Origin of the sequence: Bradyrhizobium sp. WSM1253, from assembly GCF_000244935.1 — a bacterium.
GTDB lineage: Bacteria > Pseudomonadota > Alphaproteobacteria > Rhizobiales > Xanthobacteraceae > Bradyrhizobium > Bradyrhizobium canariense.
On record NZ_JH600072.1, the window covers coordinates 34278 to 90194 of the forward strand.

Annotated in this window: 47 protein-coding genes and 7 pseudogenes (1 of these 54 cut by a window edge); 26 read left to right on the forward strand and 28 right to left on the reverse strand. The window is 59.0% G+C overall.

The genetic code is table 11. The features are described from left to right. A pseudogene (locus BRA1253DRAFT_RS00155) lies at window positions 1-352 on the forward strand (transposase); the annotation flags it as partial. A 48-nt stretch (window positions 353-400) separates the two neighbouring features. Continuing rightward, window positions 401-1115, forward strand: a pseudogene (locus BRA1253DRAFT_RS40730) (IS5 family transposase). On the opposite strand, the gene BRA1253DRAFT_RS44905 reads toward BRA1253DRAFT_RS40730, so the two are convergent. From BRA1253DRAFT_RS44905 to BRA1253DRAFT_RS00170, 5 genes are all read right to left on the reverse strand, one after another. Next, on the reverse strand, window positions 1096-1296 hold the full coding sequence (locus BRA1253DRAFT_RS44905; RefSeq protein WP_009859167.1) for a hypothetical protein: 201 nt from the start codon (window positions 1294-1296) through the stop codon (window positions 1096-1098). The pseudogene BRA1253DRAFT_RS40730 and the gene BRA1253DRAFT_RS44905 overlap by 20 nt on opposite strands. A gap of 1445 nt (window positions 1297-2741) precedes the next feature. Then, the gene (locus BRA1253DRAFT_RS00160; protein ID WP_009859169.1) at window positions 2742-2999 is read right to left on the reverse strand and encodes a hypothetical protein; all 258 of its coding nucleotides are present in this window, start codon (window positions 2997-2999) and stop codon (window positions 2742-2744) included. A 203-nt stretch (window positions 3000-3202) separates the two neighbouring features. Further along, window positions 3203-3379, reverse strand: coding sequence for a hypothetical protein (locus BRA1253DRAFT_RS44165; protein ID WP_009859170.1), 177 nt, complete (start codon window positions 3377-3379; stop codon window positions 3203-3205). Between the two features lie 156 nt (window positions 3380-3535). Then, window positions 3536-3670, reverse strand: coding sequence for a sialate O-acetylesterase (locus BRA1253DRAFT_RS44910; protein WP_245285823.1), 135 nt, complete (start codon window positions 3668-3670; stop codon window positions 3536-3538). Window positions 3671-3729: 59 nt separating this feature from the next. Then, window positions 3730-3918 (reverse strand): hypothetical protein, encoded by a 189-nt coding sequence (locus BRA1253DRAFT_RS00170; RefSeq protein ID WP_035992068.1) that lies wholly within the window; start codon window positions 3916-3918, stop codon window positions 3730-3732. Window positions 3919-4088: 170 nt separating this feature from the next. Here BRA1253DRAFT_RS00170 and BRA1253DRAFT_RS00175 point away from each other — a divergent pair. Then, window positions 4089-4491: pseudogene (locus BRA1253DRAFT_RS00175) on the forward strand (transposase); the annotation flags it as partial. Between the two features lie 607 nt (window positions 4492-5098). Continuing rightward, a complete protein-coding gene (locus BRA1253DRAFT_RS00185; protein ID WP_009859173.1) occupies window positions 5099-8434 on the forward strand; it encodes an AAA family ATPase in 3336 nt (1111 codons plus the stop codon). Window positions 8435-8613: 179 nt separating this feature from the next. On the opposite strand, the gene BRA1253DRAFT_RS44915 is transcribed toward BRA1253DRAFT_RS00185, so the two are convergent. Then, a complete protein-coding gene (locus tag BRA1253DRAFT_RS44915) occupies window positions 8614-8964 on the reverse strand; it encodes a hypothetical protein (protein WP_009859174.1) in 351 nt (116 codons plus the stop codon). 402 nt (window positions 8965-9366) lie between these two features. Continuing rightward, window positions 9367-9864, reverse strand: coding sequence for a hypothetical protein (locus BRA1253DRAFT_RS00195; protein WP_009859175.1), 498 nt, complete (start codon window positions 9862-9864; stop codon window positions 9367-9369). Window positions 9865-10403: 539 nt separating this feature from the next. Here BRA1253DRAFT_RS00195 and BRA1253DRAFT_RS00200 point away from each other — a divergent pair. From BRA1253DRAFT_RS00200 to BRA1253DRAFT_RS46025, 4 genes and pseudogenes are all read left to right on the forward strand, one after another. Beyond that, the gene (locus tag BRA1253DRAFT_RS00200) at window positions 10404-10919 is read left to right on the forward strand and encodes a hypothetical protein (RefSeq protein ID WP_009859176.1); all 516 of its coding nucleotides are present in this window, start codon (window positions 10404-10406) and stop codon (window positions 10917-10919) included. A 305-nt stretch (window positions 10920-11224) separates the two neighbouring features. Continuing rightward, a pseudogene (locus tag BRA1253DRAFT_RS00205) lies at window positions 11225-12134 on the forward strand (class I SAM-dependent methyltransferase); the annotation flags it as partial. Beyond that, window positions 12131-12322: pseudogene (locus tag BRA1253DRAFT_RS46020) on the forward strand (UvrD-helicase domain-containing protein); the annotation flags it as partial. The pseudogenes BRA1253DRAFT_RS00205 and BRA1253DRAFT_RS46020, both read left to right, overlap by 4 nt. A gap of 231 nt (window positions 12323-12553) precedes the next feature. After that, window positions 12554-13399, forward strand: coding sequence for a 3'-5' exonuclease (locus tag BRA1253DRAFT_RS46025; RefSeq protein WP_371261296.1), 846 nt, complete (start codon window positions 12554-12556; stop codon window positions 13397-13399). Window positions 13400-13426: 27 nt separating this feature from the next. On the opposite strand, the gene BRA1253DRAFT_RS00215 is transcribed toward BRA1253DRAFT_RS46025, so the two are convergent. The 3 genes from BRA1253DRAFT_RS00215 to BRA1253DRAFT_RS44920 form a co-directional block, all read right to left on the reverse strand. Next, window positions 13427-15994: a CHAT domain-containing protein gene (locus BRA1253DRAFT_RS00215; RefSeq protein ID WP_009859178.1), complete on the reverse strand. Its 2568-nt coding sequence runs from the start codon at window positions 15992-15994 to the stop codon at window positions 13427-13429. 109 nt (window positions 15995-16103) lie between these two features. Then, a complete protein-coding gene (locus tag BRA1253DRAFT_RS46030; protein WP_371261289.1) occupies window positions 16104-16217 on the reverse strand; it encodes a hypothetical protein in 114 nt (37 codons plus the stop codon). A gap of 406 nt (window positions 16218-16623) precedes the next feature. Further along, window positions 16624-16848 (reverse strand): NnrS family protein, encoded by a 225-nt coding sequence (locus BRA1253DRAFT_RS44920; protein ID WP_157158515.1) that lies wholly within the window; start codon window positions 16846-16848, stop codon window positions 16624-16626. 124 nt (window positions 16849-16972) lie between these two features. On the opposite strand from BRA1253DRAFT_RS44920, the gene BRA1253DRAFT_RS00220 reads away from it, so the two are divergent. The 6 genes and pseudogenes from BRA1253DRAFT_RS00220 to BRA1253DRAFT_RS00245 form a co-directional block, all read left to right on the forward strand. Then, window positions 16973-17929, forward strand: coding sequence for an AraC family transcriptional regulator (locus BRA1253DRAFT_RS00220; RefSeq protein ID WP_009859179.1), 957 nt, complete (start codon window positions 16973-16975; stop codon window positions 17927-17929). Between the two features lie 130 nt (window positions 17930-18059). Further along, window positions 18060-18767: a nitroreductase family protein gene (locus tag BRA1253DRAFT_RS00225; RefSeq protein ID WP_009859180.1), complete on the forward strand. Its 708-nt coding sequence runs from the start codon at window positions 18060-18062 to the stop codon at window positions 18765-18767. Between the two features lie 34 nt (window positions 18768-18801). Further along, entirely contained in the window at window positions 18802-19347 is a 546-nt protein-coding gene (locus BRA1253DRAFT_RS00230) for a carboxymuconolactone decarboxylase family protein (protein WP_009859181.1), read from the forward strand. Window positions 19348-19390: 43 nt separating this feature from the next. Continuing rightward, window positions 19391-20104 carry an FMN-dependent NADH-azoreductase gene (locus tag BRA1253DRAFT_RS00235; protein ID WP_009859182.1) on the forward strand — a complete coding sequence of 238 codons (714 nt, stop codon included), beginning with the start codon at window positions 19391-19393 and terminating at the stop codon, window positions 20102-20104. 77 nt (window positions 20105-20181) lie between these two features. Further along, window positions 20182-20673 carry a DUF3788 domain-containing protein gene (locus BRA1253DRAFT_RS00240; protein WP_009859183.1) on the forward strand — a complete coding sequence of 164 codons (492 nt, stop codon included), beginning with the start codon at window positions 20182-20184 and terminating at the stop codon, window positions 20671-20673. A 165-nt stretch (window positions 20674-20838) separates the two neighbouring features. Continuing rightward, a pseudogene (locus BRA1253DRAFT_RS00245) lies at window positions 20839-21275 on the forward strand (zinc-binding dehydrogenase); the annotation flags it as partial. Between the two features lie 476 nt (window positions 21276-21751). Here BRA1253DRAFT_RS00245 and BRA1253DRAFT_RS00250 read toward each other — a convergent pair. After that, window positions 21752-22639, reverse strand: a complete 888-nt coding sequence (locus BRA1253DRAFT_RS00250; RefSeq protein ID WP_009859184.1) for a LysR substrate-binding domain-containing protein — start codon at window positions 22637-22639, stop codon at window positions 21752-21754. A 245-nt stretch (window positions 22640-22884) separates the two neighbouring features. On the opposite strand from BRA1253DRAFT_RS00250, the gene BRA1253DRAFT_RS00255 reads away from it, so the two are divergent. The 3 genes from BRA1253DRAFT_RS00255 (at window position 22885) to BRA1253DRAFT_RS00265 (ending at window position 26395) form a co-directional block, all read left to right on the forward strand. Then, a complete protein-coding gene (locus BRA1253DRAFT_RS00255) occupies window positions 22885-23637 on the forward strand; it encodes a sulfite exporter TauE/SafE family protein (RefSeq protein WP_009859185.1) in 753 nt (250 codons plus the stop codon). A gap of 74 nt (window positions 23638-23711) precedes the next feature. Next, the gene (locus BRA1253DRAFT_RS00260) at window positions 23712-24248 is read left to right on the forward strand and encodes a peroxiredoxin-like family protein (RefSeq protein ID WP_009859186.1); all 537 of its coding nucleotides are present in this window, start codon (window positions 23712-23714) and stop codon (window positions 24246-24248) included. 737 nt (window positions 24249-24985) lie between these two features. Next, the gene (locus tag BRA1253DRAFT_RS00265) at window positions 24986-26395 is read left to right on the forward strand and encodes a DUF2130 domain-containing protein (protein ID WP_009859187.1); all 1410 of its coding nucleotides are present in this window, start codon (window positions 24986-24988) and stop codon (window positions 26393-26395) included. 1160 nt (window positions 26396-27555) lie between these two features. On the opposite strand, the gene BRA1253DRAFT_RS46035 is transcribed toward BRA1253DRAFT_RS00265, so the two are convergent. Further along, complete coding sequence (locus tag BRA1253DRAFT_RS46035) at window positions 27556-27738, reverse strand: hypothetical protein (protein WP_354202338.1); 183 nt, start codon at window positions 27736-27738, stop codon at window positions 27556-27558. Window positions 27739-28863: 1125 nt separating this feature from the next. Between BRA1253DRAFT_RS46035 and BRA1253DRAFT_RS00280 the strand changes: the two genes are divergently transcribed. Next, window positions 28864-29193, forward strand: a complete 330-nt coding sequence (locus tag BRA1253DRAFT_RS00280) for a PilZ domain-containing protein (protein WP_009859189.1) — start codon at window positions 28864-28866, stop codon at window positions 29191-29193. 438 nt (window positions 29194-29631) lie between these two features. Then, window positions 29632-29934: an H-NS family nucleoid-associated regulatory protein gene (locus BRA1253DRAFT_RS40750; RefSeq protein WP_157158489.1), complete on the forward strand. Its 303-nt coding sequence runs from the start codon at window positions 29632-29634 to the stop codon at window positions 29932-29934. A gap of 620 nt (window positions 29935-30554) precedes the next feature. On the opposite strand, the gene BRA1253DRAFT_RS00285 is transcribed toward BRA1253DRAFT_RS40750, so the two are convergent. From BRA1253DRAFT_RS00285 to BRA1253DRAFT_RS00295, 3 genes are all read right to left on the reverse strand, one after another. Then, a complete protein-coding gene (locus tag BRA1253DRAFT_RS00285) occupies window positions 30555-31955 on the reverse strand; it encodes an IS1182 family transposase (RefSeq protein WP_009859191.1) in 1401 nt (466 codons plus the stop codon). A gap of 231 nt (window positions 31956-32186) precedes the next feature. Then, window positions 32187-32942 carry a ThuA domain-containing protein gene (locus BRA1253DRAFT_RS00290; RefSeq protein ID WP_009859192.1) on the reverse strand — a complete coding sequence of 252 codons (756 nt, stop codon included), beginning with the start codon at window positions 32940-32942 and terminating at the stop codon, window positions 32187-32189. A 442-nt stretch (window positions 32943-33384) separates the two neighbouring features. Then, window positions 33385-35601, reverse strand: a complete 2217-nt coding sequence (locus tag BRA1253DRAFT_RS00295) for a VCBS domain-containing protein (protein WP_009859193.1) — start codon at window positions 35599-35601, stop codon at window positions 33385-33387. A 288-nt stretch (window positions 35602-35889) separates the two neighbouring features. Between BRA1253DRAFT_RS00295 and BRA1253DRAFT_RS00300 the strand changes: the two genes are divergently transcribed. Beyond that, a complete protein-coding gene (locus BRA1253DRAFT_RS00300; RefSeq protein WP_009859194.1) occupies window positions 35890-36510 on the forward strand; it encodes a FecR domain-containing protein in 621 nt (206 codons plus the stop codon). Beyond that, window positions 36504-37331, forward strand: coding sequence for a tetratricopeptide repeat protein (locus BRA1253DRAFT_RS00305; RefSeq protein ID WP_009859195.1), 828 nt, complete (start codon window positions 36504-36506; stop codon window positions 37329-37331). Before BRA1253DRAFT_RS00300 ends, BRA1253DRAFT_RS00305 begins: the two co-directional genes overlap by 7 nt. Before the next feature lie 1418 nt (window positions 37332-38749). On the opposite strand, the gene BRA1253DRAFT_RS00310 is transcribed toward BRA1253DRAFT_RS00305, so the two are convergent. Continuing rightward, the gene (locus BRA1253DRAFT_RS00310; RefSeq protein ID WP_009859196.1) at window positions 38750-39421 is read right to left on the reverse strand and encodes a hypothetical protein; all 672 of its coding nucleotides are present in this window, start codon (window positions 39419-39421) and stop codon (window positions 38750-38752) included. 411 nt (window positions 39422-39832) lie between these two features. After that, window positions 39833-40282 (reverse strand): hypothetical protein, encoded by a 450-nt coding sequence (locus BRA1253DRAFT_RS00315; protein WP_157158490.1) that lies wholly within the window; start codon window positions 40280-40282, stop codon window positions 39833-39835. A gap of 110 nt (window positions 40283-40392) precedes the next feature. On the opposite strand from BRA1253DRAFT_RS00315, the gene BRA1253DRAFT_RS00320 reads away from it, so the two are divergent. Continuing rightward, window positions 40393-41175 (forward strand): hypothetical protein, encoded by a 783-nt coding sequence (locus BRA1253DRAFT_RS00320; RefSeq protein WP_157158491.1) that lies wholly within the window; start codon window positions 40393-40395, stop codon window positions 41173-41175. A gap of 199 nt (window positions 41176-41374) precedes the next feature. Here the strand turns inward: BRA1253DRAFT_RS00320 and BRA1253DRAFT_RS00325 are convergent, their stop codons facing one another. Then, window positions 41375-42094 carry a recombinase family protein gene (locus tag BRA1253DRAFT_RS00325; RefSeq protein WP_371261290.1) on the reverse strand — a complete coding sequence of 240 codons (720 nt, stop codon included), beginning with the start codon at window positions 42092-42094 and terminating at the stop codon, window positions 41375-41377. On the opposite strand from BRA1253DRAFT_RS00325, the pseudogene BRA1253DRAFT_RS00335 reads away from it, so the two are divergent. Continuing rightward, a pseudogene (locus BRA1253DRAFT_RS00335) lies at window positions 42002-43190 on the forward strand (IS3 family transposase). The gene BRA1253DRAFT_RS00325 and the pseudogene BRA1253DRAFT_RS00335 overlap by 93 nt on opposite strands. A gap of 223 nt (window positions 43191-43413) precedes the next feature. On the opposite strand, the gene BRA1253DRAFT_RS00340 reads toward BRA1253DRAFT_RS00335, so the two are convergent. Genes BRA1253DRAFT_RS00340 through BRA1253DRAFT_RS00350 form a run of 3 tightly spaced genes read right to left on the reverse strand, consistent with a single transcriptional unit; the run spans window position 43414 to window position 45442 of the window. Next, entirely contained in the window at window positions 43414-43875 is a 462-nt protein-coding gene (locus tag BRA1253DRAFT_RS00340) for a hypothetical protein (protein ID WP_009859203.1), read from the reverse strand. Continuing rightward, window positions 43872-45239 (reverse strand): recombinase family protein, encoded by a 1368-nt coding sequence (locus tag BRA1253DRAFT_RS00345; protein ID WP_009859204.1) that lies wholly within the window; start codon window positions 45237-45239, stop codon window positions 43872-43874. The genes BRA1253DRAFT_RS00340 and BRA1253DRAFT_RS00345 overlap by 4 nt, the downstream gene beginning before the upstream one ends. Before the next feature lie 11 nt (window positions 45240-45250). Beyond that, window positions 45251-45442: a DUF2924 domain-containing protein gene (locus BRA1253DRAFT_RS00350; RefSeq protein ID WP_035992083.1), complete on the reverse strand. Its 192-nt coding sequence runs from the start codon at window positions 45440-45442 to the stop codon at window positions 45251-45253. Between BRA1253DRAFT_RS00350 and BRA1253DRAFT_RS00355 the strand changes: the two genes are divergently transcribed. Both BRA1253DRAFT_RS00355 and BRA1253DRAFT_RS44925 read left to right on the forward strand, forming a co-directional pair. Further along, window positions 45371-48745, forward strand: a complete 3375-nt coding sequence (locus tag BRA1253DRAFT_RS00355) for a TM0106 family RecB-like putative nuclease (protein WP_009859205.1) — start codon at window positions 45371-45373, stop codon at window positions 48743-48745. The two genes, BRA1253DRAFT_RS00350 and BRA1253DRAFT_RS00355, sit on opposite strands and share 72 nt — an antisense overlap. A 51-nt stretch (window positions 48746-48796) precedes the next feature. Continuing rightward, window positions 48797-49729, forward strand: coding sequence for a hypothetical protein (locus BRA1253DRAFT_RS44925; RefSeq protein WP_009859206.1), 933 nt, complete (start codon window positions 48797-48799; stop codon window positions 49727-49729). Window positions 49730-49948: 219 nt separating this feature from the next. Here BRA1253DRAFT_RS44925 and BRA1253DRAFT_RS00365 read toward each other — a convergent pair whose 3' ends face one another. Then, window positions 49949-50143, reverse strand: coding sequence for a hypothetical protein (locus tag BRA1253DRAFT_RS00365; protein ID WP_035992089.1), 195 nt, complete (start codon window positions 50141-50143; stop codon window positions 49949-49951). Between the two features lie 197 nt (window positions 50144-50340). On the opposite strand from BRA1253DRAFT_RS00365, the gene BRA1253DRAFT_RS00370 reads away from it, so the two are divergent. Further along, window positions 50341-50574, forward strand: a complete 234-nt coding sequence (locus BRA1253DRAFT_RS00370) for a hypothetical protein (RefSeq protein WP_009859207.1) — start codon at window positions 50341-50343, stop codon at window positions 50572-50574. Window positions 50575-51138: 564 nt separating this feature from the next. Here BRA1253DRAFT_RS00370 and BRA1253DRAFT_RS00375 read toward each other — a convergent pair. From BRA1253DRAFT_RS00375 to BRA1253DRAFT_RS40350, 6 genes are all read right to left on the reverse strand, one after another. After that, a complete protein-coding gene (locus BRA1253DRAFT_RS00375) occupies window positions 51139-51696 on the reverse strand; it encodes a hypothetical protein (protein WP_245285826.1) in 558 nt (185 codons plus the stop codon). Further along, on the reverse strand, window positions 51665-52000 hold the full coding sequence (locus BRA1253DRAFT_RS42585; RefSeq protein WP_035992093.1) for a hypothetical protein: 336 nt from the start codon (window positions 51998-52000) through the stop codon (window positions 51665-51667). Before BRA1253DRAFT_RS42585 ends, BRA1253DRAFT_RS00375 begins: the two co-directional genes overlap by 32 nt. A 91-nt stretch (window positions 52001-52091) precedes the next feature. Beyond that, complete coding sequence (locus tag BRA1253DRAFT_RS42590) at window positions 52092-52355, reverse strand: hypothetical protein (protein WP_051058368.1); 264 nt, start codon at window positions 52353-52355, stop codon at window positions 52092-52094. Window positions 52356-52667: 312 nt separating this feature from the next. Continuing rightward, entirely contained in the window at window positions 52668-53684 is a 1017-nt protein-coding gene (locus BRA1253DRAFT_RS00390) for a patatin-like phospholipase family protein (RefSeq protein WP_009859211.1), read from the reverse strand. 253 nt (window positions 53685-53937) lie between these two features. Then, window positions 53938-55218 (reverse strand): autotransporter domain-containing protein, encoded by a 1281-nt coding sequence (locus BRA1253DRAFT_RS00395; RefSeq protein ID WP_198288212.1) that lies wholly within the window; start codon window positions 55216-55218, stop codon window positions 53938-53940. Between the two features lie 374 nt (window positions 55219-55592). Continuing rightward, window positions 55593-55917, reverse strand: the 3' portion of a protein-coding gene (locus BRA1253DRAFT_RS40350) for a hypothetical protein (RefSeq protein ID WP_009859213.1). Its footprint extends 116 nt past the window's final position; 325 of the gene's 441 nt are visible here — the last part of the coding sequence; the start codon falls outside the window, past its right edge; the stop codon is at window positions 55593-55595.

The window sequence follows — 55917 nt, forward strand, 5'->3', positions numbered from 1 at the left end:
TGATCTCCAGCGGTTCGACGCTCGCCGAGGACATCCGCTACGCGCTCAATCATTGGCAAGGTCTGACCCGCTTCCTCGAAGACGGGCGCCTCGAGCTCGACACGAACCCTGTCGAGAACGCCATCCGGCCAGTCTGCCTGACCAGAAAAATGCGCTCTTCGCCGGTCATGAGGTCGGAGCCGAAAACTGGGCCTTGCTCGCCTCGATCGTCGCCACCTGCAAGCTCAACGACGTCAACCCGGCCGCCTACATCGCCGAAACACTCGAGACGATCATCGACGGCCATCCCCATAGCCGCATCAAAGACCTCATGCCGTGGCGATTCCGCAAAACGTCAAGCCAGCCTCAATAGGGTTGCGGCTAAGCGCTTACAGACAATGAGTGGTTTGCCATTAAGCCGATGCTGCCAAATAAGCCGCGTGGTGTGCCACGAGTGATGACCGTCGCGTCCTCGATGGCATCTTCTGGATCTTGCGCTCTGGAGCACCATGGCGCGACCTGCCAGAAAACTTCGGTCCGTACACGACCTGCTACAATAGGTTCGTTCGCTGGCGACGGGCGGGCGTGTGGGTCAAGCTCATGAGTGCACTGGCTGGCGCTCATGATGCTGCCGTGCAAATGATCGGACACGTCTATTGTTCGCGTGCATCAACATGGGGCCTGCATCACAAGGAACCAGCGCCAATCGATGGGAAGGTCACGCGGCGGCTTGACGAGCAAAATCCACGCGGTGGTCGATGGCAATGGCCTACCCGTACGGCTGGCGTTGAGCTGGCGGCGAGGCGCACGACGTTCGACTGGCCGGAAAACTGCTGTCTCGTCTTAAATCCGGATCAATGCTGCTTGCCGACTGAGGCTATGACGCCGACTGGACAGGGAGTTTGCCATGAAGAAGGGCGAGTGGGCCAACATCCCGCCGAAAAGCAATCAGCGATCCTATCTACTTTAGCCCGCACCTCTACCGCGCTCGCAATCAGGTCGAACGGTTCTTCAACAGGGTCAAGCAATGCCGTTGGGTAGCGACACGCTACGACAGGCTCGCCGCCAACTACCTTGCATTTGTTCAACTTGCGTCAATCCGGTTGTGGCTGCGCCTTAATGAGTCCGCGTCCTAGTGGTCCGCAGGCTGCGGATGTAATAGCCTTGTGCCTGAACTGCTGACTTGATTTCGTTGCTAACCTTGAGAACTCGTTTTCTGCTCTTGCGCCAGGTATGTGCAGAGTAAAGCGCAGGTACGGCAGAGCCTGTACTTAGAACGAGCAAGCCGCGCTTGTCATTGCGATAGACATCAAACATCGTTCGCCCCCGCTGACCATATTTGAACTAAGAATGAAATATGTTTCGGTTGTCTCAATGGCCGAGCTTAGTATTTCGGTCGGCTGTGCGGGTTGTAAATCTGCAACGCCAGCGACTTTCCTTCAGTTCGTTCCGGATACGGAACGAACTGAAGCAGGCCCCGGCCGCCGTCAAATTGCTGCGTATGCAACTACTTCAGTCACATGTTGGGGCGGAATCGAGCAGGAAGCGGCAGCCGCCGTCTTCACGGATTCGCCCGTGTGGTTGCTCGTGCACGGCAGCGCCGACACGTTACCGTGGGCGGCGATGCACCTGGCCCGGAGGCGATATAGCTACATCTTTCGCTGACTGCCTGTTCAGTAAGAATCACCTCACAAGCGCGATGAAGATCGTCGGCAAACCGGGCCTGATTGCAGCCATCCGCGCCACTTAAAAGCGGGAAAGTGCGTCCAAAGGCGACGCCGCGCGTCGCTATAACCACCTTGGCCGGCTACTTAGACGCTCCAACGCGAAAAACACTGGCGGCCTGGCGATCGTCGACCACGGCCGCCTACGAGCTATCCGTTTCCACACACCCAAGACCAACAGCGCACCTCGCAACGGCTCAGCTGCACGTTCACTTGAGATCGACGCACTGGGCGTCAGCCGATTTCGCCGAGGACCCCAACGCGTGCCCGTGTTGACCCTCATGTCTTACGAATTTTTGGGTGTCCTAGTTTCTACTTTCCATCGTTTTATAGTCGGTCGCAATAACGGGAAGCGACTCTCTTTCTTCTTCTTCGGAGAATGGGCATGAACCAGCATCCAAGTCGCATCGATCGAGAAATTTCGGGGCGGTCTGAACTGGTCAGGCAGGAGCGGGGACCTATGATGGTCCACCTGTTCGATTTCGCCGAGACTGCGACCGCGAGGCTATGCCAAGTCCCCGCTAACTCATCGGCGGTGGTGCTCGCCCTCGTAAGGGAAGGCCGCCTCAGTCGGCCCTCTTTCCTTTGGTAATCCGCGCGCATGCGGAAGGGCGTCAGGTTCGAAGCTTGGCACAACAACCTGCGGCCATCGCTCAGCGCGTGCAAACAGAGCGGCCCCAGCGGGATGGGGGGCCAAGGGCTGGGGCCGCCATTCCGCACCGGACGGTAATCGGCGGCAAGCGTCCGGTGGATCAAACCAAGTCAGTTCGGAACCGATGGTTCCAAAGGCTATTCCGCGATCGCACATGAACCTTGCCACGCTGTGTGAATGGGATATCGGGGACTTTGCAATGACCCTCCCGGACTGGAAGTCGCCGGCCCTTGTGTACTCATTAAGCGGCTGGCCGCTTGATGTCCGCTCAACTCCTAACAGCGGCGAGAAAGCGGACGTCTCCCGAGGTCGCTGAAGGCCATAAGCGGGAATGCTAAATGAGCAGCTCAAGCCTCACCGCGCGAGGACGTGTGCAGTCCACTCCCTCAGGAGAGTTTTCGATCTATCCCGCTCGGTGTTGCCGCGGTGACTTCAATCGTAGCCGACACGGTCATGATCGGAACGTCTCTCGTTCTTACGAAAACGGACAACTTGTCGGTTAAGCCCGAAGGGCTGTGGTCTCGTATCCCCTCGGCGAGATATCTCATCGCGGCGTCCCGCGCGGCGGCCAAGTCCGAAAGTTCTTCGCCCTGGTCGTCAAGAATGATGCCCGCCGAGTCCTGATAGTCGAAGTAGAAGCGCATGTGGGCCAACACGGTCCTGGTCCGGGCGATCCTCTGACCAAGCGCCGTCCCATGCGTTGATTTCACTTACTCAAAATGAGCCGTTCGCTACAAACGAGTATCCCGTCCACTCCTCAAGGGCCCCGGTTCACTTCCTTCAAGGAAGCGCACATCGATGCATCAGGCGCCTTTGCCAGTGACAGATCGCGAGACGGCTTGTGTGCTCAGAGCGGCGGGCGGAGCTTCTTCCGGTTGAGGGCTAATCTTAGTCTCTCCCTCAGCAGACGGATTTCGTCATATTGCTTTTCGATCTCTGGATTGATGCGCAGCCGTTCCAATTGCTGCTCGTGCAGTTTCGACAATGCAGCAATATACGAACTTTGGATGGGCGGGACACGCATGATGACCCTTCAATAGAATACGAGAAAAGCCGATCTCAAAAACTTGGCCGAAGCACAACTTAGGAAGAAATTTGGGGGGCCTTTCTGACAATGCGGGCTCGCTGGCAAAGTTCGCCCGTTGCGTCTTTATGACGCCATCGGGCGGCCCCCCGACCTTCAGGACTTCAACTCCTGGCGAAGCTTCCTGATCAATTCGCGGAGGTTCGCGGCATACTCTTCGATGATGCGCCGTCTGACCTCGTCGCTCTCGCGGGGCTTCACGTCTGGCTTGTCCGGCGGCATATCACTCATGGCAGTCATACCAGCGGCTCGCGGCAGGCGGCCTTTGATCTGGAGCAATAGTTCCACCCTCAGGGCTGTCCTTTGACCTGTCGGTTGCGGATTATCTTCTCCATTTTGGTGGAGGCCAATTCGGCGCGAGCAAGGAGAAGCTGGTCGCGCCGCAACTCAAGAAGGCGGCACAGCTCGCGGGCGCGCTCGCGCAATTTACGACTGTCGTCGCGGGTGGCGCGCGCCCTGATGATGTCCAGATCGTCCATAGGGCATTCGGATGCGATCTCGCCGGTTCCCGCATTTAACCAGATTAAAAGCGTCCACTCCCTCAGGGGCAGCGCGATGCCCTGGAGTCCGGGAATGGGATGGTCCGGCCGTGCTCCTGCCCCGCCAGCAAGCGAAGCTGGCAAGGGGCGCCAACGACGAGGAGCACGCCATGTCTCAGACACCCAATACCGTGATCGGCATCGATATCGGCAAGAACTCGTTCCAAGTCGTGGGCCACGATGCGCGCGGGCGCCATCGTGCTGCGGCAAAAGTGGTCGCGTGGCCAATTGGAAGCGCGGCTCGCCAATATGCCGCCTTGCCTGATCGGCATGGAAGCCTGCGTCGGCGCACATCAACTGAGCCGCAAACTCGTATCGCTTGGTCACGATGCCAGGTTGATGCCGGCCAAATATGTCCGCCCCTATAGCAAGGGACAGAAGAACGACTTCAATGATGCCGAAGCGATTGCCGAAGCCGTGCAGCGCCCGACGATGAAGTTCGTGGGGACCAAGACTGCGGAGCAACTGGATCTGCAGGCGCTGCATCGGGTGCGCGAGCGGCTGGTGTCGCAGCCGTTAAAGGCTTTGGCTCACGCCTCATCTCGAGAACACTGGAAGACGATTTCCGAGGGACGGTTACTGTGTCCTATGGATCGAGCGGGCTCACTTGCCGTCTCACCGCCCCCGTTGCAAATCTAAAGACTTCACCACAATAGCAGAAGTCTTTTACCCGAGCTACGTTGACCAAGGCCAAGACGAGGCGCCCGCTCGCGGCTCCGCCGGCATCGAGGCGAGTGTTCGCGAGACAATCTAGAACTTGCGGTATGGCCCGAAGCCGAAGAGCGCCTCAGTTAACGTGATGTCCGCTTTCGCTGGTAGAATGGGCGCCGAGTTGCACTCGCGTCGACCGTCGCTTTTGAGCCGTAGCAGATGAGGATTTTAGAACGTCTCCGTGGCGTGCGACTGCTCAATTGCGAGGACACGAAAGAGGCCAGCCGCGTCGGCCTATCGTGCGTCGGGACGTACTCCGATCTCGCCAATGAGCAGAATTATGGCCGAAAACTGTTCCCACAGATGACGTCGAATGAGATAGGATTGCTCATCCACGGAGCCAGGTTCGTCCGCTTCAGTAGCTAGTTGGCAAACTCTAAGACGCCCTGGGTGCGCTGAGGACATGACAATGAGCCATGACGTAAGAGCTTGGCTTGAGCATCTCGGACTCGGGCGATATGCCGAAACGTTCGCACAGAGCGGCGTCGATTTTGATCTGCTGCCGGATCTCAGTAACAGCGATCTGAAAGATCTCGGGATTGCAAGGCTAGGTGACCGCAAGCGTCTGCTCAGGGCAATCGCCGCGCTCATGCGGACCAAGCCCTTAGCGGCAATTCCTCCGAGCACATCCGAGGCGGAACGTCGTCAGGTGACGGTGATGTTCTGCGATCTCGTCGATTCTACCGCTCTCTCCAGCACTGTCGATCCCGAACAGCTGAGAGAATTACTGCTCGCCTATCAAGCAGCTTGCGTCGCCGTCATTGACCGCTATGACGGCCATCTCGCGAAATACCTTGGAGACGGTCTGCTGGTCTATTTCGGTCTTCCGCGTGCGCATGAGGATGACGCCCAACGTGCGGTGAGTGCTGGGCTGGATATTGTCGAGGCGGTCGTCCTGCTGAATCGAGACTTGTCCAAGAAATTCGGTATCGAGCTCAGTGTCCGCCTTGCCGTGCACACCGGGCTTGTGGTGGCAGGCGAGATGGGTGCGGGTGGCGCACGCGAGGAAATGGCGATTGTCGGTGAAACACCGAATGTTGCTGCGCGGCTACAGTCGCTGGCCGCCCCCAATGCCTTAGTGATCAGCTCCAGCACACAGCGGCTGGTCGCTGGCTTTTTCACCTACGAAGACATTGGTGTCCACCAGCTGAAAGGCGTCGCCCGTCCTGTGCAGGCGTGGCGCGTGACCGGCGAGCGTCTGACCGAGAGTCGTTTTGAGGCGCTGCATCCTGGCGGGCCATTCCCGCTGATCGGTCGCGAGGAAGAGGTCAATTTATTGCTGCTCCGCTGGGAGCAGGTGAAGCAAGGCGAGGGCCAGGTCGTATTGCTCTGTGGGGAGCCTGGCATCGGCAAGTCGCGGATTGCCGAGGCGCTCATCGAGCGAATAGCGGATCTGCCGCATGCACGGTTGCGGTGCCAATGCTCGGCATATTTCGCGACCAGCGCGCTATATCCCTTCGCGCGCCAGTTGATACAGGCGGCCGGGTTCCTGCCAACTGATCCACCCGCGATTAAATTGAACAAGCTCGAGCAGATGTTGACCGAATCTGGACAGGCAGTGCCCGAGAAAGCATCGCTGTTTGCAGGTTTGCTGTCGATCCCTGTTGCTTCGCACTATCCGAGGCTGGAGCTGACGGCAGAGACCCTTAAGCAGAGAACGGCGACAGCATTGGTCGATCGAATGCTTGGGTTGGCGACCCGGAAGCCGGTGCTGATCGTGGTGGAAGACGCGCATTGGATCGACGCTTCTAGCGCAGACTTAATAGTGGCCGCGATGGATCGTGTGCAGGATTCTCGGGTCCTGATCCTGATTACCTACCGACCCGACTACGTACCGCCATGGAGCGGCGGCCGCCCCCATCTAACCATGCTTACGCTCAATCGGCTAAGCCCAGCGCAGGCAGCTGACATGGTTGGTGCGTTTGCTGCTACCGAAGCGCTGCCGGCGGAAATAATTCAACAGATCGTCGCAAAAGCGGACGGCGTGCCGCTTTTCATCGAGGAGCTGACCAAAGCGGTACTCGAGGCCGGCTTGGCCGACGGCGAAACTACTAGCGGGCGTGCCGGGCGACTGCAGCTCTCGGTTCCGGTGACGCTGCAGGACGCCCTCGTTGCGCGGCTGGACCGGACAGCCGGGACGAAGGAAGTCGCGCAAGTGGCGGCGGTGCTGGGCCGCGAATTCAGCGAGGCCCTCCTGACAGCTGTCTTGCCACCGAAGCGAGACGCACTGACCGCGGCCTTGGATGCGCTGGTTCACGCGGGACTACTGTTCCGCCGCGGCTTGCCCCCTCAAAACAACTACGTCTTCAAGCACGCGCTGGTGCAGGACGCCGCCTATGGAACCCTGCTCTTCACCTCCAGACAGCAACTGCATGCGCGAACCGCCGACGTACTTGAGCAGCAATTCCCGGAGATTGCAGAAGCGGAGCCCCAACTGCTGGCACACCACTACGCGGCCGCCGGCATATACGATCGCGCGATCGCCTATTGGCAGCGGTCCGGCACGCGTGCGCGCGAACGTTCCAATTACGTCGAGGCTGAGCACGCCTTTACCGCGGCGGTCGCACTTGTGCCGCAACTGCCCGACCAGGCGCGGAAGCGTACTGAGCTTGACCTGCAGATGTCGCTGGGCGCGGTGTATCGTGCCCTCCGTGGCTCGGGCTCACTGCAGACTGAGATCAGCTATAGGCGTGCCCGCGCACTATGTGAGGAGATTGGCGACGCCGATCGGCTGTTGGAAGTCATGTATGGTCAGTTTGTCGGTGCTTTCAATCGGCCGAAGCTTCATGATGCCGAGCTCTATGCGAGCGAGTTCATGGAGGTTGCGCAGATTGACCAGAATGCTTCAGCGCTGAAGGTGGCAGAGTATTTGATTGGCAGCACAGCATTTTTGCTGGGTGACCTTGTGCGCGGTCGCCAACATTTGGAAGAGTCGCTGCGCGTCGATAACGTAGACCATGGGCGCGTCAATCGTTACTCGCACGGCCAGTATCCCACTTGGCCACTGACATACTTGGCATGGACCATGTTCGTGCTTGGATTTCCGAACCAGGGGCACGCTTTAGCCGCAGAAGCCATTGCGGCTTCAAGGAAGGGCTCAGAGTTCTACTATGCAATGGCACTTAGCAACGGTTGCTATCTGCATCATATGTGCGGAGATTGTGCGGCCGTGGAGGCGAACGTTGCTAGGCTGCTCGATCTTGCGGCGAAGAAAGGGGTCGTGTTCCGCGCGCAGATGCGCCTTTTCGAAGGCTGGACACGGGCTTGTCGCGGCGCACCCGAAGGTGGGATAGAGCTGATGCGTGACGCGCTGGCTAAGCTCGTCGCGACGGAGCAGAAGGTCGAGCATCCCTATAAGAGATCAATCCTGGCCGAGATTTGTCTGCAAGCCGGTCGGTGGTCGGAAGCGGAGGAACAGCTCGGCGAGGGACTACGCCTAGTGCGGGCCACGGACGAACGCTGGTATGAGGCGGAGTTACACCGGCTTGCCGCCGAACTTGCGCTTGCAGAAGGGGACAAGGTGAATGCCGAGGTAAAATTCCGGCGAGCGCTCACGCTTGCGACGGCGCAGTCGGCGCGGATGTGGGAGCTACGCGCGGCGAAGGGACTTGCCCGGCTGTGGCGCGAAGCTGGCAAGATCGACGAGGCGCGTGCCCTACTGGCGCCGGTGCTCGGCAGCTTCACCGAAGGTTTCGACACGCGCGATCTCATCGAGGGCAGAGCACTCCTCGATGAGCTGGCCTGATGCACGGGAGCCAGTTTGGGGGGCCGGCGCCAGCTTCTCATGGTCTAGGTCCGTAGCTGCCCCATCAGCGAAGTCGCGGCATGCCTCGGTTAGGTCCGGTCGATGAGGTTTGGCGGACCAGTGTTGCTCACATTGTGTTGTTCACATTTTCGCCCGAAGCGGACTACCTTCTAAACGCATCAAGTCATGGTGCCAGGCATGAAGCATCGGACGCGTGGGTGGCCGTCAATGTAATGTCTCCAAACCATTGTACGGCCGAAACGGTTTGGTTGTGTGACAACGGCGCCGTCAGGCACGTCAACCCATTCGTTGTCGATGCGGACGCGGTAACGCCCACGATCGGACTCCCAATCCACGTCGGAAACTATGTACCCGTCAAAATCGGTGCAGCACTTTCCGAACTGGCTCTGCAAGCTTTCAAACCATGGCTTCAGCGGAGAGTTGTCGTATCGGCCATCATCGCCCGCGAGCGCTCGCGTCACTAGCATCGCTAAACCAAGCAACAGTGCCCCAACTTTTGCTGAAAACATCTCTTTGCTCCGCGATTGACGCCGTCCGGAAAACAAGACAGCGCTTACAGCTGCGACCCGGCGATGAGCGCGACAGCCACAATCGTTTGATGCTTCGTCATGGGAGACCTTCGTCCCCGATGCGTACAGAAGTGGGTCCCCCAATTCGGGCAAAGGTTCAACAACTGGACAACACAACTAAAGGTAAGCCATGCTGCGGCTTTACTCCGGGCAACTGGGGGAGTGCGGCGCGGCTGATGACATTTCTTGACCGATGAAAGGTCCGAGATGCCCGCATCATCATTTTTTGAGCGAAAGCGAGCTGATCGCAACTTCGGCAGGCCATCCCTTTTGGGGCATGTGGGAAGGCCGGTGGATGCATCCACTCGACATGCTCGACCAAAAGCGGATATTGCCTCTGGCTTACTTCAGCTTGTAGGTGCCGGTCTGATGATTGCAGTCCTGAAACGTTCCCGCTTTCACGATCGGGAAAGGCCCTAGGGGGTGGACTGTGCCGCTTGCCTTCATGTCTTCGTATTTTCCGGTACCTGAAACGTTTTCTCGGGTGAGACTTCCGTCACTTGCGAGCGAAAAGTATGCCAGGCGTTTGTCTCCGTCGACATCTACCGTCTCGCACACGGTGGACCCTGCGAATTTTCCGTCAAGCGAGGCGTTCATGCCAACGCATCGGAAGGTGTTCTTGTCAAACATGCCGTCGGGAGGATTGCTGCGGGTAGTGCCGGTCATTTCAAAACTAGATGCAGTGTGGGTTTTTGAGAATGTAATCACGTTGTTCGCGCCGGACCAGCAGGCTGTGTAATCGTAGCTGCCTTCCTTCGGCGGATCTGCTGCTAATGCAGGACCACCAGACGCGAGCCCTAGCAGTGCGATGAAACAGAAGAACTCCAATGTCTGGCCCATATGCTCGTCTCCGATCAACGAGGGGTTGAATAAATGACCGTTGCAGGTTTCACCAGGTCAATCAACCAGCACACCTTACGTAAGCAAGCGTTAAACCGGCGGTCTCTTTGTGTCGGTCTACCGCGAGGACTTACCCGTTCTAGAATGGGGTAAGCACTTGGTTGTAAACTAAGAAGCCTACTCTTCAGATCTTTCATCGTCTTTGGCATCTTCGTAGTGCGGGAGTTGTCAACTTCACGCACTTCGGAAATTGGGGTAAGTGCGGGTTGTCAATTCGCATGATTAATCCTTGGCGATCACAAGTATTTAGCGCACTTCAACCAACACCGACGCGAATGGACCCGACGCGAAAATATTCATTGCCAGCGGATGTGCCCATTTTGAGTGGATCAGCTCTACTGACGCACCTTTGCTTGCTGAGCTCCGCCTGCGACACCGTGCTACTCTTTGTTTGGTCTGTAACTCTTGCTGGAGCGTTCCTCAGGGCATAGCCTGCTCGCTCGCATAAGTTCTCTGCGCCATCATAAAGGGAGGGAACGATGGCTATTAATCGTGTACTCATCGCATCGTTTTTGCTGGTTGCCATTCTGACCAGCTCGAGCGTCGTTGCTCAGAGCGTGCCGCCGGAAGGTTCGGTCTCAGTCATATTCACCGCTACGCCGATTCCAGCGCCCAAGCCAATGTCCATCGGCGGCGGCAAAGAGTTTGTTTTTATCAACCAAGCCATGGCAGCCTCGAACGAGGCTGGAAACCCTGTACTCAACAACATGGGTGGACGCTGCCAGCTGAGCCGCCTTACGGATTCGTCGGCAAAGACGGCGGAGATTCACGGATACTGTACTTACGTCGACAAGGACGGCGATCAGTTGTTCGAGCAGTGCGACTGGATGCCTGGATCCCCCAACAATTGCAACATCACTGGTGGAACGGGGAAATTTGAAGGTCTCCAGGCTGCGCTCGTCGTCACCATAGACCCGCTTAAGAGCAACTTCGAAGGCGTCAGTCAGGTCATTGGCCACAAGAAGGGAACGTACAAATTCGCTAAGACGAACTGAGCCAACCAAGCTTGGGCAGCTACATACGTTCGAAACCGATGCCCGGATAATACGCGATGATCCGCGGCTGAGGCAATTCTGATAGTACCACGAGTTTTGGCTGCCCCTGGCAGGTGCCGCCGCTGCTTGGCCGCGCGGGAGCCGAGCGGAAGCCGCTCGACTGCCGAACGACAGACGCGATGACCCAAAGCTGATATCGAGCGACGCAGGCCACTCGTGGAAACGTGAACTCCTTCACTCGCAATCTGCCGGTCCTCCCACGCTAGTTTGAAAGGCTGGGTTGTTCTCAAGAGGAGGAAGCTGAAATGCGTGAACCAAACGTCGAAAAATTGAACGCGCTGGTAGGAAAGCTGGTCGGCGACTTGGCATCTCGCTTGGCGGTGCAAGCATACTGCTCGGCGATCGCCTCGGGCTCTACAAGGCGATGGCGGATGGTGCCGTGATCACTCCGTCCGAGCTTGCGAAGAGGACCGGACTGCATGAGCGTTACTTGCGCGAATGGCTGTCCGGGCAGGCCGCCTCGGGATACATCGACTACCATCCGGAAAAAAATGCATTCTCACTTTCGGCGGAGCAGGCCATGGCTTTCGCCGAAGAGGGGTCGCCAGCCTTCTTTGCGGGCGCATTCGATGTCGTGCAGTCCACGTACCTCGACGAACCCAAAGTCGCCGAAGCGTTTCGAACCGGGAAAGGCGTTGGTTGGCACGAGCATTCGAAATGTCTGTTCTCTGGCACCGAACGCTTCTTCAGGCCGGGCTATAACGCCAATCTAGTTTCGAACTGGATTCCGACGCTCGAAGGCGTCGAAGCGAAACTGAAAGCCGGCGCCAAGGTGGCCGATGTCGGATGCGGCCACGGCGCCTCTACGATTGTGATGGCGCAGGCCTACCCCAATTCAGAGTTCTTCGGGTTCGATTACCACAAGCCTTCGGTCGAACGGGCGAAGGTCCTGGCGCAAGAAGCGGGAGTTGGAGATCGCATCACGTTCGCGCAGGCCAGCGCCAAGGATTTTCCGGCTAAAGACTATGATCTGGTGGCGTTCTTCGATTGCCTGCATGACATGGGCGATCCCGTCGGGGCAGGCAAACATGTCAAGGAAACACTAGGCAAGGACGGGGCGTGGATGATCGTCGAGCCGTTTGCTCATGACAATCTCAAGGATCGTAGAAGCCTATGAGAAGGACCTTCGGAGGCAGGGCCTCCTCGATTTCAACGATCTTGTGATCTTCGGCTATCAACTCGTGGCGCAACATGACTGGGTGCTCCCAGTCATCGCCGCGCAATTTCCGGTATTGGCGGTTGACGAATATCAGGATCTCGGGCTTCCGTTGCATGAAATTGTCAAGCGGTTGGCATTCGACGGAGGCGTTCGCCTCTTCGCGGTTGGCGATGCCGACCAGTCCGTTTACGGATTTACAGGTGCCGACGGAGCCCTACTCCTGGAACTAGCAGCGAGACCGGATGTTGAGGAAGTGCGTCTGCAACTCAACTATCGTTCGGCAGGTCGCATTATCCGCGCATCGGAATTTGTTCTGCAGGAAGCGCGTGGCTATGAGCCACGCGACCCAGAACGGCAAGCAACGATCAAATTCACGGAACGCTCTGGCGGGCTGGAAGATCAAGCCGCCTACGTGATGGAGACAATCATTCCTGAGGCGCTCGCGGCAGAAGCTGATCGAAGATTGGGCGACATAGCGATTCTATATCACGCCGCGCCGATAGGGGATGTGATGGCAGAGGCCGCGACAGCAGCGGGCTTCGATTTCATCCGCGTCGACAATGCCGCGCCTTACAAGAAGGTAGGCCTCACGAGCTGGATCGAGGATTGCGCGGCTTGGTGCGCCGGCGGCTGGCGTGTGGGCAAACCGCAACTCGGCGGGTTGATCGGTCGTTGGTTAGGCTTTCGAGCCGGGCGCGCTAGCGAGCAAGCAGCGCGCACGGCAACAGTCGCGCTGACCAGCTTTCTCATGTCCCATCGAGCTGAAGAGGCGCAGGCGGCGGATTTCGTCGCGGCGATAAGGGCCGAGCTGGTTGATCAACTTTCCGTTGTAGAGCCAAGCCTTGCCGACCAGTATGAGCAGGTTGGCCGAATGGATGCAGCGCTTGCTGAAGGTGGCAAGTTGGAGGGGCTTGATCTCGTAAGTTTAGGTGGGAGAGACGGCTCGCCCAAGCACCTCAACCTCCTCACCCTGCACTCCGCCAAAGGTTGTGAATACGATGTGGTAATTATGGTCGCTATGGATCTGGGCGCCGTGCCTTGGCGAAATGAAGGCGAGGCTGAGTTACGGGAGAGTAGGCGTCTATTTTACGTTGGGCTAACCCGTGCGCGCGACGCCGTTCACATGCTCTATTCGGGATGGGTTCCGGGTCGGTACGGCGTCCAGCGCCTCGGACCTTCGCCATTTGTGACCGAACTTGCGGAGCGACTTGCTGCTGCTGAGGCTGTACTCGACGCAGTCCCTCCGAGGCGATCGCAGTAGCCTCGATAAGGCTTGGTCAGGAACAGCTTAGACCACATAAACCTCAAAGCCAGCGTAGAGATAGGGCTCGCTAAACATTCCAGCTGCCGGTGCAGCCGCGATCCTCTGAACCGCTGTAGCACGAGCACCTGGGTCGGGTACCAGATTGAGCAGCTCGAGAGTCTCGGTCTTGCTCAAATTTCGTAGGCGAGCGGTGGCGCGCGAAAAGGCGCGAGATGGCGTGAGGCCCTCCGCAAGACCCTTCGTCGTCAGAGCGAGGTGGATGTAGCTCGCTGTGTCAGAGGTACGCCAGGCGGCAGCGCCTACCACCGATCGGCGGTTCAAGAGAAGCAGTGCGGGATAGCTTGCGACATCATGGGTTCGGAACTGACGCTGGTAATTTCTTGCAGAGCCGGAACCAGCGTGGCAGGCGTTCAATACCGCCAGTCGGTAGGGAAACCAAGGGAACTCGGTCTGAATGCGGTTGACGCTGATACTGTGTTCGCCGGGCTCAGCGCCGAGGGACCCGAAGTTCGGGTCCGTGAATCGCGAGATGGCGGATCCGTGGGTCGAGACGACTAGCACGTCGGTCTTAGTCATGTCGTTGAGCAGGCCGTCGACATCATTCGGCGCAAAGATGGCAACGCGCGACGCTTCGATCGCCGAGCAAGCTACCTGCGCCTCGTAACGAGCGAGAAGTAGGTCATCAGCGTCATCCCGAATCACGGATATGTGCGGGCTCTTCAATGGTTCGTCCGTCGACCTTGGGTATATCGCAGGAATCACGCGCACCTCGAACTTGCCCGCCCTCATAGCTTCGCCGAGGTGGTCATGCTCAGCTGCGAGCATTGTAATGGGCATGGCATTCAGCGCATCTTGGAGGTGCAGGATGCCGGGTGATCCTGAAGCGACAAGGTCATCGAAGATCGGGGTCAGTTCCGGCAAAAATCGATCGCGTAGTCCGCGAAGAGCGGCGATGAATGTATCGCGATCCACGTTCCCGGCCTCGAAACGTGTCCTCGTGACGACGAACGTCTTGAGCTCATCAAAGTCGAACCGAAATCGTTTATAGGAGCGTTCGGTCAGCACCCATAACGCCGCGCCACCGGCAAAGGTGTAGGCGGTGATGCAGTAGCCCTGCGCTAGCCGCTCGCGAAGCAGTTCGGCTTGAGCAGTGGCGGTGGCCATGGCGAAGGGCGGCAGTGCACCTGCCAACCTCAGCTGGGCCGCCAGCTCTCCGAAGCGATCCCAGGGCTGCCCGTCGAGCGTGAGCTCCCAGGGATCGTCATACTTTTCGCGGTAACCATAGAGGAAGGGCGCGCCCTGTTTGGCAATCTCTCGCAGGAGTCCAGGAATGGAGCTCGCCATCGCGACGGGAAGTGAGCGATCGAGCGCGACAGCTGCGCCCCAATCGAGCGCCGACATCCAGTCCGCAATCACGCCACCGTAAATGGCGGCGATGGGAGAAAGCACAGCGTCCACTGGGCCTTCCTCTGTCAAGGTCTGTAGCAGCCATTCGAAGCGCGAAATGTAACGCTCGCGGACACCGCGTCGGTAGTGCAAGCGGTTCAGCGAAGCCAATAGCTCGTCTAGGCATGTCACCGCCCGGCCGAGAGCCGCCGATGTTGCGGGCAGATCCGCTGCCTCCGCCAGAACACGAGCCTCAACAAGTTCGAGCTCTAAGCGGGCCTCGGGTGGATCATCGGGTGCGGCGTTTGCGCGAGCCTGGATCAGTGCGCCCTTCGCCCCGGGCAGGTCGCTTAGATTGCGTCGACACACGGCCATGTTGACGTAGACTTGGAACTGGACCAGCCGATCGCCGGCCGTCAGCGTGGGCAGCACAGCTTCGAGATTATCCAAAGCTTCTTTATGCTCTCCCGTGTTCATCATCGCTGTAGCGGTGTTGGTACGAAGCGCGGCGGGAGGATGCTCGTCTAGCGCCGCGTAGGCGTCGAGAGCCTGACGGCCAGTATTAGCGGACCACTCGAAGTCCTTCTCTTCGTAGGCGATAATCGCCGCCTGCTGCAGGACGCGCGCAAGCAGTGAGATGGAACCTACCCGTCGAGCTATGTCTTCGGCATCGTTCGCGGCACGGTATGCGGCCTGGATAGCACCGTGGCTGGCAAAGAGACCAGCCGCTCGAAGATAGGCGTTGACCTGCTTCTCCGGTTGGTTCGCCTTCGCGTACACCGCAGTCGCCACAGCGAGCACCTTGGGCGCCAGCTCTTCTGGTCGGTCATCGCTCAAAGCGGCGTCGCAGAGATCGTCAGTCAGTTCGACCAGATCTCGGAAATGGCGCTCCGTGCGGGCTAGTGCGACGAAAGCTTTTGTAGCTTCAAGCGCGGGTTTCAGCTCACCGGCCTGCATCCAGCTCCGTGCGCTGAGTTCGAGGAAAAGCGCTTCCCGGTCGGGTTCGCGGCGGTGTTTGAAGATGCTAACGGCCGCGTCGGCGAACGATCCGGCTGCGGTAGGCTTATCCCGAGCAAGCTTCATGATGCGGTTGTAGAGGACGATCAGCTCGTTGTGAGGGATTGGATTCGTCAACCGCCGCTTGAGCCGTTTGCGGAAGGCGACTGGCGTGATCGCATTCAAGTCGATTGAATCAGGCCATTTCATTTGCGCATCATATGGAGTAAGCGCCACGCTGATCCGTCATAAATGTCTCCCCTAATCACGCCAGCAAGATGACCGCGCCAACGAGCTGGATTGTCACCGACGCGATATTTCATCCTCGCGCCCAATCGAGGATGCGCTCGATTCGCCCGCGAAGCCGAGATGCTGTCTCCGTTGTGTCTTTCCGGATTGGCCGCAGAACCTTCAGAACGAGCTCGTCATCCATCTCTGCGACGGCGTAGACACACTTATACGGTTAAGGGCGATCGGAACCCGTTCGGGTCCCTCTACCCCAAATTTGCTCAGAAGTCCCGGCAAATCGGCCCATCTCTTGCTCAGGCCGCCACCACTTGCCATAGTGCAAGACTGGAGGCCGAACTCGCCTTCGCACCTCGCCACGTCAACAGGTTCCGTTTGAGGCGCCTAGGTGCATGCGTCTTTGGAAGCGCACCAAGCCGTTCTTGGAAGATCGTGTCCGACACTGTGCGCAGAACATTGGAATCTTAATCGGTTACGTCAGGTGGCTCGGGCACGGTTCGACTGGCGATTTTTATTGCGATGCGCCTGAGAAGTTCGCAACGAAAAAGTTAAAATTCCTATTGCGAGTTGATTGGAGCCCTTGGTGGTGTCCCTCAAACGAGCTCGCCCGTTGCGCTTTGAATGGGAGAATTGAGAGGCGCATCGATCCTTCGATCCCGAGATAGCGCCGTCCACGAAGCGCCGGCGAGCCACATTATGCGCATCGTCTGCGCGCCCGCGAGTGGTGAGAAGACGCGCAGAAGAGCAGCGAGAGTAACAAAGGCGTAGATTGCCTGCGTCCCTAATTCGGCAATAAGCGGTCGCCCCGTGTGCCCCAGCGAGGCGCGGGGTCATGATGGCCAGCGTCATTGTGCCGATCGCGCCAACCGCCAAGGCATGGAGAGCTGGAACTAATGCACAGTTACGATAAGCTGTTTCACCATCTCCAGTTTTCGAGGTCCAATGTCTGAAGTGGACTGGCTTAGCCATCTCCTGCAAATCGTGACCGTTACCGGCCAGCTCGAAGTCCGTTGCGCGTACGGCGCGCCATGGCGTGTTACCTGGGCCAGGGCAGCGCCGAATGAGATCCCCTATCACGTTATTGTCGGAGGCCGGGCCATTCTCGAGGATCCTGAGTCGAGAACAGCGTGGGAGCTAGTGAACGGGGATATCGTGCTGCTCCCTCATGGTGCTGCGCATGTGCTGCACGACGGCAGCGGCCAAACGCCGGTCCGTACTCACGAGAGCCGGGGCTCTGCCGGATGGATGTTGAGCGAGAACGATGGGCGGGGTGAGCGACTGGATCTGCTGTGCGGACGGTTTTTCGTCGCGCCACCCCATGATCGACTGATCCGCAACTACCTGCCCGCTAATGTGGTGACACGGGCTGTGGACAGCGATGGAGAAGAGGGCATCGGGTCCGCATCCAACCAACTTGCCGGACTTGTCGGGCTGATGCGAATGGAGTCCGCTGGTAACAGGGCGGGAGGGCGCGCCATTCTCAACGCGCTCTCTTCGGTCCTATTCACTCTCGTCCTGCGCGCCGCGAGCGAATCCGGAGAATCGGCCGAGGGCTTGTTGGCCGTGGCTGGCAATCCGCGACTGGCTCCAGCCGTTGCGGCGATGTTTGCGGATCCAGCGCGGCCTTGGAAACTGCCCGATCTGGCCGATTTGTGCGGGATGTCGCGCGCTACGTTCATGCGCCAGTTCCAGGACAAGCTGGGTCGCTCCGCCCTCGATTTGTTGACCGATCTCCGCATGAGTCTGGCCGCCAACGAGTTGAAGAAGCCAGGGATCAGCACTGAGGCGGTGGCCGAGACCGTTGGGTATCAATCCGTTTCGGCATTCCGGCATGTCTTCGCCGAAAGGATGGGGATGACGCCGGGGGAGTGGCGGCGACTGGCGCACAAAGGCGAGTAAGGCGGGCGCCCTAGGATCCAGAAAGCGCAGTCTGATCCTTTCACGCATCATTTTGCGCCAATCCAGTCTCGAAATTATCACTCGTCCCCGTAAATTAGGCTCCGTGATCACTTGATGAGGGAGCCATCCAATGAACTGCGTCAGCCTTACCACCACCGGACCCGCAACCCGCGTAGCCGCCGAAACCATCGGGGAGACCGGGAAGAACGAAAACGCTTTCGTGACGAACGCCGTCATCGAAACGATCCTGAGCCGCAGTGCCGCCAAGTACTACGAACCTACCGCCACGCTGAGCGACGACCAGATCCGCGACCTGGTGCGTATCGGCACGTCCGCGCCAACCTCCTTCCACCTGCAGAACTGGCGCTTCATCGCCGTACGCTCGTCAGAAGCCAAGGCACGGCTGCGTCCGATCGCCTGGAATCAGCCCGCGATCACCGACGCGGCTGTGACCTTCATCATCATCGGTAGGCTGGCCGATGCCAGCACCGTCCCCGACCGTCTGGCGCCCGTGGTGGAAGCCGGCATCATGCCGGCGCACCTGGTGCCGGAGTGGGAAATCCCAGCTCGCGGTCTGTATGACGATCAGCCGCAGCGCCAGCGCGACGAAGCCGTCCGCTCCGCGACCTTTGGCAGCGCGGCGATCATCTACGCGGCCCGTTCGCTGGGCCTGGGTTCAACGCCGATGATCGGTTTCGACTCCGATGCGGTGCACCGCGAGTTCGGTCTGGCCGAAGACGAAGTGCCGGTCATGCTGTTGACCGTTGGGCCGGAGCGAGCCGGCAACTGGCCGCAGAAGCCCCGCTTGCCCGTGGTTGATGTCCTGGACTTTGCATAATCAATAATCAACTCGAGATATTATGGAGACAATGATGTCAAGAATTGCCGCTCTGAAGCCGGAACAGGTGCCGCCTGAATCGAAACCGACTCTCGATGCGTTCACTAAGAACATCGGGTTCACCCCAAATATGATGGCAGCCTTCGCGCAGAGCCCGATCGCGTTCAACTCCTGGGCAACCCTGCTCGGATCCCTGAGCAAAGCGCTCGACGTAAAGACGCGAGACAGCATCGGGCTCGCCGTTTCCGAAGTGAACGGCTGCAACTACTGCCTGACCGTTCACAGCTTTACAGCCGAACATATGGCCAAGCTGCAGGCCGATGACATCATTCTGGCCCGAAGGGGTCGCGCCAAGGATCGGAAGCGGGACGCAGCCGTCCAGTTCGCACGCAAAGTCATTGAGACCCGCGGCCACGTCCACGACACTGATCTGAAAGCCGTCCGCGACGCTGGCTACACCGATGCGAACATCATCGAGATCGTCGCGCTTGTGGCCATGTACTCGCTGACGAACTTCTTCAACAACGTGTTCGATCACGAGAAGGACTTTCCCGCCGTTACGCCGGCCGGCTCGATCTGAGCTCGGTCCTGGCCCACCCTCGTGATGCTGTTGGAACAATCACATGAAAATCCTCCATATTGATGTCAGTCCGCGCCTGGAATCGCATAGCCGCCAGCTTTCAGCGGCGATCGTCGAAAGGCTTCTCGAGGTTGCGCCCGGGGCGGGCATCACTCGGCGTGATTTAGGGACTGAACCCTTGCCTCACGCCATGGCTGATTACGCGGTCGCACTGTCGTCGCCGGCCACCTTGGCGGCCCCACCGAAGGGCGCTCTGGATGTTTCCGAAGCGCTTATTCAGGAAGTCGAAGCGGCCGATGTGATTGTCATCGGAACGCCCATGCACAACTTCACTATTCCCTCGGTTCTCAAAGCGTGGATCGATCAAATCTTGCGCGTCGATCGCACGATGATGTCGACGCCCGCCGGGAAGGTCGGAATGCTCCGGGACCGTCCGGTGTTTATCGGCGTCGCTTCCGGTGGCGTCTTTTCCGGGGACCGAGCAAACCAACCCGATTTTCTCACGCCATATCTGTCTCTGGCATTTGGCTCCATCGGGCTAAAAGCCCTGCAATTTCTCTCGGTACAAGCCACCGGGTTCATTGACCGGGAGCAGGCCACATTCGCGAGAGAGAAGGCCCTGGCAGAGATCGATCTGACGGTCATACGAGAACTTCGACCCCTCCATGGTTGCCCTGCCGTGCTCTCAGACATCGGTAGATCGTATCGCGATGCAAGACGCCCTGCTCTTGGGAGCGTCGCGCTAGCAGCATTCTGATGGCGCGCCGCAAGTTCATGGCACGCCCGCATCATAATCCTCCGGCCTCCGCCGGACTATCAACACGAGGTCTTTTGATGATGTTACGTACAGGTACGAGAGTAACAGCCGCTGGCGAGACAATTCCCCAAATCGGCGACAGGATCACCGACAAATCAGCACCACCCGATGACGGCACCGTCCGCGAATGGATCGGTCCAGATGCGTTCGAGCATTGGGCCGAGCTGCGGAACTGGATCGACGAATTCTACCCTGGAGTTTTCGCGCCGGACTGGCTCTACGGGGGCAAGAACCGCGGTTGGTCCCTGCGCTACAAGAAGACCAAGGCGTTCTGCACCTTGCTGCCGGAATACAAGCGGGTTTCGGCCGTGGTGGTCATGGGCGGAGCAGAACGAGAGAAGTTTGAGGAGCGGCGTTATGTCTGGCGACCGCAATTGGTCAAGCTCTACGATGAAGCCACAACATACATAGACGGGAAATGGCTGACGATTGCCATCTCGTCGGAAAATGATCTGCATGATGTGACGGAGCTTTTGGCTATGAAGCGCCCGCCACCGTCGCGCGGGTGAAGTTCACGAAAATGCTAGTTCGCCGCGCGATGGCTCCTAGGAACGCGAGCGGCGGTCTCACAGCAATTCGACATCAAGCTCGTCGCGGAAGGCATCGGGCTGGCGACTAATTGAGTGAGAGATCGAAGATGACCTCCGCGCCTGCAATATAACTTGAGGAAACAGATGGTGACGCAGCTTGCCCGAGAGGCGGTGCCTATGTCATCGGCACTGGGACGCGCCGCCGCCGCCAGAAGGCTCTCCACTTCGGTGCAAATGAATTCGTCGATCTTGTGAATGACACCCTGGAGGACGTCGGCGGCGTCGATCTCGTGTTTGACGTCATTGGCGGGGATATGCAGAAGCGATCGGCAGCGCTGATCCGTGCAGGCGGCACGCTTGTGACAGTCGTCGGACCGACGGATATTCGACCTGCCGATGGCTTAGCAATCGACTTCGTCGTCGAGGCTGATCGTGCCCAACTGACCGAGATCGTTCAGCGAGTGCGGGATGAAAGACTGCAGACAAATATCGGCAAGGTCTCATCCCTGGACGACGCGGTCGCCACGTTCAATTCGACTGAGCGGCGCGCGGGGAAAACGATCATCCGCGTTCGCTCGTGACGTCCGCCGGAGTCAAAGCTGCAACAATGTCGCCCGCGAAAGCGGGCGCGCATAGGCTTTCGACGAGTCGCCTGGCTGTGATCGAATCGCTGGACCTGAACGGGCCGGACTCGATACCAGCTGGTGGATGGGCTTGGCGCATCGAGCCATGACGCCGTTGTCTTCTCGTCACCATCTCGGATCTTTGCTGGCTGTGTGCCTTCCACACCGCCGCAGCGAAGCGCACTCATTCGATAGCGTCTTATCAAACGCAAGAGGGCTGATCTTGAATTAAGGGCGAGAAGCAACAAGCACGACGGGTCCGTAGGCCGTGTGCGATAAGCGGTGATGGTATCTTTTCGCGCTGGCCGCACGAGGCGCTGCGTGACCGACGAAGCGAAGAATCGAGCAGGAAAGTCGTGGAGCATGGCATTTTTCATGGCATAGAGTGCCTAGCGCCTCTAGATTGTTGATAAACACGCATAAGTTTGGTTAGTTTATAATCGCTCCGGCTCCATAAGCTTTTGCGCGAGCAAGCCGGCGTGCGGCGTGAGCGCAGAGAAATCACGCGCGCAAAGATAAAGTTTCCTAAGCGCCCATGGTTCTTGCAGCGGTACTATCGCCAAACCAGGATGCCTCAAATCTTTTGCTGACGCCTCCGATAAGATTGCGATCCCTACACCTGATTCAACCATCATCGCGATGTTCTCGATCCGCCTGAGTTGAATGCGATAGTAAATCTGACGACCTAGACGGGCTGCGCGCTCTCCTAAATGAGCTTCCAGCGCCGCATCGGACAAGCCGACGAACGGCTCACCAACGATTTCCGCAAAGGCTATCGATCGTTGATCGCTGATGCGATGAGTTTCACTCGTCACAACGACGAGTTGGTCTTGAGCGATTAGGCGAGTTTGCAATGCTGTCAAATCTGCGATGTCGGCCACAACTCCCAAATCAGCACGACCTTCCGCGATGGCCAGTGCAATCTCAGTGCTTGGCCGTTCATGGAGGTCGATAGAAAGATCTCCATAGGCCACAAGGAACTGGCCGAGTTGATGCGGTAGAAAAGCAGCCAACCCAGCCGTGTTGGACAACAGCCTGATGCGCCCTTTCAGGCCAGTGCCATAGGTGCGCAGTTCTCCACGCATCTGCTCGACCTGGTCCAGGATCAAGCGGGCATGGCGAACGAGGGCGTTACCGGCCGCAGTCGTGGTGACCCCCCGCCTATTTCGTTCCAGGAGCTGCGCGCCAAGCGAAGATTCCATTCCGGAAATGCGTTCGCTCACGGAAGCGAGCGCCAAGTTCATGGTCTCTGAGCCCTTGGTGAGGCTGCCTTGCTCCACCACGGTCAGGAACAACCGCATGTCCGTCAAATCGAAGCGCATTCTTTTCCTTCGTCCCTGCCGAAACCACCCATCGGAAATGGCCAATTGTGAGGTTCGGCCGGTGCGCGTACTCTACACCATGCGACGCCATTTTTGCCGATTTGTGACGAGAGCACAAGCGATTGGAGAGTGGCGTCTCGGCGAGAACGGGGTTTATCACCATCCCATCAGGCGATATTAGCGCGGATGCCATCGGCCCGCACGAAGCCTTCAACCGCAATACGGCCCAGACCGAGTGGCTCAGAATGAGTGATTATCTTTCGTCGCATGTTCTGGCTATCGCGCTCACGTTTTTCGTCGCCGGGTTCGTCAAGGGGGTGGCCGGCATGGGCCTACCAACCGTGGCTATGGGCGTCCTCAGTGCGATCATGTCGCCAGTCAGCGCCGCTTCGCTGCTGGTCATTCCATCCTTTGTCACTAATTTTTGGCAGCTCTTTACGGGGCCGAATTTCCTGGCGCTGATGAAAAGACTTTGGGTGATGATGCTCGGCATCATGGTTGGCACACTCGCCGGCTCATGGCTTCTGACGAGCGCCAATACGGTATTCGCAAGTGTTGGATTGGGCGCCGCCCTTATTGTCTATGCGGTGCACGGCTTGTCTGCGAAGCCATTGTCGGTTCCTGTGCGCTTCGAGGGTCTATTGGCGCCTGTCATTGGGTTGACAACCGGGTTGATCAATGGAGGAACCGGGGTTTTCACGCTTCCCGCCGTTCCTTATCTTCAGGCTCTCGGGCTTTCCGAAGACGATCTTATCCAGGCCCTGGGGCTGTCGTTCACAGTGTCAACAATTGCACTTGCAGCGGGCTTGGCTCGTGGCGGAGCTTTTCATCTTGGAAATGTTACCTTGTCCGCCCTCGCGGTCATTCCCGCGTTGCTGGGCATGCAGGTCGGGACAATAGTCCGCGAGCGCATAAGCGCCGCAACCTTTCGACGCTGGTTCCTTATTCTCCTCGCAGTTCTTGGCCTTGAACTGGCCGTTCATCCACTCTTCCTCTGAGGCAGATGGCGATGCCCCAGATCGTAAGCCCGTCCGTTCCATCAGATTCACTGAATCTCCGCGAAGGAATTTCCATGATCGTACCACGCCAGAAAGCCCCGGAGCTGATCATCGAAACTCTTGACCATGGACGCTTCAATCTTGCTGCGGAAAAACCAGAGCGCCTGACTCTCGTCTGCTTTTATCGCGGTCTGCACTGCCCCATTTGCGCAAACTACCTGAAGGAGTTGGAGCGCCTGACGCCTGCTTTTGCTCAGCGCGGCGTCGAAACGATCGCCATCAGCTCAGACGGGGAAGTGCGGGCGCGTCAGATGGCGGAAAAGATCGCGGCGAAGAACCTGCGAGTTGGTTATGGTTTGGAATTAAGAGCGGCCCGAGAATGGGGTCTCTATATCTCGGCTTCGCGCGGGAAAAGCTCAATCGACATACAGGAGCCGCCGAAATTTTCGGAGCCCGGCGTTTTTTTGATCGAACCCGATCAGACGATCTACTATCTTTCAGTACAGTCGATGCCGTTCGTTCGACCAAATTTCGGCGAGATGGTGCAAGCCGTCGATTACATCATCAAAAATGACTACCCGGCGAGAGGCGAATACACAGGGCCGGTCTGAACACGTCTCTGAAGCTTGGCGAGGGTGCCACTTAGCTTCTGCATCTCGCAGATCCGCTTGCTCAACGTGGGATCATCGAACAGCCCACGAGCCATTTTCTCAACGCGGGACAATTCCGCTTGAAAGGCCGGCGATTGAATCTGATGATTCGCCGGTTTTACTTTCAGAAGGTTTCGATGCGTCGCTTTACCGTCCGAGAGACGTCCCCCTGGATCAATTACATGGAGCCCGATAGCCGATTTATTGGCATTGGTCGATCGAAGCACCGACTGAGGCCGCGGCGGAGGCGTTTATCCCGCAAGCGAACACCGGCGCTGCGATCAGGTCGTCGTGTACCCGGCGGTCTGAAACGTAGAATCGTATTCAGCAGCACCCACACAGTTCGCCTAGGGAAGGGAAAATCGGTTTTCCTTTCCTTAGTCCATCACCGCCGTGAAAGCGCAAAATCGCATTTGCTGATTTGCCATAGCTTAGCACGTAGGCCACCTTGTTCTCCGCAGGACGGCCCATCGCAAGGAAATCGATATTTGTCGTTTTTAGGCTGGATGGATAAGCAGGCCACGCCTGCCGATAGCGGGAAACCAGTGGATTTCCGGCTGAAAATGCCCGGAATTCCGGCGCTTTACTTGACCGTCAAAACCTTCATGTTCTAATTTTGTTCTCAATGAGCAGGATCGATTCTGTCGGCCCCTTGCCTTGTTTGAATGACAACAGCAGCGCCCCAGGCGACCAGGACCATGCACGAGATCATCTGCCCCCACTGTACCAAGGCCTTCAAGGTTGATGAATCCGGCTATGCCGAGATTCTGAAGCAGGTCCGCGACGCCGATTTCGCCAAGCAACTGCACGAACGGCTGGAGTTGGCCGAGCGCGACAAGCAGGGCGCTGTTGAATTGGCCAAAGCCCAGGTTGGCGGCGATCTGCAGAAGACCGCCGCTGCCAAGGATGCCGAAATCCAGGAATTGAAGTCCAAGCTGGAGGCGGGTGAGATCTCTCAAAAGCTTGCCGTCACCGAAGCGCTCGGTGCCGTGGAAAAAGAGCGGGACAGGCTTGCGAACGCCCTCGCGCAAGCGGAACGCGAGAAGAAGGCTGCCTCAGAGCTTGCAGAGGCGCTTCTGGCCAGCGAGCAGCACAAGATCACAGCCGCCAAGGAAAAAGAAATCCAGGAGCTGAAGGCTAAGCTTCAAGCCGTCGAGCTTGAGAAGAAGCTCGCCGTGACCGAAGCCGTCGGCGCCATTGAAAAAGAGCGCGATGAGCTGAAAAACGGCATCAAGCAAGTCCAGCTTGAAAAGCAGCTTTCCGAGCAGTCGCTCAAGGACAAATACGAAACCCAGATCAAGGATCGGGATGACGCGATTGAACGCCTCAAAGATATGAAGGCCCGCCTCTCGACCAAGATGGTCGGCGAGACCCTCGAACAGCACTGCGAGACCGAGTTCAACCGGGTGCGCTCGATGGCGTTTCCGCGGGCCTATTTCGAGAAGGACAACGACGCGCGGACCGGCAGCAAGGGCGATTACATCTTCCGCGATTCCGACGAAGCCGGCACCGAGCTCATCTCGATCATGTTCGAGATGAAGAACGAGAGCGACAAAACCGCGACGAAGAGCAAGAACGAGGATTTCCTCAAGGAGCTTGACCGCGATCGTACCGAGAAGGGCTGCGAGTACGCGATCCTGGTCTCATTGCTTGAACCCGACAACGAACTCTACAATACCGGCATCGTAGACGTCTTCCACCGCTATCCCAAAATGTACGTCATCCGGCCGCAGTTCTTCCTGCCGATGATTACCCTCCTGCGGAACGCCTCGCTCAATTCCCTAAAGTACCGGACCGAACTGGCACTCGTAAAGGCCCAGAATATCGACATTACCCAGTTCGAAAGCCAGCTGGAGACGTTCAAGAACGGATTCTTGAAGAACACTGATCTCGCTTCCCGGCACTTCCACACCGCGATCACGGAGATCGATAAGTCCATCGATCACCTGCAGAAGACTAAGGATGCGTTGATCGGGGCTGACCGCAACCTGCGCCTCGCGAATGACAAGGCGCAGGACGTGACGATCAAGAAGCTGACCCGGGGTAACCCTACGATGGCGGCCAAATTTGCCGAGCTTAAGAGCCAGGCCGCTGAGGCGGCAGAGTGAGCGACCCAGTGTTTCGTTCTCGATGCAAGTCGTTACTTGCTGAACAGCGTGCGCAGGGTCGCCTCAGCTGAGATTGCAGACGTCCTGTCGCCGGCTGCGACTGGGAAAACGATCTCAGCAGGTGGCGGCGGCGGTGATTTCTTTGCGGCCGCGGCAATTGCACCGAGGCCAGCCAGGCAAACTACTCCAAGCGCGACGGTCCTGATCACGTGGCACGCTCCTATGCGGGAGCCGCAAAGCGTCCTGATCAAATCAGTCCAGATTAAGGCGCCTCGATAGTCTTGGTTAACGGGCGGCGGGCGGCAGGAACGGGAGTCGGACTTGATAGTAGCCGTGCTCACGGCTTCCTGCCTAGCATGCTCGCGACTTTGCAAATCTGCTTCCCAAACAGATTTCTGTTCAATCGGATCCCTGCCTTGAGACGACGATAGCGCTAGATGACGGAGGCATAGAAATATGCCAGATGCGCTGAGGCTGAATGACGCTGAACGCGCTGACGTGAGCTCATGGCCGAATCGATGAAGAGAACGGGCCCAGCAATTCCGGAGTTTTAGTCATCTCGGATGAATCGGGCGATCGTCACTACGTACCGCTCGCAACAACCGACGGAATTCAGCCGCCCGGCAGAAGTATCATGAGCAGACTAGGGCTGACCAGTTCCAGAATTAACTCGCAGCGCTGACATCAATCTTAGTCTCAGGGTTTGCTTGCGGCGGCGCATTGGAGCGTTAGCTTTGCGCACCGGACATTGTCCCGTTCGGGTCCACGCAGGCGAAGCCCTCGCGCCATTATACTCGGCGCGTCGGCCTCTGCTGGCCATGCGCGAGTTCATATTGAAGAGTGCCGAGATGCGCCGGCAGATCACGGCCTTGCGGTCCCGGCACTCGGAAAATCTACGCATCACCTATCCGTTGAATAGGCTGCTGATCAAGATTGCATATCTCAGCAGCTGCGCGAAGCGTTTGCCAGGACGATGGCCAATATCCAGAAGCGCGTCACGAAACACGCCGGCAAGCAGCCGGGTAAGGCCTAACAGGTAGATCACATTGCACAAAGCGATCGCCGGGTTGAGGCTACCTGTAGCCGCGGAGGTAAACGCCGCCTTCGTCGCGTCGCTAGGGCTGCCGCTGTCGCAAGCAGTGGCCCCGCCCATGAGAGGCCTAGTAAGCGCGCCGCGCTACTCGGGGCAGAGAGGGCAGTCTCGGAGAAAACCGGTGGGCAAGCGCGAGCACCGCGGCTTCGTCGGTTTCGAGCGCGATCTTCTGGGCGAGCATCACGTCGCCACCTAGCCAGAGCCCGTTCGGGAACGAAACACCAGCCGATCTTAGGCTGCTTTTCTTCATCAAGCTCCAAAACATTGCTCATGGTGCCCTGATGAATTCGATATCGTCGGCCGGTGTGAGAGCCGGTGACTTCGAAAAAACCCTCGGCATCATATTGCGCACGCTGCTGTGGAGATAACCAATCGCGCAGAAGACGTTGCGCACGCGCTTCCGGGCCATTTTGCTCGATGAAGCTTTGATAGAGCGCACGCAGGGCGCGCAAACGCACACTACTGCCGATGCTACCGCGCCTAAACAAGAACATTTGTTGCGCCCGACGGGTCTAGCCGCCGACCAACCGCGGATAGAACAGCGACCTCTCCGAGTGGAGGTCCGACTACGTCTCCGAGCGAGAAGGGTGGTCCGTTCATGACTTAACCCGAAGAGCGCTTCAGCGGCGTGATGTCCGCTGACAAAGGTAAACCGACGCCGAGCTGCACTTGCCGCGACCGCCTGCTTTTGACCCAAAGCCGAACAAGTCAACGCGGTCGCTTTTTTCGGCCAGAGCGATCTCTGATGAAGGCTTTCCGTGGCTGCGAGCCCACGGCACGTTCGTCGCCACGGTTTGCGGCTAGAAAACAAAACGCCGCTGTCGCCGTAATCGGCGACGCATCGCCGAGACACCTGTGACTTTTGAACGTTTGCCGACTTTTCGTTCCTCGGCTTGCTCAACCCGGCTGCGAAGGTTCTGAAGCTCTGTCAGCTGAGATCTTAGAAACCAAACGCGTTCGTGCAGAACCGTCATGCGGTTGTGCCCCTGACCACGCCTACTCATCAACGCCCCTTATTATGAATATTTAAAAACCACCGTTGTCAGGCCGAGAGACATAAAATGATCTATTAAGTTCAACTAATAGTAGCTCAGGTTTGTGAAAGTGCTGTGAAATACTTCACTTTCGCGGAAAAAGACGTGTCCTTGAGCGGTTTCATTTGCTTGTAAGGTGGGCACCAACGTCGGCGGATTAACCACGCGGTCTGGTTTAATTTTAATGAGACAATAATACTGCTTGTTACCCTGGGCCGTGCAGATCAACGTGCAGATATTGCCGTTTTCCGGGCTCGGCGGGATCGGAAAACGTAGAGGTGCAATCGCGATCGCTGCGATCGCTCGATTGGAAGTTACCTCTTCATTTGGAGAATCTCGCCATGGTCGAACGTCGGGCAATGGAGCGGATACCGATCAACCGGGCGGCGCGGCTATCGTTTGGTGGATTGAGTGGGACCCATCCGTGCGTGGTGCGCGACATCAGCACCCTGGGAGCCTGCATCTCCACGCCGTACTACATATTCGCCAGCGAATTTGCGCTATCGTTCGACGAACATTCCGAAACCTTCACCTGCCGCGTCATGTGGAGGAAGGAGACACTTTGCGGCGTGTGCTTCGTCCTGCGCCGCAGCTCGCCGAAATTGGCGAATGATTGCAGCAACACCACAACGTGGTGCGGCTTGACTACCAATCATGTGCTGCCGCTCTGAGCATCCTTCGCTCATGTTTCGACATAAGTCTCGCGTGCGCTGAGAAGCGATTGGATAGGGCGGCCGTTTTGGGTGTTGGCAAATCGGCAAAGTCGCGCCCCTCCACGAGGTCCGCTCACCGAGGCATGACGGACCAGATTTGCTCACGTTGAGTTTTTCGCATCCTGACCCATTGCGGGCTCCAGCGTGTCGACGCGCCCTGAACGCGGGCATCGTCTTGTGTTAAATCAAGGCGTCACGATCCATTGTGTGTAGGCAACAAGCGCTGCTGAAGCAATGTCGCGGAACGCAAGCAGGTCGTCGCCGAAGGGTCAATTTCTCAACGAGGATCAGGCGCTAAGAAACCACAAAAAAGTTCCAATGCTGGAACCTAATTTTCCGTTGTTTCCTCTGTAAAGGGAGCAAGATATGAAACCGTCTAGGGACACCTTGGCGCAGATGTCCATCGACCAGCTTTGGGATCTCTACCGCCAGACCGAGGCCATTCTCCCAGGAAAACTTGCGGCGAAACAAAAGGCTCTAGAAGAGCGGTTGGCTAAGCTCGGCGGCGCGGTTGGGTCTCTTACGCGGCAAACTGTTCGCGCCCGACGGCGCTATCCCAAGGTCCTTCCAAAGTATCGAAACCCACTAAATGGATCGGAGACTTGGGCCGGACGCGGTAAGCAGCCTCGCTGGGTAACAAACCTATTGAAGTCTGGAAAACGGATCGATGACTTACGTATTGATCGGACCGCGACGTAGCCCGTTCAATGCCGGCGTTGGATTTCCGCTTTCCTAACTTGCTCTCGGAGTGCTTGCACTTCGTCCCAAAGTTTTTCGAGGTCGGTTGCTGATGCGTGCTTTCGTTTCAGCCTCTCAAGCTCAGCAGCCAGGATCAGTAGGTCCGGCGTAACACGCTTTTGCTTCTTTGAAGCCCGGACCTTTCGTCCCATCTGGGAACAACTCCGCAAGCACTAATCGGCCTCCCGCACTGTAGCAAGTATTGTGCCGTGTCGGATGTATGGTGGATGAACGAGAGATCGTTCAGCTCGGCCCTATGGATCACCCCAAGTGCAGCCGCGCAGGGCGCCTGCCATGTCGTCCGTGCTATGTTGCTTTCCGGGCATCGAACGGCGGCAGGATGCTTGATAGGTCGAGATAGCGATACGGCATACTGTGCGTTACCTGTGATCCGCGAGAAAGCCAGCAACGAAGGTCCGGTTCTGGTCCCTAAGCCGAAGAGCAGTTCAGCCGCCGTGATGTCCGCTATCGCTGGGATTGTGTTGCAAAACTCGTTTCTGACTTGGGGGCGAGCTTGGCTTTGGAGTTTCGGCGGTTTTTTTGGTACGGCGTGTCGGCGGTTTCCATTTTGCTGGTGGATTTCAGCACGGGACTGCCAGTTGTGGCGGGAGACGGCAGATTAGCTTGGCCAGCCGCCTCAGGTTCTGCGCGGTGGCTGTGAGCAGCACTTCGTCCCTGACGCCATTCAGGCCCCGCAACCGAAGCCGGTCGAGCCTGAGAATGCGTTTCATATGAGCAAACCGCATCTCGACCTTTTTGCGCTCGCGGTGCGATTGCTCGAAGGCTTCCGTATTCGCCAGCGCACGGACATGATCGCGCACATCTTCGTTGACGTCACGGGTAATTTTGCGCACGACCGCTGTCGTGCATTTGGGCTTCAAGGCGCAGCCAGAGCAATCGCTCTTGCTGGCCCTGTAGTAAACGATGTGACCTTGATCGATATTGCCGGTGCTGGTCAGTTCCGCGCCACCCGGGCAAACATAGACATTGCGCTTTTTGTCGAAGACGAAGTCCGCTCGGCTAAAGGTGCCATCGGGGCGTGCCGACTTGTCCCACACCGGAACGTGCGGCGTGATCTTGCGATCCACTAGCCATTTGAGCAATCTGACCGCGCCGTAAGCCGTGTCGCCTGCCAATCTCTTGGGGCGCAGATCGAAGCGACGCTCAACACGGTCCACCATGATCTGGGTGACAGCAATCTCAACTGCACGGTTCGCGCGCGTGCCTACCGCATCGAGGATGATCCCGGCCTTGTTGTCGATCAGATAGTTCGCATCATAAGCAAAGAATGGATCCACGCCCGGCCTCGTAACCCATGTTGCTTGCGGATCGGTGAGCGAGACTTCCTTGGGAGGCTTGCGGCGACGGCTGCCTTCACTTGAACCGCCGCCGTCTTCATCGCCGTCCTTATCGCTATTGGCGGCATCAATCGCTGCGATGTACTCGCGCACCGCATGGGATGCTTCCTCCGCCTTTGGCCAGGTAATAGGCTGGTCGCCGGGAAGTCGCCTAGTCTTGTTCACATCGGCCTTGATCAGGCTCGCATCGACTGAGAACGCTTCGCCTCCGACCAGCCCCGCCGAAATACACAGCGCCACTACACGTTCAAAAACCCGGCGTAAGGCATCGCTCTCACGGAAGCGTTCGCGCCGCGCCCGGCAAAACACCGAGTGATCAGGGATATGATCCTCGATGCCGAGCTTGCAAAACCATCTATAAGCCAGATTGACCTGGACCTCGGCGCAGAGCCGACGCTCGGAACGAAGTGCAAATACGTAGCCCAAGACCAGCATCCGGATCATGAGCACCGGATCAATCGAAGGCCGGCCAGTGTGGGAGTAGAATGGAGCGAGCTCGTTGTGCACCCAACTCAGGTCCAGAAAACCGTCGATTTGCCGTACCAGGTGATCAACCGGCACCACCTTGTCGAGATCAAAGGAGTAAAAGAACTGGCCCTGACCGCTCTCCTGCCGACCTAACATCCGCTGCTCCCGCAAATGCCGCCTCACACCAACGGAATCACGGTTCGCGAGTCGTCTCAACCGGAGTTTGGCAACACAATCGCTGGTGAACCGGACGCCGAGCTGAACTTGGCTCGCCAGCCGCTTTTGACCCGGAACGGAAGGTCGCAGACCAAGACCGTCCGAACCTCTGGCACGGACACCACCCGACGAATCCGGCGGTGGCGCAAATGCGAAGTGCGGCGGCGTCTCCTAGGGCGACCTTCGCATAGACCAGAGGATAGCGTTCGTGAGGATTCGCTGGTAGCGGGCGTCCTGCCAAACTGACGGCTCGTGGCCTAGCGCCGAATAAAATACTCGTCCCTCGCCATAGAATCGGGTCCAGGTGAGAGGCCAGCCATAGAATCGTTGATGCACGCCGGTCTTGCCAAGGTCCACCGAGCTTGGGTCGAGGCGCAGGAGCAAGCGTGAACCACGATAGTCGAAGTCGCTGATTTGGTAGATCTCGTCCTCGACTTGCAACGAATTCCCGAGAAAAGCCACCAGGGGATCGCCAGGATCAACCACCTCGATCTTCACGGCCTGATGCCAAGGATGACCATTGAAGTAGCCGCCGACCAGATCGAGATAGTCCGGCCAAGTGTAGAATGTGTCCGTCGCCGAATGAACGCCGAGGAACCCGCGACCCGAGCGCACAAAGTTGAGAAGAGCTCTCTTTTGCGCCTCGCTCATCGGAAGTTCTCCGGTTGTGTAGAACATCACTGCCGCGTAGCGCTCGAGGTTTTCGGTAGAAAATTCGGACGTGTCTTCCGTTGGAATGACTTCAAAGACACCCGAATTGCTTCCGAGCTGGGTCAGGATTACCTTGGAAAGCGGTATGACATCATGCCGGTAGCCGGCGGAGTATGTGAAATAGAGGATGCGCTCTGGCGGACGCTCCGCATGCGCGCCGAGTGGTCGGATTGCCGCCGCGCCGCCGAGGAGCGCGATGAACTCACGTCGCCTCACAATCGCCTCCGCCAAAGCCAACCAACCATGTTTTGAAGAAGCCTAGCACAGATCAGCCCCGCACCGGCCTTGGGGCATCGCCCTCTGGCGTCCTATGCAACGCTGCGGGCCCATCAGCGAAGTGGCGAATCGTCTCATTAAGGTCAGCTTCGTGGGTGGAAGCGGACTGGTTTTGCTAAGGCCGGGTTCTTCGCACCTTGACCCGGAGCGGACATCGCGAATCCTGCAAGTGCTGCTCCTGTCGCCTTCCGAGTATGACCTTGGAGGTTACAATGACTCATTATTATCGTGCCTGGGAGCGGACATGAAGTAGCGCGCTTTCATGGCTTTTGATGGCCGTGCAGCTGATGGCGGTGCGGGTCCGTGAATGTGATCGGCGCAACCATGGGAGCGCCTCCGGAAACGCCAATCCGCCCGGACGCGACGAAGGCGTCGGCGGCTCTCAGAGGATCAGATCGTGTTGGAAGGGTAGCTGTACGCCCTGGCCAGCAGCCTCCTGCTCGTCGAAACGCCAACTCTCCGGCGTCGCATCGGCCGGATGGGGCCATGCGGCCGCGGCGGAATCGTGCTCCGGATTGAGCGCGGCGACGGGGACCGAGGAAGCGACTGCCGCAGCCGTCGAGCTGGCATGCTGCAGTTCCGCACCCGCCTCGAAATGGAACGCGGGCTCGGCCCGGTTGTGAAAGCCTTGGTCGTCGGCGCCCTGGATGACCACGGTCACGATCTGCGGCGTGCCGTCGATCGTGGTCACGGTGAAGGTGTCGGTCAGCGCGACGCAAGGCCTCAGGGCCTGGACCTCCGGGTCGTCGGGGTCGAGCACGTATGTCCACGTGCCGCAGGTCGTCATCGTGAAACTGCCGTAGCCGTGGTCGCTCGCCTGCGGGCATGTCGTCGCCGTGAAGGTGTCGTCGGGATTGTCGACTTCCCTGTCGGACAAGGTGCCGCTGGCGCGTGGCGGGGGCTCGCAGGAGTTGCTTGGCTCGGTCACGCGTCCGCAAATATCGCCGCAGACGACCGCGGCGTCGTTGCTGCCCTCGATGGTGACGGTCACCGTCTGTGCCGTACCGTCCGCGGCCCTCACGGTGAAATCGTCAGTCAGCGATTGACCTGCGTTCAGCGCCTGCACCGCGCAGTTGCCGTTGTCGAGCGCGAAGGTCCAGTGCCCATCCGCGGTCATCGTGAAGCTGCCGTAACCGTGGTCGCTCGGCTCCGGACATTTGACGGGATCGAACGCGTTCGACGGGCCGTCGACGTCGGTGGCGGTCAGAAGGCCGCACGCGGTTGGGACGCCCTGCGCGGAATCGTGGACGCCGCCTGCTTCGACGACGCGACCATGCGTGTCCCCGGAGATGACGGCCGGATCGTCGGCGCCTTGGATGGTCACCATGACAATCTGCGGCGTGCCGCCGATCGTGGTGACGGTGAAGGTGTCGGTCAGGGTCTGGTACGCCGTAAGCGCGAGCACTGCGGCGCTGGCGGGATCCAGCGCGTACGTCCAGTGCCCGTCGGACGTCATCGTGAAGCTGCCGTAGCCTTTGTCGCTGGTATGCGGAGAGCTCACCGCCGTGAACGTGTTGGCCGGATCGTCGACGTCGGTGTCGGCGAGCTTGCCGGTCGCGGTCGGGACGTCGTGCGCCATGAACGCCGCCGCAATCGCGGCGGCGTCCATTGTAACCGCGGCGACGGATCCACCGGTCCCGCCGCTTATCGCTGCCGCGTCGTCGGTGCCGGCGATGTCGATCGTGAAGGTTTGGCTTGCCGAGGCAAAGCCGTCGGACGCCGTGATCGTGAAGCTGTCGGCGTTCGGCGCCTTCAGCGCGTTGATAGCGTCGTTGTTCGGTACGTAGGCGTAGGCGCCGGTCGCGCTGTTCAAGTACAGGATTCCGAAGGAGCCGGCCTTCTCGACGTCGTAGCTTGCGCCCGCGACGGTGAAAGGGCCGATCGCGCCGCCCGCGATGCCGAAGGTCGGGGTCGTGCCGGAGCCGAAGCTCGTGGTCGAGAAGCTGCCGCTGCTCGCCGAGAACTCATCGAACGCGACTGTGTCGATCTCGACCGGGCCCGACCCGAGCGTCAGTGTCGGTGGCGAATGGATCAACGGCCCATCCGGCACGAAGCTGGCCGGCACCACCAGCCCGGGAAGGGCATGTTGTGGATTGGGCCCCTCCGGCGCCTGGAAATCGATCGGCTGCAGCGTCTGATCGACCGCTTCGCCCGGAGGCGTGCCGGATCCGGACGGCCCATGCTCCTTCGAGTAGTTGTCAAGCACGTCCTGCTGCCGGCTCTGCAGGTCCTCCATCCGCGAAGCGTTGTTGGCGATCTGCGCGAAGCTGACGGACGATCCGGTCTTGCTCAGGATGATCGTCTGCCCGGGATCGTCGACGATGATGTGGCGCGGCACCGCCTCCTTCGTGATGAGTTCGAAGGTGCCATGCTCGAACCCCTTGTAGGTGATGGAGGCGTCGTCGAACAAGGCGAGATCGGGATCGGCGGCCCACGCTTCTTTCAGCGCCGTCAGGATCAACGCGACGAAGGACAGCCCTCCGGCCCATCCGAGTCCCGCGACGACCGGCGACTCCACAGCGCGCCCGCCGCGGACGGACGGCGGACTGCGTTGGTGCTGCGCCGGCCAAAGACCGGCGAAGACACGTGCGAGCGACATCCTACGCCTCGCATGCTGCCCGCTTCCGCCGAAGCGGCCGGACCGATCGAGTGTAAGTCCACCCGCCCACGTTCCGGTTCCGCGCACCAGACTACGCTTTGTCGTCCCCAGGCTCCTTCACGAAATGTTGACTGGGTGTGCGCAAATGCGCTCTTTTGTTGGCGCTGAGCGGTCGGGACCATCGTCCGCTGCGACTAAAAAGTGGCGGTCGCGACATGCGGTATGGTGCGCCGGGCGCGCTCTGCCATCATTCCGCCGAAGCGGCTCTTCACGGACGGGAGCGGACGCATGCATGGACAAAGGACGGTCGCAGGACTTCTCTGCCTTTTGCTCGTTGCAGTGGCGTATCCGCCTGCGCCGGTTCGGGCGCAGGACGTCAAGCCAATCGGCAAAGTCGTGGCCGTTGCTGGCAAGGCAACGATCGAGCATATCGATGCCGCGGTTGTGCAGGCGAGACTGTCCGACGAGGGGGGCAGCGCGAAGGTCGGCGATCCAGTCTATCGGGGCGACGTCGTCAGGACGGGCGCCGACGGCCGCCTCGGTATCAACTTCGCCGACGGCAGCTCCTTCAGCCTGTCGAGTAACGCCAGCATGGAAATGAGCGAGTTCGTCTACGATCCGGACGGCAAGGACAATTCGACCCTGATCAGCCTGACCAGAGGCACCTTCACCTTCGTCGCCGGCAGCGTCGCTAAGACCGGGAACATGAAGGTGGACACGCCGGTGGCGACGTTGGGGATCCGGGGCACCACGCCCCACATCGAGATTTCGGACGACGGCACGGTCAAGTTCGCCACCCTGATCGAGCAGGGCAAGGATGCCGTCATGAAGCGGAAGGCCGGTTCGACCGTTGCGCCTCCCCGGCAGCGGAGGGCAGACCGCGCTCTCGGCATCTGCCGGGGATGCTGAAGGTCTTCGGGACGGCGCCAGTTATGATCCTGCTGCTGACCGCCCCCGCGTCGGCGCAGAAGCCGGAAGGTCAATTCCGGAACGTCGAGCTCTGCAACGCCGCCTCGTCGCCTGACCGGAGGATCGAGGCCTGCTCTGCCTTCATCGGGGCCGGCCGTGGCGGGCCACAGGCCTTGGCCATCGCCCACAACAACCGCGGCATCGCCTACGCGGCGAAGGTCGACTACGACCGCGCCGTCGCCGACTTCGACGCGGCCATCGGCATCGATCCGACCTTCGCCAAGCCCGTCAACAACCGCGGCGCGGCGAGACTGAGGACGGGCGACTACGACGCCGCGATGGAGGATTTCGACCGAGCCATCGCCCTCCAGCCGGCATACCCCGGGGCCTTCGTCAACCGCGCCGAGGCCTGGCTGAAGAAGGGCGATCTCGTACGCGCCGAAAGCGACTACACCGCCGCGACTCGTCTGAACGCCGACATGGAAGTGGCTTGGAGCGGCCTTTGCTGGATCCGGGCGAGCACGGGCGACCCGCAAGGCGCGGTGGAAGCCTGCGACAAGGCGATCGGGTCGGGCGCGCATACGGCTGCGACCTACGATTCCCGCGCGCTCGCCCACCTCAAGGCTGGACGGACCGATGCGGCCATCGCCGACTACGACGCCGCGCTACGCATCGACCCCACGCTCGCCGCCGCGCTGTACGGTCGCGGCCGGGCAAAGATCCGCCGCGGCGAGACGGCTTCGGGAGAAGCCGATGTCGCGGCCGCGAAAGCCGTCCGGGGCGACATCGCCGAGGAATTCGCGCGCTACGGCGTACCGTAGTCCGTCCTCAACGCGTGCCCGTCGGAGAATGCCGTCTCTGCCCTACCGAGAGAACCTGAGCTGCAGCGTTCGAGCAAGTTTTTTTGCAGATTCTCTCCCTCCGCCAGCCAGCCAAGGCCATGTCGTACTTCGACGTGAGAACAGGTCGAAAGGCCGGCCGTTTTCCTGCATTTTTGCGCGCCAGAGAAGTCCCACCTTCGATCTAACTAGGTGCCCGATAGACCCGGAGAACCGAATTTTCTCCGAATCTTAGTACCCGCGGAATCGGTCTAGTACGGCATTCTGCGGCAAACACAGCGCTTATTGGGAAAGTGGTTTGGATCCCTCTCGCTCAACCAAGCATCTGTCTGTGGAACAGGAGGTCGGTGGTTCTAGCCCACCCAACTGTACCAGCATTATCAAGACCTTAGTCAAACTCGTCTAAACCGGGAGGTACAGGTAGCTACCACCTAGCTACCTCCGAGCCGGATCAGCGTGTCCTTGCTGTCTCATCCCATCCAACATAGCAAGATGCCGGTGGAAACCCGCGCGTCCGTACTTAGTCTGCCGATAGCCAGAGGCAGAATAGAGGGCTGGTATTTTCCGAAGGTGCCTCACGACACCCCAGAGGCAATCGGGGAAAACAGGGATACTCTCGCAAGCTTCTTAGATTGCTATCGCAGCGATTTCGTAGAGAGCCCTGGCGATCAACGTCGAAATCAAACCCAGCGGCATCTCTGTTGGAAGGCGTTTCGCTGCGGAGCGTGTATGAGGTGCTTTTGGTTCCGCTCCGATTTACGGCTCCTGCCGATGCTCCCTATCTCGGCCTACTCCTTCAGATCGAGCGTCATCTGGCGAGGAACCCGGACGCGACTACCGATGTGTATCATATGTCTGCAGAAGCAGATCGCTATCGCCGATTGAAGAATGAACAGATCGAAAATCCTTTCCAAGGAGCGAACGAAGCAACAGGTTATCCTGGAGCTCGCGAAATTCGGGCGGAAGATCGATTGACAGTTCAGATATACACTTTTGATTTGGGGACCGAGCGAAACGGTCCGGCTATCTATCCTAATGTCCCCCTTGTCGCTTTGCACGTTCCGCGAAGATTGGCGTCAGGGTGGGTCGTAGAGAGAGGCAGATAGTTGGTGCTAAATCTTGTCGATTTGATTCGGGAGTTGAGGATTCCGGCGCAGCCCGGAGAGGCAATTTTCTCTGCAGTCCGAATTCCTGGATTTGAGCATCATAGGCTTGCCTTGGACAAGGCTGGTTATCTGTAATTGTCCGCATCGTTGTAAGCGCCGTCACGTTGCTCTGCGCCATCGATGTGGCGCCGTTTCTGTCTGGAGTAACCAGTAGATTTGCAGCCGCGAGTGCCAACGTCATTTCAGAATCTTGTTGTGCTTGATCGCGGATTCCTGTCGGTGAGTTCTAGGCCTTTACCGCTCTCGCCGTTTCCTACGGTAGAATCGAAGCCTCCGCTTGCCTTCTCGCACCGTGAACGACAGTCCGGTGTACACTCCCAATTCCTCCATAATCTCATTCATGGACGTGATAGTCGGCTTGGTAAGATCGCGGCCAAGTTCTTCATCGCCCTCAAGGCAGCGTAGGCTATTTGCGATCAGCGAACCTGTGATTTGAACTCCGGAAGAGGTGGCGGGATCATGTAACTTGGCAGGAAGACACGACGCGCCGTTCGGACCGTACGACCAAACATAGGAAGAGTCGGTTCGGTCCAACATCTTTTCGATCTGCTCGCGCAGTTTGGGGTCGTCCATAGTGTAGTCCCATTTTTCCTGCGCTAGCATCCCCTTGCTCACATCCTCGCCACTTTCGTCGATAACGGCAGTAGATATATAAACGTCGGCTCCGACTTTCCCTTCTAAGGCTCCTCGTCCCTGGGACGGAAAGTCTCGCACCAGAATCGTCGCATTGAGATCCCCGACATCAGTGTTGTCGAGCGCGAGTTCGATCGCTTCGGCGACTTTGGCCGTAAGTTGCGGTTCCTGCGTAAGCGCTTCGTAGTGCTTCTGCACGACTGTTAGGACTATGTGATCTACCGCCTGCTGAATTTTGCGGTATAGTTCTTCCCGTTGTTCGCTCGTTGCCATCTGTCCCCCCAACGGCAGTGATACACGAGGAGGGCGTGGCAAGTCAGCAGGCTTTCCTCGGCTTAGCCAATACCGGCACCGAATTCCGCAATTTTCCACGTCGTATCGGAGACCCCACTGCCCAAGTCGCGCGAGCGAATTTTGGCCGCACCCCGGGCGGACCTAAGGCGTGTCGCGTTATCACGCTTGCGCGTTGGCTCTAACTGGTCGCGCATGTCCGCCTCGATTGAACGAAAGTTAGGACTTACGCACGATCTCGTTCGCCAATGCGTTACACTGTGCGAAAGTCTTGCACGAAAGCGGAGCGCGGCGATGACGGTCTATGGCTATGCCCCGGGTGAGTACTTGACGTGAGATGTAGCAGCGCCCGGTGATCGTCATCGGGCGCTTTTTTCGCCAATTCGCTTTCAGTTATTCGGGAAGAGGAGCGAGCTGCGCAGTGAAGCCGCAGATCATCATGGCCGTGTGACTGATGTTCGTCGGCCCCGAGCCCGTTTCCGCATGGGCAAGTACGAGGTGTTTCTTGGCGAAGGTAACCGTCACCGTCGTGCTACCGATGGGAACGGCGCGCTGTTGGACGCCATCTGAGCCGCCCATCTCGCAATGCACGTTGCGACCGGTGAATCCCTGCGGGGCGACGCTGGCGTTCACGAAGTACTTGTCGCCCGGCGCGACGATCCATTCGCGCTTGTCGGCGGTGTGCCCGCCACCTCCCAAATCTACCGGGGAGGTGCTCCCTGTATCCACGGAATAGGTACAGACATTGCTGTCTGACTGACAGGTATAATCCGCCCGAGCGCCGGCCGCGGATGACAAGACCGCGGTCGCAATCAGGGTCGTTCCGATGATGTTCTTAGCCATGTGGTGTTCCCTTTCCGGCATTAGTGCCGCCTTGCAAAGGACACCGGGCTTTTGGAAATCTCATTCCCTATGATTGGAATGGCGGAAATTTCCTGGAAATTTCAACCGGGGTGACGATTGTGATGGTGTATCGTGAATTACCCCCGCCGCCCTCGGGTGCTTATCTCAGCGGCTTTATAAAGAGGTGCATGGAGTTAGGTCTCAGAGACCCGCAACAGAAAAACTTCGGCGAGCCATGGACGCCAACGACTTTGGCAGGGGCGCTGGGAAAAAATGAAAAGACGGTATCAAATTACCTAAAAGACAAGCACCCGCCCCGTTACCCGAATGCTTTGGAGAACGTTTTCTTCGGTCCTAACCAAGAGCACGCGCCGAGTTGGAGGGCGGAGTTGCGCGGCGCGCACCAGCGGACGAGAGAAAAATGGGCGACGGAAATGTCGAAAGGCTTCTCCAGTGAGCTCAAGCCAGAGGCGGCTTCGGAGGGCGACGCCGCCTCTCTACTCCACAAAATACTCTACTCGCTCCGTGAGAATGGGCCAACGATCATTGGTGGTTTCGGAATCGCACAGGGAATAGCGCACCTCATCAACTCGGAGCCAGAAGAATTATTACTGCACACTTTATGGCATAATCGTTGGAGATACGCCGATCTCCTGTTTGGGATTGGGGGCATAGTGATCGGCTTGGCCTGCATTAGAGAGGTCCGGTGGGCTCGAACGGCCGGAATCTGCTACTGCGTTGCAGCCCTTGTGTCCGCCGTCTTCTGGTTCGCCGATGAAGAAAATTGGGCCGCCGACGTAGAGAGGGTCGTGTGGATCACCAATATTTTGAACCCGCCCGTATCTCTTGCAGTCTTGTTATACTTTTTGTTTGGGTGGCCTGAAAGAAAGTGATCGGTCGGATTGCTCGCGGCCGGGCATTTGGCCGATCGCTAAGCCATTGAGATTCGAAGTTTCCGCCGCAGTGACGCAAAAAGCGCGTCCAAATTTCGGAATTGTCTACGTCGTGCCAGAGGGGGCATTGCGAAAGCCGAGAGCGAAGATTTTGGCCCTCTCCCGGGGCGGGGTGACCCTAGGCCCGATGGATCTTTGGTTATTGCAGCGCCCGCCAGATGGTGGCCTCGCCGCATTCGTATTCGCGGGCTAGCTCGGCCATGGTCTCGCCGGCAGCGTAGCGTTCGGCAATGCGACGGCGCTGGCTGGGGTCGAGCGAGGACGGTCGGCCGAACTTGGTGCCCTTGCGCTTGGCGCGAGCAATGCCTTCCTCGCAGCGTTTCTGGATCAGGCCCCGTTCGAACTCGGCAATGCCGCCCATGATGGTGAGCATCAGCCGGCCCACATCGGTCGTGGTATCGCACCAGCTTTCGCCAAGCGAGATAAAGGCGCAATCGCGCTCGGCGATTTCGTGAAGAATGTTGTGCAGGTCGCGGGAGGATCGGGCGAGACGGTCCAGCTTGGTGACGGTGACAACATCGCCCGGCCGCAGCGCCCGCATCAACCGATCAAACTCCGGCCGGCCATTAGTGGATTTGCCGGAGGCCGTGTCGCTAAATATCCGCTCGCACGCTGCGGCCTTCAACGCTTCCACTTGCCCCGCGTGGTCCTGGCCTTTCGAGCTAACCCGTGAATAGCGCGTAGCGCATCGCCGACTGCTCCTGACCTTGCCCCGCGGGTTTAATCCAGTTTGAAGTTCGTTCTGGCCCACGACAAGGACCAGAGCATGAAGCGCAGCCGCTTTTCGGAAGAGCAGATCATCGGGATCTTGAAGGAGCATGAGGCCGGCGTGTCGGTCGCCGATCTGTGCCGCAAGCATGGCGTCAGCGACGCCAGCATCTACAAATGGAAGGCCAGGTTCGGCGGGCTGGAGGTCTCGGAGGCCAAGCGGCTGAAGACGCTGGAGGACGAGAACACGCGGCTGAAACGGTTGCTGGCCGACGCCATGCTGGACAACGCAGCCTTGAAGGACCTCGTGGGAAAGAAATGGTGACGCCCGCGGCCAAGCGGAAAGCTGTCGCCCATCTCCGAGACGCCTTCGGGATGAGCGAACGGCGGGCGTGTAAAGCCATCGGCTGCTGTCGCATGACCATGAGATACCAGACGACCCGGGCGGACGATGCCGGTCTTCGCCAACGCATGAGGGCGATCGCCCAGGAGCGCCGCCGCTTTGGCTATCGGCGCCTCCACGTTCTGCTCAAGCGGGAGGGCTATGTGATCAACCACAAGAAGCTGTTCCGGCTCTACCGGGAAGAGAAGCTTGCGGTGCGTCGCCGTGGCGGCCGCAAGCGGGCGATCGGGACCCGGGCGCCGATGACGGTGCCGATGGCGCCGAACGACCGCTGGTCGCTCGACTTCGTATCGGATCAGCTCACCGATGGTCGCCGCTTCCGTATCCTCACCGTGGTCGACGACTGCACCCGCGAGTGCCTGGCGCTGGTGGCCGATACCTCGCTCTCGAGCCCCCGGGTGGCGCGGGAGCTGGACCGGCTGATGATTGAGCGCGGCAAGCCGAAGATGGTGGTCAGCGACAACGGCAGCGAGCTCACCAGCAACGCCATCCTGACATGGGCTGATCAGAGCCGCGTGGCATGGCACTACATCGCGCCGGGCAAGCCCATGCAGAATGCCTTCATCGAAAGCTTCAACGGCCGGCTGCGCGATGAACTGTTGAACGAGACGCTGTTCACGTCGTTGGCCCAGGCCCGCGTCGCGCTCGGATGCTGGCGGGCCGATTACAACGAGGCACGACCACACTCGCAGCTCGGATGGAAGACGCCGTCCGAGTTCGCCTTCACCTGCCACCCGCGCCGGAGCCGGCGCTGCGCTATGCCGAGGGCTCCGCGCCGGCTCCCGCCGCTGCCACCGTCCAACCGGGCAAATCCAACAGCCGGGGCGAACTCAGGACTGGATAAAACTTGGGGGCAAGGTCACTCCGTTTTGAAAGCCTAACTTTCGGAGTCTAAATCGCGTGACGAATCAGCGTCAATCTTCTTCCTTCAAAACCTGTAGTATTCGAAATGAGGGACGTGCCGCTCCTTGCGGTGCGCATGCGCGCACCGACGTGCTCGCTCAAATTCCATGACATTCGATTTGCGAATCCGCGCTCGTGATGGTCGCCAGCCTGGAAGGAGCGCTTTAGCGGCTTCCGGCTTTCCGGGCCGTTGAGCTGATCAAGGCCCGCTGCTCGTCCCACTCGGCTGGGATGGACTTCAACAGCTGCGCCAGCTCGAGGCCTTCCGGCTGCAATCCGTTCAGAATGGCTTCAGTGATGGCTGGCGAAAGCAATGTTAGCCGAAGTACCCGGCAGAGATAGGACTCATTGATCTTCTCAGCCTTGGCGAGGTCTCGCACCGAGCTAAACAGGTTGGATTCGAGCATGTTGCTCCAGCGATGGGCCCGCACCACGGCTTTGATCAGCGTGTTGTCGACCTGCGGCTTCGGAGGCGCCCAGGCTTGCACATTTGCAGGCGTGACCACGCGTTTGCGGCCGCCCTGGCGGCGGAATGAGATCGGGATGCTGACGACCATGGTGCGGCCATCGCGGCTCAGCTTGGGCTTGCCAATCTTGCCAAGAGTGATCGTCGTTGGCCGGTTCATTCGGCCGCTTCCTGGAATGTCGCCTGCGGTTGCAATTCCGAGGAGAGCGAGCTCAGCCCTTCGATCTTCAATGTGATTTCGAGCTTCTCGGCACCAAGGTCGATGCGTTCAACGAGTAGCTCGACGATACGGGCCTGTTCTGCGGGAAACAGCTCGTCCCATAGCTCGTCAAAGCCGAGCAGCGCGTTGCGGACTTCGGCTTCGCTGGCGTCAGTTCCCTGCCTGCGTAAAGCGCGCCAGGTCTGAACGATAACTTCCGGTGCTTGCAGAAGCAGTCGAAGTTGGTCGATGATGATCCGCTCAAGTTCGGCGGCCGGCGCTAGCTTGACCGGGCAGTCGGATCGTCCCTGCTTCATCGCAGTCTGGCTGATGTAGTAGCGATAGAGCCGACCGGACTTTCGGGTGTGCGTGGGTGACATTGCTGCGCCATCGGGACCGAAGAGGAGGCCTTTCAGAAGTGCAGGGGTTTGCGCGCGGGCATTGCCGGCGCGTTTGCGCGGGCTGACGGTGAGAATAGAGTGGACTTGATCCCAGAGTTTGCGATCAATGATCGCCTCGTGTTCGCCTGGATACGCAGTACCCTTGTGAACAGCCTCGCCAATGTAGACGCGGTTGTTGAGTATTTTGTAGAGGACGCTCTTGTCCAAAAGGTGCCCGTAACGATTCCGCTCGTCGGCTGCAACCAGCTCGCGGGCCAAAAGGGTTGCGGACTTTAGCTGGGCGAACCGCCGGAAAATGGCTTTGACCCGCTCAGCATCAGCCTCATGGATAAGTAGTTTTCGATCGCAGACTTCATAGCCAAGTGGCGTCCAGCCACCCATCCATTTGCCGCGCTTGCGAGAGGTTGCGACCTTGTCGCGGATCCGCTCTCCGATCAGCTCCCGCTCGAACTGCGCAAATGTGACCAGGATATTTAGGGCCATGCGGCCCATTGCATCCTTGGTGTTAAACAATTGGGTGACTGAGACGAAGGTCACACCAAGGGTCTCGAACAATTCGACCAGATTGAGAAAGTCGAGCATCGATCGGGAGAGCCGGTCGATCTTATAGACCACGATGACGTCGATTCTTCCTGCTTTGACATCCGTCAAAAGTCGCTTCAATGCCGGTCTTTCCAGCGTGCCGCCCGAGAAGCCACCATCATCGTAGCGATCGGAAACGGGGGTCCAGCCCTCCGCTCGCTGGCTTACGATGTATGCCTCACACGACTCCCTTTGTGCGTCGAGCGAGTTGAAGTCCATGTCGAGCCCTTCCTCGCTCGACTTGCGGGTATAGACCGCACAGCGGACCTTTAGGACGGAGGCGGCGCCTGAGCCTGATCGCTCGAAGGAGTTGGCGAATGGGGTGGCTCGGCCGTTTCCCATTTTGCGGGAACTCATTTACCCACCGAGTTCTTTAAGCCGAAGAAGACCCAGCCATTCCATTTGGTGCCCGTGATCTGGCGGGCGACCGACGACAGGGACTTGTAGGGGCGGCCGAGATATTCGAAATCGTCATGGCGAACGGTGACGCAGTGCTCCACCTGAATTGTCGTTATCTCACGCACCTCGACCTCAAGGTCGCGCATGGCGAACTGGCTAAGCCAAAGCTACGCGACGATCCGGCCCTGGATGCCCTGGTGGAGCGCGGAAAGACCCATGAGCAGGGTTTTGTCGACCATCTCGCCAAGCAGAGCAGGACCGTCACAGTCATTAACGGTGTCGGCATCGATCACGCCGCAGTTGCCCAGACGCGGGAGGCGATGGCGCGCGGCGACGCTGTGATCGTTCAGGCGGCGTTACGGGATGGGCATTGGAGCGGTCGCGCCGACGTGCTGCGTCGGGTCGAGAGACCAAGCGGTTTGGGCGCCTGGTCATACGAGGTCACCGACACCAAATTGGCTCGCGAGACAAAGGGCAACACGGTCCTGCAGCTCAGCCTCTACTCGGACCTATTGGCGACCATGCAGCAGAAGGTCCCGGAGATCGCGCATGTCGTAACACCGGGGACGGAGTACTTGCCGGAGCCCCACCGCGTGGCCGATTTTGCGGCGTTCTACCGACGCGTCAGGCGTAGCTTGGAGACCTTCGCTGCTATGCCTTCGCGTGATGGCCTCCTCTATCCCGACCCGACCGAGCACTGTGACGTCTGCCGATGGCGCGAGCCCTGTGCTTCGAGGCGGCGCGCGGACGATCACCTGTCGCTTGTCGCAGGGATCGCCAAGACCCAAATTGAGGAACTGGTCCGGCGAGGTGTGGGCACCATGGCCGCTCTTGGCACGCTGCCCATTCCGCTACAATGGCGGCCTGATCGGGGCAGTGCGCCAAGCTACGAGAGGGTGCGCGAACAGGCGAGACTCCAGGTTGAAGGACGCGGAGCGGGCCAGCTGCTTTACGAGGTGCTGCCGCTGGTGGCGGAATTTGGCTTGTTCCGGCTCCCTGAACCTTCGGTCGGCGACATCTTTTTCGATTTCGAGGGCGATCCGTTCGTGGACGGCGGAGGGCTCGAGTTCCTAGTCGGCTATCTCTATGCCAATGACGACGGCACGGACGTCTATGTCGGCGATTGGGCGACAACACGGCAGCACGAACGGGCGGCGTTCGAACGCTTCATCGACTTTGTCACGGAGCGGCTAACCAAGCACCCGGGCTTGCACATCTATCACTTCGCGCCCTATGAGCCGGCCGCGTTGAAGCGTCTAATGGGACGGTACGCCACGCGAGAGGACGAGGTCGACAACTTGCTTCGGGCAGGCGTGTTCGTGGACTTGTACACCATTGTCCGGCAGAGCATCCGCGCCAGCGTCGAAAGCTATTCGATCAAGAAGCTAGAGCCGCTGTACCGGTTTGACCGCACCGTCCCGCTGCTCGATGTCGGCGGCGCCATGGCGCGGGTGCAGGCCTGCCTCGAATTGGCCGACGCCGACGGAATTGACCGAGGCGATCAGGCCGCCATCCTCGGTTACAACCGCGATGACTGCGCCTCGACGCGCGCGTTGCGGGACTGGCTTGAGGGGGTGCGGAGCCATCAAATCGCGCAGGGGAACGCGATCGTTCGGCCGCCACGGAAGGCCGCCGAGGTTGGCGAGGATCTCAGTGCCTGGAAACGCCGGGTGGCCGAACTTGTGGCGCGGTTGACCGGCGACGTTCCGGACGACGTGACCGAACGCCGCCCCGAGCAGCAAGCGAACTGGTTGCTGGCCCACTTGATCGATTTCTTCGGCCGCGAGAACAAGGCGGTCTGGTGGGAGTACTTTCGGCTGAGTGACTTGTCAGCGGAGGATCTCTTGTATGAGCGCGCCGGCCTCGGAGGGCTGACGTTTCTCGGCAGTTTTGCTGGGACCGTGAAGGCGCCGATCCATCGCTACAAGTTCACGGTCCAAGAGACCGATGTTCGCGCAGACGACGATTTGAAAAGTGTTGGCGGCGACAAGCTCGGCAAGGTCGTCGCGATTTCCTTTGATGACAGAACGATCGACATTAAAAAACGCCAGGACACGGCAGGCTTTCATCCCGAAGCCGTGTTCGCGCACAAGTTCGTCGACAACCAAGTTCTCGCAGAATCGATCTACCGGATCGGAGAGTATGTGGCCGATCATGGGATCATCGGGCCGGGCGCATATCGTGCCGCTCGCGACTTGCTGCTCAAAGTCGGTCCAAGGCTTCGTGGGCAGCAGTTGGAGCAGCCTGGCGAACCGCCGCTGGCGGCCGCGATGCGCGCAGCGCTCTTGCTTGATCAGAGCGTCTTCCCGGTGCAGGGGCCGCCTGGAGCAGGCAAGACCCATGCGGGCGCTCGCATGATCTGTGCGCTCGTGCGCGACAAGCGGACAGTCGGCGTCACGGCCAATAGCCATAAGGTCATTCGCCACTTGCTTAATAAGTCGCTGGAGGCGGCTGCCGAGCAAAAATTGGCAACTCAATGCATTCAAAAAGTCAGTGATGAGCCGGCCTCTTTGCCGGGACTCCAGCTGACTACCAAGAATCCAGACTTTATCGACGGACTTGGCAGTGGCTACCAGGTTGGTGGCGCTACCGGCTGGTTTTGGTCGCGTCCGGATGCGGCAGGCATTGTAGATGTTCTTTTCGTCGACGAAGCGGCGCAGATGTCCCTGGCAAACGTGTTAGCCGTGTCACAGGCCGCCGAGAGCATTGTCCTCCTGGGCGATCCAAGGCAGCTTGAGCAGCCGATGCAGGGGAGTCATCCGGATGGCGTTACGACATCGGCGCTTGACCACGTCCTGGGTGGGCACGCAACGATCGAGGCGGGCCACGGGCTTTTCCTTGGAGAAACCTGGCGCTTGCACCCCGATATCTGTGCCTTCACGTCCGAGCTGTTCTATGAGGGGCGCCTCCGCTCGCGACCGGGCTTGGAGCGGCAGGAAATCAGGTCATCGAGCCGGGTGAATGGGAGCGGGCTCCGCTACCTTCCCGTACAGCATGAGGGTAACCAGAATTCCTCTCCCGAAGAAGCGGACGCGATCAGAAGCCTCGTCGATGAAATCCTTGGGAGCGATACCAGGTGGGTCGACGGTGAAGGGAAGGAGGCTTTGATCGGATTGGCGGACATCCTGATCATCGCTCCCTACAACGCGCAGGTGTTCGAGCTTCAGGAGCGATTGCCGGGCGCGCGCATCGGCACGGTAGACAAGTTTCAGGGTCAGGAGGCGCCTATCGTGATCTATTCGATGACCACGTCGTCTCATTCCGATGCGCCGCGGGGAATGGAGTTTCTCTATAGCGCGAACCGCTTGAACGTGGCTACGTCGCGTGCGAAATGTCTCTGCATTATGGTTGCCTCTCCGCGGTTATTCGAGGTCGAATGTCGAACGCCCCGCCAAATGCTATTGGCGAATGCGTTCTGCCGCTATTTGGAATTAGCCCTTCCCCTGTAAGTGAGGATCCCTGGCAGTGAGAGTCGGATTTAGGATGATGAGGAGTTGTCCTTGACAGCGGAAGAATGCATAGAAGCACTAAAAAATCAGAAGCTCAGGCAGATCGATGATTTGCCCAATGGTGTGGGCGTATATGCGCTGGCGGATCACCTTGGTGATATTCATTACATAGGAATCACTGCTGCCGACTCGTTCCGCGATAGGATCTACGGTCGTCACGTTAACGGAAGCGAAGAACGCAGCCATAAGCTCGCTTGCAATTACAACATTGGACGTATGTGGCGGGATAGAAAATCTGCGTATCACGTTCCGCATGATGCGCAGATTGCAAAGGATCTGAGGCGCGAGTTCATTCGACGTCATTGCCAGGTGGCTTGTGTCCCTCTCGAATACACGAAGCAGGAACTTGAGAAACTAGAGCGGGAAATCCTTGCAATTGCGCCGCCAGACATGACTAGCTGGAACGCGACAAGAACACGAGTTAACCCCCTTCCCGAACCTCGCGACCTCGTTGATGCATTAATTGATGAATTGGGTCTCTGCTTGGATGAGCGTGCGGCGCTCGACCGACAAGCTAAGCTCTTTGAGAAGCTGTCTAATTCTGAAGTAATGTCAGCCCAGCAATCAGAAAATTTCGTTGGTGTGAATAATGCTCGGCAAAACCCGCAGCCCGGAACGGTCGATGACGTGAGTGAATCGGACAAGACAAGTGAGAATGTCGCGATTGCGGGTCGCCCTCCTCGTGGCTTCGAACGCATCGCCGCTGATGGAGAACGGTACGTGGCCCATGCTTTCAAGGATGGCCTTTATCGCATGGCAGATCCCGCCCTCGGTCGGACGAAGCATCACAGGGAAAATCAGCTACCGGTGACATTGGAAGAAATTGGCGGATATTTGAGCAGGGGCTACCTTTTGCGCATGCGTGGTGAATCGAGCAAGCAGGTCAATTTGATCGCTCCGGCAGAGATTACGCCAGTTTACTAACGCGCCTTGGCAGGCAGTGGGCGTTCGTTGATCGCCTGCGGCCTTGCCGCTAGCGTCGGTCCATCAGTGGCCAATCTATGCCATAGCAGTCTTACTGCGAGACCGACGTTCCGCAATTCCCGACGACGCGCTAGGAAGCAAGGTCATCGGCCGAGGTCTTCCATAACAACGCATACGCGCATGCAGCGGATTTGACGCAAATGTCGCGCGGAGTGAGCGTCAGGCGGCGTTTGCTTCTGACTCGGTGATGCGCTGGAATTCGAAGAGCAATTCCTGAAAGTGCTTGGCGAGATAGCCGACCACCTTGCGGTTGCGCAGCAGCTTTGACAGGTAGCCGACCGCCAACACCAGGTCGAGATGGTCGGTGCCATAGGTCTGCTCGGCGACCGCCGGGAATCCTATCGCGCGAATCACCGCAAACAGAGCCTTTTCACACCGCCTGGGCCAACGCTGACGTTGGATTTGCCTGATTTGAGGCGGACCGATGATCGCCCTGCGAGGCTCCCAGGCGGCACCATGTGCGCATGATCACGGAAGATCCCTTGAACGCCAAGTATGACTCCGACATGCAGGGTCGAGCTTGCTCACCCGGATGTCACAAGGAGGCGTACATGGCTCAGATCTATTTCCATTGCACTAACGCTCGCGGCGTATTGATAGATCGTCGCGGCACAATCGTATCCGATCTGATCGAGGCGTGCGAGGAGGCCACCCGCAGGGTGCGGTCGCTCGTGACAGGGACCGACCTGGAAGATTGGCGTCAATGGGTCTTGCATGTCAGCGATGAGGCCGGCGACGAGATTTTCGTTCTGCCGTTCGCATTTGTGCTGGGCAAGCCACACTGAGGATGTCATGCGGGCAGCGCAGCCGTCATTCTTGGTTCTTCGTCAGGGCTTGAACGCGATCGCAACGGCGATCATCCGCCGCGCCTTCGCCGGAGCGATGCTCGCGCAGTCGGATTTCCGGCGCAACCCGCACGCCGTCTCAAGAGCATCGCAGGGCTACAAATGGCACATTCGGGCAAGACCACTTAAAGGTCTTGCCTCCCAGGGGCGTGCAATTCCTCTCTAGCGGACTTCGTGGATGTGGCGGAGGAACCGGCGCACCGGCAGGCGCCGGCATTGTTGTTGGCGCCGGCGTTGTAGCGGTCGTGGACAGTGGCAAAGCGATCGTATCGTCGGCCGAGGCGAGCGTCAGTCCGAGCGGACCCGCTGCGTGGACCGAAGCTAAAGCCAGAACCACGGCAGCAATCATCCTGTGCATGTGGTGTCTACCGTTTGACTGGCACGTAAGACTAGAAGAGGTGCGCTCAAACTCACGTGAAGTAAGTCACGCAGAACCCCTCCCAAGTAGCCTTTACGGTCGCGGGAAGCGAGAGGCGTGGTGGCGGCACAATTGGCAGAGGCCGGTCACATCTTGTTCTGCAGGCCCAAGGCTTTCATCAACCTGTCGAGCGTCTGCTGCGATTGCGGCGAGGCGCCTTTGCGGATCTGCCGGTAGACGTCTGCGTCGGTCGATGGCGGATCACGATCGGCATCACCGTCTGCTGCGCCGGGTGCCGGCGGCGCATCTGGGCTTTTGCCGGCTTCGGCATCGGTCGGATCGCTGGCCCCAGGCTTTGATCGCTGGATGATCATCGCCGAGTTGCCGCCGCTGTGCTGCTCAATGCTGATGTAACCGGGACCAGTCTTGACTTGCTTTTCGGTCTTGGATGGATCGCCGCTCTGGGTGATCGTGGCAGAATTGCTGCCATTGTTCACGGTCGTCGTCTCGGCCCGTGCGGACGCGCTCGCCAGCGCAACCATCAACACGGCAGCACGCACAACCGATTGTCGCTGAATAAGCTTCATGTGTACCTCCTCGAGGATGGCATGCGTTGGGCGAGGTTGGAACCCGCCCAATCGCTGTACCAGCTGGCCAAGTAGGCCAGCGGCGTTACCATTGATGGACTCGGACGCGGTTGCCATCGCCGACCTGCATGGCGCCGGCGCTGTTGCTACGGCCATGCTGGCTGGTTCCGGCAGAGTTGCCGTTCCCGAGCTGGAGCTGGCTCGAGCTGTTGCTCGTTCCGGACTGTCGGGCAGTCGCCGACATACCGCTGCCGGCCTGCACCTGGCCGTTCATATTGTACTGGCAGTTCTGGCTGGCACTGTCACTCGAGCCGTTGCCGATCTGAGTCTTCGCGTGCACGCACGCGGTGATGCCGCCAGCGAATGCCGGAGCGGAGACCAAGGTCAGCAGGGCACTGGCAATCAACAGAAGCTTTCTCATGGAGCTTGTCCTTTCGGGGTTTGCTGGACGGAAAGGAGGGTGAGGGAGGTTCCCGCCACGACTCCTTTCCGCGCGATGTGAGATCAGGTGATCAGCGGCGGCGCTGCCACACACCAGCATAGTTTCCGTCACCGTTCTGGCCGATCCCCGCGTTGTTGTTGCGACCGACCTGGTGGACGCCGGCGCCATTGCCGTTACCGAACTGAACGATTTGGCTGTCGTTGTTGCGACCGCGCTGGAAGGTCTCGGCACCGTTGCCGTTGCCGTTCTGCACGATGGACGACGAGTTGCCAGCATACGCCGAAGAAGCGAGCGAGAGCACGGCCGCCGAGACGAGGAGGATGGAGCGAAACATAATATCTTCCCTTTGGATGAAGTCGAACCGCGTGATTGCCGTTCGATGATTTGACGATAGGCCTCGCCGGCACATAACTCTGTGCCGCAGGTCACGCAGGGCGGCGGCGATCGCTTTGCCTTCGCATCGCCCGCTGCATTCGACGAGCAGTACTCAAATGCCTCGGAACTCGCGGCTTCATCAATGGTGACGTGGGCGCAATCGTTCAGAGCTGTATCGCGCGTACTTCTTCGCCGATATCGAAACACTGGACATGAATGCAACGACTTGAATCGATGCGCCAAGAGGTCGGCTATAGCACCCTGGCTGCGCTCACAAGTATCTCGCGTGAATATCGATAGTCGAACGCGTGCCGACATGACAAAAATTCGCCGTCAGCCACTTATCGGCGCAGGAGCGACCTACATCGCGCAGATGGGTGAGGAAATTCCAGTCCGCGTTGTACTTGGAGGCGACTCCGAGGTCTTTCATGAACAATTCTGCCTCGATCGCATGAATCAGCATTGTCTTTATCTCGTCGCCCAGCACACCTCTGTTGACGAGCTTGTTGGCGAAGGCAATCGCCCGCATCTCTCGCATCAGCGACGAATTGAAACTGATCTCGTTTAGTCGATTCAGTATGTCGCTGGCCGTGCGAGGTATCCCCTCACGCACGATCGGATTGATGTGGATGACTATGACGTCGGTGGACTGGCACTGATAAATGAGCGGGAAAATTGCCGGATTGCCCATGTAGCCGCCGTCCCAATAGGCTTCGCCATCGATTTCGATAGCCTGGAACAGCAAAGGGAGGCACCCGGAAGCGAGAACGGCCGAGAGTGTCACTTCGTCGTTCTCGAAGATCTTCACTTTTCCGGTGCGGACATTCGTCGCACAAAGGAACAGCTTGACGACATTCTCCTTGCGAAGTCGCTCGAAATCGACAGTCTCCTCGAGCACGTCGCGCAGCGGATTGTAGTTCAATGGGTTGAACTCATAAGGCGACAGAAGCCGCGTCATGATGTCGAAGAATATAAGCGCCGGAGATGTTTCGATCGAACCATATCCCATTAAGCGATCGAACGGGGACGGCTGCAGCGGTCCCCAGGCTGCCGCTTCACTGATGCGCCTCCAAAAGTCCGCAAGACTAAGTTTAGCCCCGTCTCGACCGCCGATTGTCAAGCCATGTGCCATGACCGTAGCGTTCATGGCGCCGGCGCTGGTCGCGCAGATTCCCTCGAAGGACATCCGTTCTTCCTCGAGGAGGCGATCTAAAACGCCCCAGGTAAACGCGCCATGCGCGCCGCCGCCTTGTAGAGCAAGGTTGACCGGCTTGCTTGTCGTACTCATCAGGGCCTGCCAACCGCGCTGTTGCGCGACAAAAACTCCAAATGGAGTTGCCCGTAGCCCAAACGATCGGGCAATCACGCCATCCTAATCTGGCTGCACGAAATCCTAAAGTGCAATCTGGTTGAAGCTGCCCACCCACAATGCTGAGAGGTAAACGCATCAAGAAAGCGCCGATCGCATGCGGCGGCGAAGATCGTTTTAGCTAGGAAAGAGCTTGGTGGTCTTCCGTACAGGAAGTTTCGGATGCCGCGGTTCAGAAGCCGTATCGAAATCCCGCGTTCAACCCGAAACTGTTTGAGCCGTTGTTGGCGACAATTCCCTCGGCCGCGACGTTGACGCGTGCATTGGGTGTGAAGTTATACCCGAGGCCGCCTGACATTCGAACATAAACGTCCCTTATGGGACGCACCGGTGTGAAGATCGGCACATCGGGCGCCAGCGTGAACGCAGTTTGCAAGATGGGCATGGAATTGCGCAGGTCCTTCTCCACGGTTAGGTCAAAGAAGGTATCGGCCCTACCGAACGCGGCCAATTGCGGCTTTAAGCGCAAGCCGCCACTGACCACCGCCGACTGAAGAAACTGATCTGCGACCCTCTGGGTCAGGAATGGATCGCCAGCTTCGGAATAGCCTTTGACGTGAGTGTCGGTGTAGGTGAACCCGCCGATCGGGCCGAGCCGCGCAGCGCCGAGATCAAACAAGTAGCCGGCCTTGATTGCAGCAACCGTTGTATTTGCGTCAGTGTTTGGCGTGATCGGTCCCAAGAACCCGGTGCGAGAGATGTCGAACTGGTTCCAGCCGTATGACGCAATCGCATGAACGAACAGCGAGCTAGTGTCATAGGCCAGGAACCCCCCGAGATGGAAGGAGTCGAGATCCGTCGAGCCGAGCCCTTGCTTGAGACCTGAAGCCATGTGCGTGTAGCCGAATGTCGGTCCCAACGTCAGATTCTGGGTCACATAGAACTTGCCACCCGCGAGGACGCCGGCCGAATCATAGCTGTATTTGGTCGAGCCGAAGGTGTCGGCGTGGTCGCCGTGCCGATAATTGGCTTGCACGAACACAGAAGCTCGACAGGGGAGCGGCGGTGCCTTGACGGGCAGAGGCTGATCGACACAGCCCTCCCCACGGCCGGTATCGAGCTGCGACAACAAGTCGCGCGAGAATCCCTGCGCGCTGATTTGGGCCATGCTCGGCAGCGCCGCCGCCGTCTCTGGCGCGAATAACAGGTTCGAAGCCACGCGCTCGAGATAGCCGGTGCCGAGTGCCGCGATCGGCGAGGCTGCGAGCTGGATCACGATCGCAGATGCGTTATTGCCGGTCTGTGCGACCGCCGAGGCGTTGGTCGGGCCGACCTGGATGACATAAGCGTGGCTGAAATCGCCGGTCTGTGTGATCGTCGCGGTGTTGGTGGTGTCGACCTGGATGATCGCGGCGCGGTTATAGAAGCCGCTTTGGGTCACGGTCGCCAATGGATTCGGTGCCAACTGAACGATGCCGGTGATGTTCTGCCCGGGCCCGAACGCCTGGTTCACGACGATCGGACCATTCAGCGATACAAAGCCGTAGCCATTGGTGTCAATGAAACCGGTTTGCGCACTTGCCGGTTCGGCCAGCAGCGCGATTGCGGCAACCGCGAGCGCATATCCAAGCCGCCACCTTTGTCGAGGTAGTGATTTGTCGGCCGATTTTCTTCCCATCGCCCACCTCGCCCGCGCATGACGCGCTCAAATCTGCCGATAAAGCGGCACATTAGCGCAATCGGGTCCGGCTGCCTGTTGCCGTGGAGTGACAACCGCTGAATCTTTCGGCGCGAGCATCGCTGCCGATGACACGATGCGAGAACCCGCGGCCGGCGATCAAGCCGGCGCGGTTTCGATTGCGGCTGTGCTGGCCGGCGGCGCGGCCGTTACATTTTCTTCTGCAAACCCAGGGATTTCATCAGATTGTCCAATGTCTGCTGCGATTGCGGCGAGGCGCCCTTACGGACCTGCCGGTAGACATCCGAGTCGGTGAGCGCGGGACCACGCTCCTCGTCGCTCGCGGTTCCGCCCGGCGCTGTCGGCACGTTCGGGGTGTTGCCACCTTCGCTTTCGGTGCCATTGGGCGAGCCGGGCTTCGACTGCTGGATGATCGTCGCCGAGTTGCCGCCGCTGTGCTGCTCGATATGTGTATAGCCGGGACGGGAGTCCACCCGCTTCTCGGTCTTCGATGGATCGCCGTTCTGGGTGATC

Bases quoted from the DNA above. Each gene is read 5' to 3' on its own strand.
- BRA1253DRAFT_RS44905 (WP_009859167.1), bottom strand. From the start codon at position 1,296: ATGTTTGATGTCTATCGCAATGACAAGCGCGGCTTGCTCGTTCTAAGT.
- BRA1253DRAFT_RS00160 (WP_009859169.1), bottom strand. From the start codon at position 2,999: ATGCGCTTCTACTTCGACTATCAGGACTCGGCGGGCATCATTCTTGAC.
- BRA1253DRAFT_RS44165 (WP_009859170.1), bottom strand. From the start codon at position 3,379: ATGCGTGTCCCGCCCATCCAAAGTTCGTATATTGCTGCATTGTCGAAA.
- BRA1253DRAFT_RS44910 (WP_245285823.1), bottom strand. From the start codon at position 3,670: ATGAGTGATATGCCGCCGGACAAGCCAGACGTGAAGCCCCGCGAGAGC.
- BRA1253DRAFT_RS00170 (WP_035992068.1), bottom strand. From the start codon at position 3,918: ATGGACGATCTGGACATCATCAGGGCGCGCGCCACCCGCGACGACAGT.
- BRA1253DRAFT_RS00185 (WP_009859173.1), top strand. From the start codon at position 5,099: ATGAGCCATGACGTAAGAGCTTGGCTTGAGCATCTCGGACTCGGGCGA.
- BRA1253DRAFT_RS44915 (WP_009859174.1), bottom strand. From the start codon at position 8,964: ATGTTTTCAGCAAAAGTTGGGGCACTGTTGCTTGGTTTAGCGATGCTA.
- BRA1253DRAFT_RS00195 (WP_009859175.1), bottom strand. From the start codon at position 9,864: ATGGGCCAGACATTGGAGTTCTTCTGTTTCATCGCACTGCTAGGGCTC.
- BRA1253DRAFT_RS00200 (WP_009859176.1), top strand. From the start codon at position 10,404: ATGGCTATTAATCGTGTACTCATCGCATCGTTTTTGCTGGTTGCCATT.
- BRA1253DRAFT_RS46025 (WP_371261296.1), top strand. From the start codon at position 12,554: ATGGAGACAATCATTCCTGAGGCGCTCGCGGCAGAAGCTGATCGAAGA.
- BRA1253DRAFT_RS00215 (WP_009859178.1), bottom strand. From the start codon at position 15,994: ATGAAATGGCCTGATTCAATCGACTTGAATGCGATCACGCCAGTCGCC.
- BRA1253DRAFT_RS46030 (WP_371261289.1), bottom strand. From the start codon at position 16,217: ATGGATGACGAGCTCGTTCTGAAGGTTCTGCGGCCAATCCGGAAAGAC.
- BRA1253DRAFT_RS00220 (WP_009859179.1), top strand. From the start codon at position 16,973: ATGTCTGAAGTGGACTGGCTTAGCCATCTCCTGCAAATCGTGACCGTT.
- BRA1253DRAFT_RS00225 (WP_009859180.1), top strand. From the start codon at position 18,060: ATGAACTGCGTCAGCCTTACCACCACCGGACCCGCAACCCGCGTAGCC.
- BRA1253DRAFT_RS00230 (WP_009859181.1), top strand. From the start codon at position 18,802: ATGTCAAGAATTGCCGCTCTGAAGCCGGAACAGGTGCCGCCTGAATCG.
- BRA1253DRAFT_RS00235 (WP_009859182.1), top strand. From the start codon at position 19,391: ATGAAAATCCTCCATATTGATGTCAGTCCGCGCCTGGAATCGCATAGC.
- BRA1253DRAFT_RS00240 (WP_009859183.1), top strand. From the start codon at position 20,182: ATGATGTTACGTACAGGTACGAGAGTAACAGCCGCTGGCGAGACAATT.
- BRA1253DRAFT_RS00250 (WP_009859184.1), bottom strand. From the start codon at position 22,639: ATGCGCTTCGATTTGACGGACATGCGGTTGTTCCTGACCGTGGTGGAG.
- BRA1253DRAFT_RS00255 (WP_009859185.1), top strand. From the start codon at position 22,885: ATGAGTGATTATCTTTCGTCGCATGTTCTGGCTATCGCGCTCACGTTT.
- BRA1253DRAFT_RS00260 (WP_009859186.1), top strand. From the start codon at position 23,712: ATGATCGTACCACGCCAGAAAGCCCCGGAGCTGATCATCGAAACTCTT.
- BRA1253DRAFT_RS00265 (WP_009859187.1), top strand. From the start codon at position 24,986: ATGCACGAGATCATCTGCCCCCACTGTACCAAGGCCTTCAAGGTTGAT.
- BRA1253DRAFT_RS46035 (WP_354202338.1), bottom strand. From the start codon at position 27,738: ATGAAGAAAAGCAGCCTAAGATCGGCTGGTGTTTCGTTCCCGAACGGG.
- BRA1253DRAFT_RS00280 (WP_009859189.1), top strand. From the start codon at position 28,864: ATGGTCGAACGTCGGGCAATGGAGCGGATACCGATCAACCGGGCGGCG.
- BRA1253DRAFT_RS40750 (WP_157158489.1), top strand. From the start codon at position 29,632: ATGTCCATCGACCAGCTTTGGGATCTCTACCGCCAGACCGAGGCCATT.
- BRA1253DRAFT_RS00285 (WP_009859191.1), bottom strand. From the start codon at position 31,955: ATGTTAGGTCGGCAGGAGAGCGGTCAGGGCCAGTTCTTTTACTCCTTT.
- BRA1253DRAFT_RS00295 (WP_009859193.1), bottom strand. From the start codon at position 35,601: ATGTCGCTCGCACGTGTCTTCGCCGGTCTTTGGCCGGCGCAGCACCAA.
- BRA1253DRAFT_RS00300 (WP_009859194.1), top strand. From the start codon at position 35,890: ATGCATGGACAAAGGACGGTCGCAGGACTTCTCTGCCTTTTGCTCGTT.
- BRA1253DRAFT_RS00305 (WP_009859195.1), top strand. From the start codon at position 36,504: ATGCTGAAGGTCTTCGGGACGGCGCCAGTTATGATCCTGCTGCTGACC.
- BRA1253DRAFT_RS00310 (WP_009859196.1), bottom strand. From the start codon at position 39,421: ATGGCAACGAGCGAACAACGGGAAGAACTATACCGCAAAATTCAGCAG.
- BRA1253DRAFT_RS00315 (WP_157158490.1), bottom strand. From the start codon at position 40,282: ATGGCTAAGAACATCATCGGAACGACCCTGATTGCGACCGCGGTCTTG.
- BRA1253DRAFT_RS00325 (WP_371261290.1), bottom strand. From the start codon at position 42,094: ATGCTTGCGGCACAGATCGGCGACCGACACGCCGGCCTCATGCTCCTT.
- BRA1253DRAFT_RS00340 (WP_009859203.1), bottom strand. From the start codon at position 43,875: ATGAACCGGCCAACGACGATCACTCTTGGCAAGATTGGCAAGCCCAAG.
- BRA1253DRAFT_RS00345 (WP_009859204.1), bottom strand. From the start codon at position 45,239: ATGGGAAACGGCCGAGCCACCCCATTCGCCAACTCCTTCGAGCGATCA.
- BRA1253DRAFT_RS00355 (WP_009859205.1), top strand. From the start codon at position 45,371: ATGGCGAACGGTGACGCAGTGCTCCACCTGAATTGTCGTTATCTCACG.
- BRA1253DRAFT_RS00350 (WP_035992083.1), bottom strand. From the start codon at position 45,442: ATGCGCGACCTTGAGGTCGAGGTGCGTGAGATAACGACAATTCAGGTG.
- BRA1253DRAFT_RS00370 (WP_009859207.1), top strand. From the start codon at position 50,341: ATGGCTCAGATCTATTTCCATTGCACTAACGCTCGCGGCGTATTGATA.
- BRA1253DRAFT_RS00375 (WP_245285826.1), bottom strand. From the start codon at position 51,696: ATGGCAACCGCGTCCGAGTCCATCAATGGTAACGCCGCTGGCCTACTT.
- BRA1253DRAFT_RS42585 (WP_035992093.1), bottom strand. From the start codon at position 52,000: ATGAGAAAGCTTCTGTTGATTGCCAGTGCCCTGCTGACCTTGGTCTCC.
- BRA1253DRAFT_RS42590 (WP_051058368.1), bottom strand. From the start codon at position 52,355: ATGTTTCGCTCCATCCTCCTCGTCTCGGCGGCCGTGCTCTCGCTCGCT.
- BRA1253DRAFT_RS00390 (WP_009859211.1), bottom strand. From the start codon at position 53,684: ATGAGTACGACAAGCAAGCCGGTCAACCTTGCTCTACAAGGCGGCGGC.